Source organism: Pseudomonas sp. HP_01 (genome assembly GCF_055284355.1).
Genome location: NZ_JBTOPV010000001.1, coordinates 57,672 through 114,308, shown reverse-complemented (window position 1 = coordinate 114,308; position 56,637 = coordinate 57,672). Strand labels below are relative to the sequence as shown.

The 56,637-nt window shown below is 58.7% G+C and carries 50 protein-coding genes and 3 pseudogenes (1 of these 53 cut by a window edge); 27 read left to right on the top strand and 26 right to left on the bottom strand.

The window, feature by feature from the left end; all coding sequences use genetic code 11:
* Positions 1-57: 57 nt before the first annotated feature.
* Positions 58-1,395 (top strand): MFS transporter, encoded by a 1,338-nt coding sequence (locus ACYAR8_RS00515; RefSeq protein ID WP_463578731.1) that lies wholly within the window; start codon positions 58-60, stop codon positions 1,393-1,395.
* A gap of 204 nt (positions 1,396-1,599) precedes the next feature.
* Here ACYAR8_RS00515 and aceE read toward each other — a convergent pair whose 3' ends face one another.
* Entirely contained in the window at positions 1,600-4,269 is a 2,670-nt protein-coding gene (gene aceE / locus ACYAR8_RS00510) for a pyruvate dehydrogenase (acetyl-transferring), homodimeric type (RefSeq protein WP_463578974.1), read from the bottom strand.
* Between the two features lie 128 nt (positions 4,270-4,397).
* On the opposite strand from aceE, the gene ACYAR8_RS00505 reads away from it, so the two are divergent.
* Positions 4,398-4,862 carry a MarR family transcriptional regulator gene (locus ACYAR8_RS00505; protein WP_108119250.1) on the top strand — a complete coding sequence of 155 codons (465 nt, stop codon included), beginning with the start codon at positions 4,398-4,400 and terminating at the stop codon, positions 4,860-4,862.
* On the opposite strand, the gene ACYAR8_RS00500 is transcribed toward ACYAR8_RS00505, so the two are convergent.
* A complete protein-coding gene (locus ACYAR8_RS00500; protein ID WP_463578730.1) occupies positions 4,847-5,917 on the bottom strand; it encodes a transketolase-like TK C-terminal-containing protein in 1,071 nt (356 codons plus the stop codon). The two genes, ACYAR8_RS00505 and ACYAR8_RS00500, sit on opposite strands and share 16 nt — an antisense overlap.
* A gap of 88 nt (positions 5,918-6,005) precedes the next feature.
* Here ACYAR8_RS00500 and ACYAR8_RS00495 point away from each other — a divergent pair, with 88 nt between their 5' ends.
* From ACYAR8_RS00495 to ACYAR8_RS00465, 7 genes are all read left to right on the top strand, one after another.
* Positions 6,006-6,635, top strand: coding sequence for a glutathione S-transferase family protein (locus ACYAR8_RS00495; RefSeq protein ID WP_463578729.1), 630 nt, complete (start codon positions 6,006-6,008; stop codon positions 6,633-6,635).
* A 40-nt stretch (positions 6,636-6,675) separates the two neighbouring features.
* Positions 6,676-7,374 carry an autoinducer binding domain-containing protein gene (locus tag ACYAR8_RS00490; protein ID WP_463578728.1) on the top strand — a complete coding sequence of 233 codons (699 nt, stop codon included), beginning with the start codon at positions 6,676-6,678 and terminating at the stop codon, positions 7,372-7,374.
* A gap of 150 nt (positions 7,375-7,524) precedes the next feature.
* A complete protein-coding gene (locus ACYAR8_RS00485) occupies positions 7,525-8,718 on the top strand; it encodes an aminotransferase class I/II-fold pyridoxal phosphate-dependent enzyme (RefSeq protein ID WP_463578727.1) in 1,194 nt (397 codons plus the stop codon).
* Positions 8,711-9,223, top strand: a complete 513-nt coding sequence (locus ACYAR8_RS00480) for a DUF6190 family protein (protein WP_463578726.1) — start codon at positions 8,711-8,713, stop codon at positions 9,221-9,223. The genes ACYAR8_RS00485 and ACYAR8_RS00480 overlap by 8 nt, the downstream gene beginning before the upstream one ends.
* Entirely contained in the window at positions 9,216-10,061 is an 846-nt protein-coding gene (locus ACYAR8_RS00475; RefSeq protein ID WP_463578725.1) for a dihydrodipicolinate synthase family protein, read from the top strand. The genes ACYAR8_RS00480 and ACYAR8_RS00475 overlap by 8 nt, the downstream gene beginning before the upstream one ends.
* On the top strand, positions 10,058-10,903 hold the full coding sequence (locus tag ACYAR8_RS00470) for an iron-containing redox enzyme family protein (protein WP_463578724.1): 846 nt from the start codon (positions 10,058-10,060) through the stop codon (positions 10,901-10,903). The genes ACYAR8_RS00475 and ACYAR8_RS00470 overlap by 4 nt, the downstream gene beginning before the upstream one ends.
* Complete coding sequence (locus ACYAR8_RS00465; RefSeq protein WP_108119257.1) at positions 10,896-11,135, top strand: Rieske 2Fe-2S domain-containing protein; 240 nt, start codon at positions 10,896-10,898, stop codon at positions 11,133-11,135. The genes ACYAR8_RS00470 and ACYAR8_RS00465 overlap by 8 nt, the downstream gene beginning before the upstream one ends.
* Positions 11,136-11,248: 113 nt before the next feature.
* Here the strand turns inward: ACYAR8_RS00465 and ACYAR8_RS00460 are convergent, their stop codons facing one another.
* On the bottom strand, positions 11,249-11,410 hold the full coding sequence (locus ACYAR8_RS00460; RefSeq protein ID WP_108119258.1) for a hypothetical protein: 162 nt from the start codon (positions 11,408-11,410) through the stop codon (positions 11,249-11,251).
* A gap of 202 nt (positions 11,411-11,612) precedes the next feature.
* The gene (locus tag ACYAR8_RS00455; protein ID WP_463578723.1) at positions 11,613-13,196 is read right to left on the bottom strand and encodes a putative bifunctional diguanylate cyclase/phosphodiesterase; all 1,584 of its coding nucleotides are present in this window, start codon (positions 13,194-13,196) and stop codon (positions 11,613-11,615) included.
* Between the two features lie 300 nt (positions 13,197-13,496).
* Between ACYAR8_RS00455 and ACYAR8_RS00450 the strand changes: the two genes are divergently transcribed.
* The 4 genes from ACYAR8_RS00450 to ACYAR8_RS00435 all read left to right on the top strand — a co-directional run bounded on the left by ACYAR8_RS00450 (position 13,497) and on the right by ACYAR8_RS00435 (position 16,334).
* The gene (locus tag ACYAR8_RS00450) at positions 13,497-14,045 is read left to right on the top strand and encodes a glutathione peroxidase (protein ID WP_463578722.1); all 549 of its coding nucleotides are present in this window, start codon (positions 13,497-13,499) and stop codon (positions 14,043-14,045) included.
* Positions 14,046-14,106: 61 nt separating this feature from the next.
* Positions 14,107-14,763, top strand: coding sequence for a dTMP kinase (locus tag ACYAR8_RS00445; protein ID WP_463578721.1), 657 nt, complete (start codon positions 14,107-14,109; stop codon positions 14,761-14,763).
* 24 nt (positions 14,764-14,787) lie between these two features.
* A complete protein-coding gene (locus ACYAR8_RS00440) occupies positions 14,788-15,351 on the top strand; it encodes a DUF6891 domain-containing protein (protein WP_074883499.1) in 564 nt (187 codons plus the stop codon).
* 20 nt (positions 15,352-15,371) lie between these two features.
* Positions 15,372-16,334 (top strand): ankyrin repeat domain-containing protein, encoded by a 963-nt coding sequence (locus ACYAR8_RS00435; protein WP_463578720.1) that lies wholly within the window; start codon positions 15,372-15,374, stop codon positions 16,332-16,334.
* Between the two features lie 126 nt (positions 16,335-16,460).
* On the opposite strand, the gene ACYAR8_RS00430 is transcribed toward ACYAR8_RS00435, so the two are convergent.
* On the bottom strand, positions 16,461-17,600 hold the full coding sequence (locus ACYAR8_RS00430; RefSeq protein WP_074883493.1) for a glutathione-independent formaldehyde dehydrogenase: 1,140 nt from the start codon (positions 17,598-17,600) through the stop codon (positions 16,461-16,463).
* 239 nt (positions 17,601-17,839) lie between these two features.
* Between ACYAR8_RS00430 and ACYAR8_RS00425 the strand changes: the two genes are divergently transcribed.
* A complete protein-coding gene (locus ACYAR8_RS00425; protein WP_463578719.1) occupies positions 17,840-18,634 on the top strand; it encodes an SDR family NAD(P)-dependent oxidoreductase in 795 nt (264 codons plus the stop codon).
* 80 nt (positions 18,635-18,714) lie between these two features.
* Here the strand turns inward: ACYAR8_RS00425 and ACYAR8_RS00420 are convergent, their stop codons facing one another.
* On the bottom strand, positions 18,715-20,961 hold the full coding sequence (locus tag ACYAR8_RS00420; RefSeq protein ID WP_463578718.1) for a putative bifunctional diguanylate cyclase/phosphodiesterase: 2,247 nt from the start codon (positions 20,959-20,961) through the stop codon (positions 18,715-18,717).
* A gap of 437 nt (positions 20,962-21,398) precedes the next feature.
* Here ACYAR8_RS00420 and ACYAR8_RS00415 point away from each other — a divergent pair.
* The 4 genes and pseudogenes from ACYAR8_RS00415 to ACYAR8_RS00400 form a co-directional block, all read left to right on the top strand.
* Positions 21,399-22,565 (top strand): annotated as a pseudogene (locus ACYAR8_RS00415) (methyl-accepting chemotaxis protein); the annotation flags it as partial.
* Positions 22,551-23,423, top strand: a complete 873-nt coding sequence (locus ACYAR8_RS00410) for a methyl-accepting chemotaxis protein (protein ID WP_425438838.1) — start codon at positions 22,551-22,553, stop codon at positions 23,421-23,423. The pseudogene ACYAR8_RS00415 and the gene ACYAR8_RS00410, both read left to right, overlap by 15 nt.
* Before the next feature lie 162 nt (positions 23,424-23,585).
* Positions 23,586-25,352 (top strand): PAS domain S-box protein, encoded by a 1,767-nt coding sequence (locus ACYAR8_RS00405; RefSeq protein ID WP_463578717.1) that lies wholly within the window; start codon positions 23,586-23,588, stop codon positions 25,350-25,352.
* Positions 25,349-26,833, top strand: coding sequence for a chemotaxis protein CheW (locus ACYAR8_RS00400; RefSeq protein ID WP_463578716.1), 1,485 nt, complete (start codon positions 25,349-25,351; stop codon positions 26,831-26,833). Before ACYAR8_RS00405 ends, ACYAR8_RS00400 begins: the two co-directional genes overlap by 4 nt.
* A gap of 27 nt (positions 26,834-26,860) precedes the next feature.
* Here the strand turns inward: ACYAR8_RS00400 and ACYAR8_RS00395 are convergent.
* Positions 26,861-27,358, bottom strand: a pseudogene (locus ACYAR8_RS00395) (winged helix-turn-helix domain-containing protein); the annotation flags it as partial.
* A gap of 2 nt (positions 27,359-27,360) precedes the next feature.
* Here ACYAR8_RS00395 and ACYAR8_RS00390 point away from each other — a divergent pair.
* A pseudogene (locus ACYAR8_RS00390) lies at positions 27,361-28,968 on the top strand (efflux RND transporter permease subunit); the annotation flags it as partial.
* Here ACYAR8_RS00390 and ACYAR8_RS00385 read toward each other — a convergent pair.
* Positions 28,964-30,202 (bottom strand): acyl-CoA dehydrogenase family protein, encoded by a 1,239-nt coding sequence (locus ACYAR8_RS00385; protein ID WP_463578715.1) that lies wholly within the window; start codon positions 30,200-30,202, stop codon positions 28,964-28,966. The pseudogene ACYAR8_RS00390 and the gene ACYAR8_RS00385 sit on opposite strands and share 5 nt — an antisense overlap.
* A gap of 399 nt (positions 30,203-30,601) precedes the next feature.
* Between ACYAR8_RS00385 and sfnG the strand changes: the two genes are divergently transcribed.
* Positions 30,602-31,702, top strand: coding sequence for a dimethylsulfone monooxygenase SfnG (gene sfnG / locus ACYAR8_RS00380; protein ID WP_463578973.1), 1,101 nt, complete (start codon positions 30,602-30,604; stop codon positions 31,700-31,702).
* A gap of 348 nt (positions 31,703-32,050) precedes the next feature.
* Here the strand turns inward: sfnG and ACYAR8_RS00375 are convergent, their stop codons facing one another.
* On the bottom strand, positions 32,051-32,800 hold the full coding sequence (locus ACYAR8_RS00375) for a WbqC family protein (protein WP_463578714.1): 750 nt from the start codon (positions 32,798-32,800) through the stop codon (positions 32,051-32,053).
* A gap of 232 nt (positions 32,801-33,032) precedes the next feature.
* The gene (locus ACYAR8_RS00370; protein ID WP_463578713.1) at positions 33,033-33,923 is read right to left on the bottom strand and encodes a glycosyltransferase family 2 protein; all 891 of its coding nucleotides are present in this window, start codon (positions 33,921-33,923) and stop codon (positions 33,033-33,035) included.
* Between the two features lie 722 nt (positions 33,924-34,645).
* Here ACYAR8_RS00370 and ACYAR8_RS00365 point away from each other — a divergent pair.
* Complete coding sequence (locus ACYAR8_RS00365) at positions 34,646-35,014, top strand: histone-like nucleoid-structuring protein, MvaT/MvaU family (protein WP_108119497.1); 369 nt, start codon at positions 34,646-34,648, stop codon at positions 35,012-35,014.
* A gap of 149 nt (positions 35,015-35,163) precedes the next feature.
* Here the strand turns inward: ACYAR8_RS00365 and ACYAR8_RS00360 are convergent, their stop codons facing one another.
* Complete coding sequence (locus ACYAR8_RS00360) at positions 35,164-35,790, bottom strand: glutathione S-transferase family protein (protein ID WP_463578712.1); 627 nt, start codon at positions 35,788-35,790, stop codon at positions 35,164-35,166.
* Positions 35,791-36,124: 334 nt separating this feature from the next.
* On the opposite strand from ACYAR8_RS00360, the gene ACYAR8_RS00355 reads away from it, so the two are divergent.
* On the top strand, positions 36,125-36,373 hold the full coding sequence (locus ACYAR8_RS00355; RefSeq protein ID WP_463578711.1) for a CsbD family protein: 249 nt from the start codon (positions 36,125-36,127) through the stop codon (positions 36,371-36,373).
* 115 nt (positions 36,374-36,488) lie between these two features.
* A complete protein-coding gene (locus tag ACYAR8_RS00350) occupies positions 36,489-37,007 on the top strand; it encodes a hypothetical protein (RefSeq protein WP_463578710.1) in 519 nt (172 codons plus the stop codon).
* Positions 37,008-37,028: 21 nt separating this feature from the next.
* On the opposite strand, the gene ACYAR8_RS00345 is transcribed toward ACYAR8_RS00350, so the two are convergent.
* The 3 genes from ACYAR8_RS00345 to ACYAR8_RS00335 all read right to left on the bottom strand — a co-directional run bounded on the left by ACYAR8_RS00345 (position 37,029) and on the right by ACYAR8_RS00335 (position 40,242).
* On the bottom strand, positions 37,029-37,868 hold the full coding sequence (locus ACYAR8_RS00345) for a sugar phosphate isomerase/epimerase family protein (protein WP_463578709.1): 840 nt from the start codon (positions 37,866-37,868) through the stop codon (positions 37,029-37,031).
* Positions 37,869-37,963: 95 nt separating this feature from the next.
* Entirely contained in the window at positions 37,964-39,136 is a 1,173-nt protein-coding gene (locus tag ACYAR8_RS00340) for an MFS transporter (protein ID WP_463578708.1), read from the bottom strand.
* A 179-nt stretch (positions 39,137-39,315) separates the two neighbouring features.
* A complete protein-coding gene (locus ACYAR8_RS00335; RefSeq protein ID WP_074883457.1) occupies positions 39,316-40,242 on the bottom strand; it encodes an alpha/beta hydrolase in 927 nt (308 codons plus the stop codon).
* 122 nt (positions 40,243-40,364) lie between these two features.
* Here ACYAR8_RS00335 and ACYAR8_RS00330 point away from each other — a divergent pair, with 122 nt between their 5' ends.
* A complete protein-coding gene (locus ACYAR8_RS00330; protein ID WP_463578707.1) occupies positions 40,365-41,303 on the top strand; it encodes a LysR family transcriptional regulator in 939 nt (312 codons plus the stop codon).
* A 133-nt stretch (positions 41,304-41,436) separates the two neighbouring features.
* Here ACYAR8_RS00330 and ACYAR8_RS00325 read toward each other — a convergent pair whose 3' ends face one another.
* Positions 41,437-42,384 carry a nuclear transport factor 2 family protein gene (locus tag ACYAR8_RS00325; RefSeq protein ID WP_463578706.1) on the bottom strand — a complete coding sequence of 316 codons (948 nt, stop codon included), beginning with the start codon at positions 42,382-42,384 and terminating at the stop codon, positions 41,437-41,439.
* A complete protein-coding gene (locus ACYAR8_RS00320) occupies positions 42,381-43,385 on the bottom strand; it encodes an LLM class oxidoreductase (RefSeq protein WP_463578705.1) in 1,005 nt (334 codons plus the stop codon). Before ACYAR8_RS00320 ends, ACYAR8_RS00325 begins: the two co-directional genes overlap by 4 nt.
* A 1,234-nt stretch (positions 43,386-44,619) precedes the next feature.
* Here ACYAR8_RS00320 and ACYAR8_RS00315 point away from each other — a divergent pair.
* Positions 44,620-45,924, top strand: coding sequence for a site-specific integrase (locus ACYAR8_RS00315; RefSeq protein ID WP_108119275.1), 1,305 nt, complete (start codon positions 44,620-44,622; stop codon positions 45,922-45,924).
* Between the two features lie 41 nt (positions 45,925-45,965).
* Here ACYAR8_RS00315 and ACYAR8_RS00310 read toward each other — a convergent pair whose 3' ends face one another.
* The 9 genes from ACYAR8_RS00310 to ACYAR8_RS00270 all read right to left on the bottom strand — a co-directional run bounded on the left by ACYAR8_RS00310 (position 45,966) and on the right by ACYAR8_RS00270 (position 54,332).
* A complete protein-coding gene (locus ACYAR8_RS00310) occupies positions 45,966-47,048 on the bottom strand; it encodes a protein-glutamate methylesterase/protein-glutamine glutaminase (protein WP_074883441.1) in 1,083 nt (360 codons plus the stop codon).
* Positions 47,011-47,544 carry a chemoreceptor glutamine deamidase CheD gene (cheD, locus tag ACYAR8_RS00305; RefSeq protein ID WP_074883439.1) on the bottom strand — a complete coding sequence of 178 codons (534 nt, stop codon included), beginning with the start codon at positions 47,542-47,544 and terminating at the stop codon, positions 47,011-47,013. Before cheD ends, ACYAR8_RS00310 begins: the two co-directional genes overlap by 38 nt.
* Positions 47,541-48,350, bottom strand: a complete 810-nt coding sequence (locus ACYAR8_RS00300; RefSeq protein WP_074883436.1) for a CheR family methyltransferase — start codon at positions 48,348-48,350, stop codon at positions 47,541-47,543. The genes cheD and ACYAR8_RS00300 overlap by 4 nt, the downstream gene beginning before the upstream one ends.
* 9 nt (positions 48,351-48,359) lie before the next feature.
* A complete protein-coding gene (locus ACYAR8_RS00295; RefSeq protein ID WP_074883433.1) occupies positions 48,360-48,899 on the bottom strand; it encodes a chemotaxis protein CheW in 540 nt (179 codons plus the stop codon).
* Positions 48,900-48,935: 36 nt separating this feature from the next.
* Positions 48,936-50,594 carry a methyl-accepting chemotaxis protein gene (locus tag ACYAR8_RS00290; protein ID WP_463578704.1) on the bottom strand — a complete coding sequence of 553 codons (1,659 nt, stop codon included), beginning with the start codon at positions 50,592-50,594 and terminating at the stop codon, positions 48,936-48,938.
* A 29-nt stretch (positions 50,595-50,623) separates the two neighbouring features.
* The gene (locus tag ACYAR8_RS00285) at positions 50,624-52,669 is read right to left on the bottom strand and encodes a chemotaxis protein CheA (protein ID WP_463578703.1); all 2,046 of its coding nucleotides are present in this window, start codon (positions 52,667-52,669) and stop codon (positions 50,624-50,626) included.
* Positions 52,670-52,733: 64 nt separating this feature from the next.
* Positions 52,734-53,021, bottom strand: coding sequence for an STAS domain-containing protein (locus ACYAR8_RS00280; RefSeq protein ID WP_074883423.1), 288 nt, complete (start codon positions 53,019-53,021; stop codon positions 52,734-52,736).
* 21 nt (positions 53,022-53,042) lie between these two features.
* Positions 53,043-53,411: a response regulator gene (locus tag ACYAR8_RS00275; RefSeq protein ID WP_074883421.1), complete on the bottom strand. Its 369-nt coding sequence runs from the start codon at positions 53,409-53,411 to the stop codon at positions 53,043-53,045.
* A gap of 9 nt (positions 53,412-53,420) precedes the next feature.
* The gene (locus ACYAR8_RS00270; protein WP_463578972.1) at positions 53,421-54,332 is read right to left on the bottom strand and encodes a methyl-accepting chemotaxis protein; all 912 of its coding nucleotides are present in this window, start codon (positions 54,330-54,332) and stop codon (positions 53,421-53,423) included.
* 884 nt (positions 54,333-55,216) lie between these two features.
* Here ACYAR8_RS00270 and ACYAR8_RS00265 point away from each other — a divergent pair.
* Entirely contained in the window at positions 55,217-55,741 is a 525-nt protein-coding gene (locus ACYAR8_RS00265; protein WP_463578702.1) for a cyclophilin-like fold protein, read from the top strand.
* Positions 55,742-55,921: 180 nt separating this feature from the next.
* On the top strand, positions 55,922-56,314 hold the full coding sequence (locus ACYAR8_RS00260; RefSeq protein ID WP_463578701.1) for a PA0061/PA0062 family lipoprotein: 393 nt from the start codon (positions 55,922-55,924) through the stop codon (positions 56,312-56,314).
* A 113-nt stretch (positions 56,315-56,427) separates the two neighbouring features.
* On the opposite strand, the gene ACYAR8_RS00255 is transcribed toward ACYAR8_RS00260, so the two are convergent.
* A protein-coding gene (locus tag ACYAR8_RS00255; protein ID WP_281248149.1) for an MFS transporter crosses the window boundary here: on the bottom strand, positions 56,428-56,637 show its final stretch. The gene runs 900 nt beyond the window's last position; the window shows 210 of its 1,110 coding nt (coding positions 901-1,110); the start codon falls outside the window, past its right edge — the gene reads right to left on this strand; it ends in the stop codon at positions 56,428-56,430.

The following is a 56,637-nucleotide window of genomic DNA, read 5'->3' as shown; positions in this document are numbered from 1 at the left end:
ACCTGCGGCGCTCAGTGCGCCGCCCCAACCCGTACCACGAGCAAGAGGATTCGTATCATGACAATGACAAGAACGCTTGATCCCCATGCTCCTCCCCGTGACGCGGCAACGCTGAACAGGTTGCTTTTCACCAAACTCATGCCGCTGCTGATAGCGGCGTATGTGCTGAGTTTCCTGGACCGCACCAACATCGCCCTGGCCAAGCATCACCTTGACGTTGATCTGGGCATTTCGGCGGCGGCCTACGGCCTGGGGGCCGGTCTGTTTTTCCTGACGTACGCGCTGTCCGAGATACCCAGCAACCTCATCATGCACAGGGTCGGCGCGCGTTTCTGGATTGCCCGCATCATGATCACCTGGGGGCTGATTTCGGCGGCCATGGCTTTCGTCCAGGGCGAGACGTCCTTCTACGTCCTGCGCCTGCTTCTGGGTATCGCCGAGGCGGGCCTTTTCCCCGGCGTCATGCTCTACCTCACCTACTGGTTCGGGAGGGAGCAGCGTGCCCGTGCCACGGGGTATTTTCTGTTGGGTGTGTGCCTGGCCAACATCATCGGCGGCCCCTTGGGCGCAGCACTGATGCAACTGGACGGCGTATTCGGTTGGCGCGGATGGCAGTGGATGTTCATGCTTGAGGGGCTGCCGGCGGTGTTCTTTGCCTTGGTGGTCTGGAAGAAACTTCCGGATCGGCCAAGCAAGGCGCCCTGGTTGAGTGCTGCCGAAGCGCAGCAGATCGAGCGCCAACTGGCGACCGAGGCAGAGGAGGGCACGAGTCACGGCGGTCATGGGCTGAAGCAGTGCCTGACGCCGCAGATTCTGTTAGCGATCTTCGTTTACTTCTGCCATCAGATCACTGTGTACACCGTGATCTTTTTTCTCCCCGGCATCATCGGCAAATATGGGGAGATGAGCGCTCTGCAGATTGGCTTGCTGACGTCCCTGCCGTGGCTCGCCGCAGCGATTGGCGCCATTGCCCTGCCCAAATTTGCCAGCACCCCTCGGCGGGCGCGGCACATGCTGGTGGCAGGATTGCTGACGATGGCCCTCGGACTGGCCATTGCCTCGCTCGCCGGGCCTGTCATCAGCCTGACGGGCTTCTGTCTCTCGGCAGTGATGTTTTTCGTCGTGCAGTCGATCATCTTTCTTTATCCGGCGTCACGCCTGAAAGGGGCTGCACTGGCGGGAGGGCTGGGTTTTGTGAACAGTTGCGGACTGCTGGGCGGGTTTGTCGGGCCTTCGGTCATGGGACTGATCGAGCAAAGCACGGGCAACGCCATGAACGGGATGAAGGTGATTGCGGTGGTGCTGGTCGTGGCCGCACTTGCCGCCACGCGGTTGCGACAGGGCCAGGAACAACCCGCCGTTCAAGCGGTACCGGGCCGGCGTCAGCGAGCATGATCTTGTCTCTCGCTCTCTGACTCACGGGGATGAGCAGAGTGGCCCCTGTTCGGTTCAAACCGAAGACAGGACCCGCAAGCACGGCCCGCGCCGAGGGTTTCAAGAGGCGGTGGCCGGCTTTATCCCTGATCCAGAACGACGGGCTGAAAACACAAACGCAGAGACAGGCCGAACGCCTGTCTCTGCGTCATGTTCAAAGCCGAATCAGACGGTGATCGGGTCGACCTTCTCGACGTCAATCTGCATGTCGGCCAGCGCGCGGGCGACAACCTGGCGGTCAATCACCCCTTCATCCGCCAAGGCCTTCAGGGCAGCCAGTACGACAAACTGACGGTCCACTTCGAAGTGCCGGCGCAGCGCTTCGCGAGTGTCCGACTGGCCGAACCCATCGGTGCCCAGTGCGACGAAGCGGCGATTGCCAATCCAGGGACGGATCTGGTCGGCGTGGATTTTCATGTAATCCGTCGCGACCACGACCGGGCCAGGATGCCCTCCGAGCACCTCGCTCAGATACGGCACTTTCGGCTCCTCCAGCGGATGCAGCAGGTTCCATCGCTCGATCTGCTGCGCCTCGCGGCGGACCTCGGTTAGGCTGGTGGCGCTCCAGACGTCGCTGCTGACTTGATACTCGCTGGCAAGAATCTCCGCCGCAGCGATGACTTCCGGAAGGATCGAGCCACTGCCCATCAGTTGAACGTGGCGATCAGACTGCCTTTCGCGTTCGATCGGCAGTCGATACAGGCCCTTGAGAATGCCTTGCTCGGCGCCTTCGGGCAGTTCGGGGTGCGGGTAGTTCTCGTTGAGCAGGGTGATGTAGTAGTAAATGTCCTCCTGATCGACGTACATCCGACGCATGCCGTCGTGGACGATGACCGCCAGCTCGTAGGCATAGGTCGGGTCGTAGGACACGCAGCACGGCACGGTGGCCGACATCACGTGGCTGTGGCCATCGTCATGCTGCAGGCCTTCACCCATCAGGGTAGTACGGCCAGAAGTCGCGCCCAGCAAAAAGCCCCGGGCCCGTGCGTCGCCTGCGGCCCAGAGCAAATCGCCGACGCGCTGGAAGCCGAACATCGAATAGAAGATGTAGAACGGCAGGGTCATCACGCCATGGTTGGCGTAGGAGGTACTTGCCGCGATCCAGGATGACGTCCCCCCGGACTCATTCAGGCCTTCCTGCATGATTTGCCCGTCAACGCTTTCCTTGTAGTAGGACAGCGTTCCGGCATCCTGCGGCGTGTAGAGCTGGCCGACGTGGGAATGAATGCCGATCTGGCGGAACAGGTTTTCCATGCCGAAGGTGCGCGACTCGTCAGGCACGATAGGGACGATCAGCTTGCCGATGTTCGGGTCTTTCAACAGCGTGGCAAGGATGCGCACGAAGGCCATGGTGGTGGAGATCGATCGATCGCCCGTGCTTTTCAGCTGCACCTCGAGCGCCGACAACGGCGGGATCTGCAACGGCTCTACCTGGGCGTGCCGGGCGGGGATCTGGCCTCCGAGGCTTGTGCGGCGCGCCTTGAGATAGCGGGCTTCGACGCTGTCGTCGGCGGGACGCAGGTAGGGCATTTCCCCCAACTGATCATCGGCCAACTCCAGCCCGAAGCGGTCGCGGAATGCCTTGACCGCATCGCCACCCATCTTCTTGAGCTGGTGGTTGATGTTCTGGCCTTCGCCAGCCTCACCCATGCCAAAACCCTTAACGGTTTTCGCCAGGATCACCGTGGGCCGTCCGGTCTTGCGGGACGCCGCAGCGTAGGCGTTGTAGACCTTCACCGGGTCGTGGCCACCGCGGGTCAGCTTCCAGATCTGGTCGTCGGTCATGTCGCTGACCAGCTCCAGCAATTCCGGATATTTGCCGAAGAAGTGCTCGCGCACGTATCCGCCGTCCTGGGATTTGTAGGTCTGGTACTCGCCGTCGACGCATTCCATCATGCGCTGACGCAGCAGGCCGGACTTGTCTTTGGCCAACAGTTCGTCCCAGCCACCGCCCCAGATCACCTTGATCACGTTCCAGCCGGCCGCCCGGTACAGGCTTTCGAATTCCTGGATGACTTTGCTGTTCCCGCGCACCGGCCCGTCGAGACGTTGCAGGTTGCAGTTGACGACGAAAATGATGTTGTCGAGCTTCTCGCGCCCGGCGAGGGAAATGGCGGCCAGGGATTCCGGCTGGTCCATTTCGCCGTCGCCCAGGAACGCCCAGACCTTGCGGCCCTGGTGCTCCTTGAGGCCACGGTTTTCCAGATAACGCATAAAGCGCGCCTGGTAAGCCGCCGTGATCGGGCCCAGGCCCATGGACACGGTCGGGAATTGCCAGAAATCCGGCATCAGGCGGGGGTGAGGGTAGGACGACACACCGTCGCGATCGGTTTCCCGACGGAAGTTATCCAGTTGCGCTTCGGTGAGACGGCCCTCGGTGTAAGCCCGGCCGTATATGCCCGGCGCCGAGTGACCCTGGATGTACACCAGATCGCCGGCGAAGGTGTCTGTCCGGCCGCGGAAAAAATGGTCGAAACCGACGTCGTAGAGAACTGCCGCCGAGGCATACGTGGCGATGTGGCCACCGACGCCTGAATGCTTCCCGGCCCGCAGGACCATGGTCAGGGCGTTCCAGCGGATGAAGGCGTTGAGGCGTTTTTCGATGCCAAGGTCGCCCGGGTAAGGCAACTCGCGCTCGGGGGGAATGGTGTTCACGTAAGGGGTGGTGACGCGTCCGTGGAAGTCACCGTGGACGGAAACGTCGAAATCGAGCAATTGGTCGATCAGGAAGTGGGCCCTGGGGCGGCCTTCTGCCTCGACGACCGATGCAATGGAGTCAATCCATTCGCGGGTTTCTTGTGGATCCTCGTCGCGAAGCAGGTAGCTCTGTTCCATCATTACATCTCCTGAAAATGGCATCAGCGAGTCGTTGTTCAACCCGCTCATCGTTGCAATTGCAATTGAATCTAGCGTCATTGCCGCTATGATTGCAACTGCAATCAACCCTAGGATTTGGAGATACCATGGCCACCCCATCGCCAGACCTCTGGTACAACTTCATTCGTGCGCATCGCTGTCTGATCAAGGAAATCGAGCGGCGACTGGCCGAAGAACAGCTGCCGCCGTACGACTGGTACGACGCACTCTGGGGTATCGAAAGCGGGCAGGACGGCGCTCGAAGAATGCACGAACTCGCTGACGTCATGGCCATTGAACGCTACAACCTTACGCGGCTGGTTGACCGCCTGGAGAAGGAAGGGCTGGTCACCCGGGAGAAGTCCCTCGACGACGGGCGCGGCGCCATCGCCCGGATTACCGAGGCCGGGCGGGGGCTGCGCAAGCAGATCTGGCAGGTCTACAAGCAGGCCGTCGAAGAACTGTTTCTGGTGGAGTTCGACGACGATCAGAAGCGCCTGTTTGCGGACGCGCTCGAAAATGCCAGCCGCAACGCCCGCCAGTCCCGTAAAACCTCTCAGACCAGCCGGTAGCGGTTCAGCGCCTGGCTGACCAGCGAGGTGCTGATCTGCTCAAGGTTTGCCAGTTCGCGCAGGGCCGTCATCGCGATCCAGTGGCGGTCCAGGCGTTGATGGGGTTCCAGGCTGTCGGCGCCGAGCGCGGCGAACGGTCCCCGGACATGCGCCGCCAGTTGTGCTGCGACGAACTCTGCATACCCGGTGACGGCGACCACCGGGGTCTGCGAATTGCCGAGGCAGTCGTGCAGATGACTGGACCTCGGGGCCTCGCCGCGCAACAGGCGTTTATGTCGGGACTGGCGCTCAGCGCCCCGCGCCAGCTTGGTGTAACTGGGGCAGCTCCACACTTCGGCGGCGATGCCCCAGTCATCGTGGAGGATCCTGGCGGCAGCTTGCACCTCCCGCAGCATGAGTCCCGCACCCAGTAACCGGATATGCGGCGCGCCCGGGGGCTGCGGGTTCAACCGGTGCATTCCCAGAAACGCCTGGGCAGGGTCACACACCAGCCCGTCGCCGGTTTCATCGTGCAGCGTCATGTAGCAGAAACCGGGCGATCCTTGCACATAGAGTTCATCGAGTGCACCGGCGAGAATGGCCCGGGCCTCATCGCCCGTGGCGGGGTCAAAAGGGATGCAGTGCCGGTTTGAGGCCAGCCACAGCGGTAACCAGGGGTGAGCGCCCTTTGCCCATCGCGAGGGTGTCGACTCGATGTCGTTGAGGATGATGCCCCGTTGCCCGGTCTGGGACGTGAGCATCGAGAGGTGCGCGGAAGTGGCTGACTGGGTCATGTAGAACAGCGGCCGCTCATCGTTGCGCGCCGGCTCGCTGAACCACAGCGGCCATGTACTGATCGCAGTGCCGGTGGAAAGCTCGGGCGCACGGTCGTTGATCTTCCAGAATTGCCCGCGGCTGCGCGGATCGCTCTCCAGGCGCTTGATCAGATCGACGACGGTAAAGAGGGGAGAACTCTGAGTGACCGCCCCGGTAAGGTGGCTCTGATCAATGCATTCGATGCATGCCCGGGCCGCGGATCCGGTCTTGGCGGTGTGCTGTAAACGAATGCTATCCATGAAGATGAAACTCCTGTGACTGTCTTGCGGGTTGCTAAAGGAATAATGCAGACTCATTGCAAATGCAACCACAAGGACGGAACCTTCGATGAATACTGCCTCGCTGCACCTCTACACGGCCGATACCCCCAACGGCCAGAAAATCCCCATCGCCCTTGAAGAACTCGGCCTCGATTACACCCTGACCCACGTCGACCTCAACAAGGGCGAGCAGAAAGCCCCTGACTTCGTTGCGCTCAATCCAAACGGAAAAATCCCGGTCCTGATTGATCGCGGTAACGGCGTGACGCTGTTTGAGTCGGCGGTGATTCTCACTTATCTGGCTGATCAGCACGACTCACTCGGGGGCCAGGGCCGGGACGAAAAGCTGCGCGTCCAGCAATGGCTGAGTTTCCAGATCGCAAGCGTGGGGCCGATGCTCGGCCAGCTCTGGTGGTTCCGCCATGCCAGCAGCAGCGCAAACGATCAGGCGCTGGATCGCTACCGTAACGAGTCGCTGCGGCTTTACGAGGTGGTGAACGGCCAACTTGCCAATCGCGAGTACATCGCCGGCGGCTGCTACACCATCGCCGACATCGCGCTGTTTACCTGGCTGCGGACCTACGAAGAACTGAACCTGGATATCTCGCCCTTTGCGGCGGTGCGCACGTGGTTGCAGAGTATCGAGCAGCGACCGGCCGTCAAGCGAGGGCTGGCAACATCCCGCCAGGAAACCTGAACCCCACCCGCCTGATGCCCATAAAAAGAAGATGCTGATCATGCATTTCAACGCTCCGCTTCTCGTCAGGCCGGGCCAGGATCCTAACCTGGCCACTCTGATCGAGCATTTGCCCTGCGAAATCGACTGCCCCTTCACCTACGCCACGATCGACAAACGCACCTTTGGCCTGTCGAACTTCCTGTCGAGCTTCCCCATCGCTTGGCAGCGTAAGTACTGCAGCGAGGCGCTGCACCGGTTCGACCCGATCATTTTCCACGGTGTGCAAAGAGTCGCGCCTTTCCACTGGAACGAGGCCTACCGGCGCAACCCGGTGCAGGGGCAGGGCGCATTCGAGCAGCTCACCCGGGAGTTCTCGATGCAGGACGGCTACACCTTCGTCGTCCACGACCCGCAACAACGCATGGGGCTGTTGAGTCTGTTCAACCGCGAGCAGAACCCGCACTTCCATCACCAGATCCAGCACATCAAAGGCACACTGCAACTGGCGTTGGTGGCGTTCCACAGCGGCATGAATCCGGACTCGATGTCGCAGGACACCGCAGAGCCGCCACTCACGGTCCGCGAGCACGCGATTCTCGGCTGGGTGTCGCTCGGCAAGTCCTACAGCGAGATCGCCTGCATCTGTGATATCCGCGTGCGCACGGTCAAGTTCCACATGGCCAACATCGTGCGCAAGCTCCAGGTCGACACCGCCAAGCAAGCGGTCTTCGCGGCTGCACGGCTGGGCATCGCTTGAGTAAACGCCCGCTGCGCCTTTTGCACAGGCGCAGCGGGCAAATCTGCGGGAGGAACGGGTCCTGTACCTAGGTACAGTTTCGGGGCGAAAAAGAAAACAGAATCATTGTGGGGCAACCTCGATAACAACCCACAATGAGAAGGATTCCTCATGACGTTCTCTGCCCAGCCCGTCAGTACGCTTGAAGCACGTGTCCTGGAAGACATTACTCAGCATGAAATTTCTGCTCTGAAAACCAGGCACAATCTTGCCGACGCCCATACCCACCAAAACCAGAGCCGCACCCAGGCCGAAATCGTCCGAAAGCTGCCGCAGCTGTGGCAACGCGCGCAGACGCTGACCCAATACGAGAGCGAGCAAGCGTTCATCAAGGCGTTCTACCAGTTTCACGGTCAGCACCACGCGCTGCAGCGCAGCGATGAGATCTACCTGGTGTACGCCGCCTCCGTCGCGATGCACATCACGGCCACCTTCCTGCGCAAGCACGACATGAGCGTCGCGCTGATCGAGCCGTGCTTCGACAATCTTCACGATTTGCTCAATCACATGGAAGTGCCGATGACGCCGCTGCCGGAAGCCATTCTTGCCGATCCCACGCAGGTCTACCGCCTGCTGCAGGAAACCGCATCGGCGGTTGACGCGATTTTCCTGGTGGACCCGAACAACCCGACTGGCACGTCCATGTTCGCCGAGGGCCCGGAAACCTTTATCGAAGTCGCGAAATACTGCCGCGATCACGACAAGATCCTGATTCTGGACTTCTGCTTCGCCTCCTTTCTGAAGGTGGCTGGCGGTCAACGTGTCGATGCCTACGCGATTCTCGACGAGATCGGCACCGACTACCTGGTGATGGAGGACACGGGCAAAACCTGGCCACTGCAAGACACCAAGTGCGCCACCTTGATGAGCAGCCGTCGGCTGAACCCCGAGATCTACAGCATCGTGACCAGCGTGCTGCTCAACGTCTCGCCCTTCATTCTTCAGGTCGTCACCGAATACATCAACGACAGCGAGGCCGATGGCTTTGCCTCGGTTCGCGACGTGCTGCAGACCAACCGCAGGGTGGCACGGGAATACCTTGAGGGCACGATGCTGCGTTACGTCGAGCCGGCCATTGAGACCAGCGTTGCGTGGTTTGAAATCCAGCGCGATGACCTCTCGGGCGATGACCTGCAAGCCTACCTGCTGACCCATCAGGCCTACGTTCTGCCCGGTCGCTATTTCTTCTGGAGCCATCCGGAGCAGGGCCGCTCTTTCGTGCGCCTGGCCCTGGCCCGTGACCCTGACGCTTTTGAAGGGGCCCTGCAGGTTATTCGCCAGGCGCTGGAGGCTTACGATGTTTAAAGAGGCGCCGATGATCGATGCGACCGTGTTCATGGGCATGCACCATCAAAACCAAGGCATTCGCGACAGCTCGCTGGCGTTCTTCACCCAGCGATATCACAGCGAAGTGCGCATGAGCTTCAGCCAGATCGGCGTCTGCGATGCAATCATCTGGAAGAAAGCCCGCGAGCTTCAGGACGTTTACTACCCGTTCATGGATGTGCTGCATTCCGACATGAACATCCAGCGAGCAGGGTATAGCAACGCGGCGCTGACCCGGGCGGCCAACAGTGCGGCCTTGTCCGGGCTGTCTGCCGAAAAGCGCCTGCAAGCGGCGCAGGTCCTTGAGGCCAATTGCCTGTTTTACACCCATGACCGCGATTACCAGAACTGCCCGGCGCTGAAACCGCACCTGGCGTCATTCGAATCAGAGCACACTGGCCACACGTTTCCGGAGGGTTTGCATCGGCTGTATCTCGCGTCCCTTGAGCTGATCATTACCGAGGAGGATTACCGGCATGTCTAAACATCAGGTGCTGGTCCCGCTGGTGACGCCGCTCGACGCACACGCGAACGTCTGCCGTCACAGCGTGCAGCAGCTCGTCCGTGCCTGCGGGCCGCTGGTTGACGGGTTTATCCCGTGTCTGACCTCAGGCGAAGGCTGGAATCTTTCGGTTGCGCAGTGGACGGACATGCTCAGGTACACCCTGGAGTTTGCCGGCCACACCCACCGCGTGGTGGTCGGTATCGAGCTTCCCACCACTGAGGAGGTGATTGAACGGGCCGAACTCGCGGGGGAGCTTGGCGCCAGGGAGATCATCGTGACGTCACCCTTTGCCGAAGGCATCAGTCAGGAGCACATTCTGGCCCACTACCAGGCCATTCACAGCCGCACGCCGCTGGACCTGCTGATCTACAACGAGTCGGCGCTGTCGGGTAACGAAAAGAGCTTCGACACGTTGCTGGAGATCGCACGGCTGGAGCGCGTAACAGGCCTCAAGGACTCGCCGAGCCAGGCGCGTACCCAGGCGCAGATCGCGCGGATTCGGCAGGAGGGCGTGGACTACTTCATCGGCTGGGAACACGACCTGGCCGGCGAACTGCTCAGCGATGGAAACATCGTCTCCCTGGCCAACCTCGAACCGGCCCTGTGCCGGGTGGCCTGCCTGGGGCCGCAGCCTGAAGTCGCGGCCATCGTGGCCCGGCTGAATGAAACATTCTGCCTGGGCGAGGATGACTGGTACGCACACGTGAAGCGCGAACTGGCGGCCCGCGGCGTCCTGCGCTCATCGCTTACGACTCAGGAGCAGGGCGCTTACGAGCACGCCGCACTTGAGCACTTCAGTCGGGAGTACGCCAGATGATCGCTTGCCACAAATCGCTGTTTCGCGCCAACCGGGCGCTCATCGAACAGCTTCAGCCGATCCCCGCCGAGCTGCTGCACTTCGAGCAGCAATGGCTTGACGCGGCGATCCGCGACAGCATGACCGAGCATCAGCCCACCAACCTGAGCGAATTGCGCGCCATGCTCGCGGCGCTGGTAGAGCAGGACAAGGCAGAGGAACCCGAGACGGCGCGCTACGTGGCCGAACACATGACCCTGGAGGAATTCAAGATCCTCGTTCAGGAGTTCGCCCTCGACGGCCTTACCGAAGCCCAAGTGTTTTATCACCTCATGCCGCGTCTGAGCCTTGAAGCCCAGATGCCCATGCTGCGGATGATGATCGACGAGTTCGGTTCGGGGAACATCAGGCGTTCGCACACCACGCTTTATAAGGTGCTGCTGGATGAACTGGGTATGCCGACGGATCTGGAAAGCAATATCCAGGCGAACGCCGAGGCAGGCTGCTCGTTTCCCAACATGTTCTGCTGGTTGACCATGCGCGCCCATGATCCATCGTATTTCGCGGGAGTGATCACCTACTTCGAGACCGTTGTGCCGTTCTTCTTCGGTTGCTACACGACGCTGTGCGACAGGCTCGGAATAAAAGCCCACACCTATTACAGCGAACATGTGCACATTGACGTCTTCCATGCGCTGGAAGGCCAACGGCTGCTGAAGGCGATGGACAATGACCGGCAGTTGAATCACGCCAACGCGTGGAAAGGAATCTGCATGGGACGGTTGATCACCAACCATGCGTTCGATCAGGCGGTGTACAAGGCTCAAGGGAGCAAGGTCGGTGAGGGGGTCGCCCATGCTTGAAGAAGGTGACGTAGCAATCAGGCCCGCAACCTTCGTGATTCAGGCCGGGCAGGACCGATACGAAGTCCCCAGTCTGTGCCCGCACCGTGAGGGCTGGCTGGAGCACGGTATCGTCAATCACAACCGGCGGACCATCACCTGTCCGCTGCATTTCTCGGTGTTCAGTCTGGAAACGGGCGAGCAACTGAGCGGGCCTGCATGCGGTGGGCTGGTGTGCCGTAAATTGACGTGAATGTCAGGGGAAACGCTGCACGGTCGTGCGGGTGTCATAGCTGTGGATAGAGCGGCTGCTGACGTCAGTCAGCGCCGCTAAACCGCGATCTCAAGCCTGTTTCAACGCCTGATTCACGCCTGTTCGTCTTGCTCGGTCGCATCATCGTCGTGCTTGAGCGCAGGCTTCATGCCTGGCTGCGGCGCGTGCACGGCATCCGGCGCGACTTCTTCGCCGTGGTTCTTCTTCTCTTGCTGCACTTTTTTGTCGTGGGCGACGTTACGTGGATCGGTCATGGCAATTCCTTGATCTGGCAGATGATTCGAGTGCCCGCCGACGCAACACGTTGGTCGTGAGGGTGGGGGCAAGCTTTGGAGTCAGCGCCGGGTTCAGCGTTCAGTGCATTTCATACCGCGATGGCTGACCCGCCATGACAGCCTCGCGAAGGCCGTGAAGCAGGCGCCGAACAATGTTCGCAGCGCCACGGCCCGCGAACCATCAGCCTGCCTGCTGCGCAAACGACGAATGGGTGTAGCAGAACAGGCTGGACGCCGGCTTCGGACGGCCATACAGGTAGCCCTGGGCGTAATTGCATCCACTGTTGGCCAGCCAGGACGGGAGATGGGGCAGGTGACATTCCTCGACGCCTTCAGCCGTCACTTGCATCTTCAGGCTGCGCGCCATGCCCAGAATCGCCTCGACCATGGGCAGGTGATCGGTCTGTCCCGGCTCAAAGAACGACCGGTCTATTTTGATCTTGTCGATGGACAGGCGGGTCAGGTGATACAGGCTTGAGTAGCCGATGCCGAAGTCATCCAGCGCCACCGTGATGCCGTGCTCGTGCAATTTCCTCAGGTTTTGCCGCGCCACGTCCAGATTGCCGACGAGGGCCTCCTCGGTGATTTCAACTTCGAAGCGATGAAACGCGAATTGCTCTTGCCGAAGTTGCTCCAGCAACTGATCGGGAAACAGCACGTCGGTCACCATGCCGGCGCTGACGTTCATGGACAAGCGCAAGCGATCGTCCCAGCGATTGGCGGCACGACAGGCCTGCTTGATCAGCGACCGGGTCATGGCGGGGATCAATCCCAGGCGCCCAAGCACCGGAATGAAGTCCGCCGGCGTCGCGGTGCTGCCGTCGGGCCTGAGCCAGCGTGCGAGTACTTCAAAGCCCACAACCTCCTGAGAAGGCAGCGCCACGATCGGCTGAAAGTAAGGCACGATTTCGTCTGCTTCAACCGCCCGTTTCAGTGCCAGTTCAAGGTCGGCCTGGGCCCGGCGCTGCTTTTCGTAGTCCTTGTCATAAAAATTGTAGGTCGAACGCCCGTCTTCCTTGCCCCGGTACATTGCGGTGTCGGCACAGTGCAGCAATGCCGAAGCATCTTGAGCGTCTGTCCATGACCGTGCGATGCCAATGGTGGCGCCCAACGCCGAAGGCTCGACGGCGCCGGACAATGGCGCACTGAGCTGAAACACTGCCGCCTCGGCGATCTGGCACAGCTCGGTCTGGTGTTTGAAATTGAGGAACAGCAGGCAAAACTCATCACCACCCAGACGCGCCGCAATGCCTCCGTTGTCGTCGGCAATGGCCTCGAGCCTGCGCGCGATCTCCACCAGCACAATGTCGCCGACGGCGTGGCCGTGCTGATCATTGACTGCCTTGAAGTGGTCCAGATCAATCAGCATGATCGCCGCCGGCCGCTTCAAACCGAGCTGATCGCGAACCATGTCCATGAAAATGCGTCGGTTGACCAGCCCGCTCAGCGAGTCATAGGTGGCCAGGGTTTCAGTCTGCGCCTGTGCCTGCTTGAGTCGACGGTAACTCGACTGGGCGTTGGCGATCAGGCGTTTGAGAAGAATGGTCGGGATGATCAGCGAAATAAGCGAAAACACCGTGACGGTCATCACGAACCCCCATCTTTCGGCGTCTTCAAAGTCCGCGTCATAGGGCAGGGCGAGCCAGTGCATCACCCAGGCTTCTAGCCTGAATTCCCACACGATGGAAAGTCCAATCACGGTGGACAGCGTGATTATCAGCAGTACAGGCAGGCGACAAGGGTTGCGGCGGTGCAGGTCATTCATGTCAGGCCTCACTGGGCCAGAAAAGTGATTGTGATGTCAGACTGCCATCTTCTCATATAGGTTCGTACCGTTGATCGAAGAATCTTGCCTGGACGCCGAACGGTCTTCTGCGCGTAATCAAAAAAGGGTAAGGGTCGCACTGTGATCATCCCTGGGGTGCCACTGCCTTGGGACTAAAGCGGAAATCATGACTGAATCATTGGCCGCATGCTTTAAGGTGTCCCTGCAGTCCGCCCACTGATGGTCCATCACAGACACCTCATCCCGGCGATAGCCAACCCGGTAAAAAAGGAGCCACCCATGACCGATTCTCTGTACGACATTCCCCTCAAGCAAATCGATGGCACCCCAACCAGCCTGGGCCAGTACAAGGGCAAAGTGCTGCTGGTGGTGAACGTGGCCTCCAAATGCGGGCTGACGCCGCAATACGAAGGGCTTGAAAGCCTCTACCAGGGCAAGAAGGAAGCCGGACTTGAAGTGCTGGGTTTTCCAGCCAATAACTTCAAAGAACAGGAGCCGGGCAGCGACAGCGACATCCAGTCGTTTTGCTCGACCACCTATGACGTGCACTTCCCGCTGTTCTCGAAAATCTCGGTCGCCGGCGACGACACCCACGCGCTCTACCGCGAAATGACCGCCGCCCAGCCCGCTGCCACCGGCGACGGACCGTTCCGTGAACGCCTCAAGGGCTACGGCATCGAAAGCGGCGCGGGCACTGACGTGCTGTGGAATTTCGAGAAATTCCTGATCGGGCGAGACGGCAAGGTGATTGGCCGCTTTGCGCCGGATGTGACCGCAGATGACCCACGCCTGACCGCCGCCGTCGACGAAGCCCTGAGCGCCGCCTGAGCGCCTGAGCGCCTGAGCGGGCAGGGCAAACAAGGCTGTCTATCGAATTGTTGTGTGAAGCATGAACCCTGCGCTTTTTGTATCTCTGGATGGGCCCAAGGGCGTCGGGAAAACCACGCTGCTGGAGGCCGTCACGAAATCGCTGAGGGCCGATGGCAAGAAGGTGATCCGGCTAAGCGAGAGCAAAAGTGATCCCCACCGGGGTGAAATAATGGCCCTCGTCAACCAACTCGCCAGGCATCCCAACCGCGATCTGGAGTTTGAGGTGTGTGAGCGCCTCGCCGACAGCCGTGCCTGGATCTCCCGGCACGTCCTGACCAAGCAGCCCGCCGACAGCATCATCCTGATCGATCGCTGGTACCCGTCGGACGCCGCGTTTCGCCGGCTCGTCCCGTTTGCCGAGATCCTGCAGTTGAACATTGACAGGAACGTGCGCGTGCCGGACCTCCATGTCGGGGTTGTCACTGCGGCCGAAATTTCATGGGCGCGGGCAGCGGCACGCCGGCGTGGCTTGAGCAGTACGGTGGTGCATACGCTGGAAGAACACGCCGCTTGTACCGAGGCGTTCGAGCGGGCGGTTTCAGCTAACGGGTGGGTTTTGTGTCGCAATGAAGGGCGGCTGGAAGACGCGACGGTGCAGGTGGTTTCCGAGGTATGCAACGCGCAAGCCACTAGAGGCTTTCGCTGCCCCGAGGGGGGAGGCTTGGATCTCTATTGATTGTTTAACGAAGGCGAGGTGCCAATGGCCGACAGCAATGAATACGTGGCGGACAGCATACGGACGTGGGTGTGGTCGGGCTTCTACACGCCTGAAGAGATGGATGAGATGGTCGATGACATCATTGACGATGACTGTGATGTACCAGCGCTGAAGGCGTTGATCCTGCCAGAGTGGCAACGCAAGCTCGACGCAGAGCGTGACTGGCCAGAGGTGACTGCCTGCGAGCGGCTCGATGCAGTGTTCTACGATCTCCATGAAGAGGGGATCTGTGCCCTGTCCAATGCGGGTTATACCTTGTCGGACGGATTCACGGAGGTGGCCGAAGCGATTCACCAAGCGCCGAACGAGCATTACCACGGTTTTTGTTTTTATCACGGACAAGACGTGGAACGCGCTGTAGAGGGAGAAGCCCTGCTCATCGCTTTTGGCGCAATCGATGATGATCCTGCACAGAGTCTCAAGGTAGGGCACCGGTTGTGCAGCGTGTTGAAAGCCGCTGGCTTTGAAGTCTTCTGGAATGAAACCGTCGAGCAGCGTGTGGAAATTCACAACTTCAACTGGCAGCGCAGAGCGCCCCGCGACTGAACGGCGATCAATATCAGGAGATGCCCTTGAGCAAGAAACTGTTAAAGGCGGCCGCCCGAGGCCAGAACGAGACGTTGCTGAGCCTGCTGGACGGTGGCGCCGATATCGATTTTATCGACAAGATGCCCGGTCGTACGGCATTGATCGAAGCGGCCATTGCCGGCCATGTACACACCCTCAACCTGTTGATCGCCCGCGGCGCGAGCCTGGACAAGGCTGATAAGACCCTCGGGTTCACGGCCCTCGGCTGGGCCGCCGACAGAGGTGATCTTCACTCAGTGGACGCGTTACTGGTGGCTCAGGCGTCCGTCGATCTGACAGCCCACACCTATCAACAGACGCCTTTGATGCTCTCCGCCCGTGAGGGGCACGCTGGTGTCGTGGCTGCATTGCTGGCGGCCGGGGCCGATGTGCATTTACAAACCGGCAACGGCCACAATGCGCTGTCGATGGCTGATGCGCGAAACCACGCGGAAATCGTGGCTCTGTTGCAGCAGCACGGTGCGCTGGCGCCTGTCCCGCCTGATGAGTATTCGATGCCTTGGCCCGCCGTGGCAGCGGACGGGTCAGATGTTGATGACAGCAACCCTGCAAGCGTCCTGCGTGGCTTCATCCTGGCCATGTATGCCTGGGAAACCGACTGCTACAGCCAAAAGCAACGCATCGATGATGGCGAGCTTGCCTGGTCGGTTATTCAGGCGGCGCAGAATCAAATAATCGAGCGTTTTTGTACGTCCAAGCCCCGTGTTTACGGGAGCCTCGGCAGCTTCGGGTTTCCACCGGAGTATTCGCCCAAAGATGCACTGGTGAGTGTCGAGCGTGAGGCTCGCCGGGCGGTGATCATTACGCGGCAGGCGCCCAGTACGAGGCTGCGGTATGAGGTGCTGTTTGGCCTGACCCGCAAAGGTGATATCTGGCGCATTGATACAAAGAAGCGGCGCGGTTGGGGCGAAGCCGCTGATTGGGAAAGGTCGATACTGTGAGAGGAGCCTTGAAGCTGCCATGTTGATGGGAGTGATCCACACCAAAGCGAGCGCTTCGGCACGGATCACCCATTAACATCGTTCAGGCGCAACCGTCACAACAGCTCAACGGAGTGCGCCAGAGGCTTACGCCGAAGGCTTGAGCACCACTTTGGTCCAGCCGTCGGCGCGCTGATCAAAATGCTTGTAGGCGTCCGGACCTTCGGACAGCTTCAGGCTGTGGGAGATGATCTGCGACGGCTTGGCACGGTCATGGTGAATCAGCTCGGCGAGGCGACGGTTGTACGCCTTGACGTTGGCCTGGCCGGTGCGGATCTGCTGACCCTTGAACCAGAACGAGCCGAAGTCGAAGGCCATTTTGCCTTCCTTCGCCAGATCGCTCGCAGCGTTCGGGTCCTGCGGCACGAAGACTCCCACGACACCGATGCCACCGGTGGGCTTGGTGGAGGCCACCAGGTTGTTCATGGTTTCGTGATTGGCTTCATGGCCGTGCTTGTCGCAGCACTGATAGCCCACGCATTCGCAGCCACGGTCCGTGCCTTTGCCGTTGGTCAGGTTCATGATCTGCTCCACGGCCTGGGTCTGTGCCGTGTTGATCGGCGTGGCGCCCAGCTTGGCGGCCAGGGCCAGACGGTCTGGATGGTTGTCGACCACGAAGACTTGGGATGCGCCTTTGATCATCGCGGAATGGGCAGCCATCAGGCCGACCGGGCCTGCGCCGTAAATGGCGATGCTTTCACCCGGCAGCAGGCCGGACAATTCAGTCGCGTGCCAGCCGGTTGGAAGGATGTCCGACAGCATGACGTAGTCGTCTTCTTTTTCTTTGGCATCTTCAGGCAGCACCAGGCAGTTGAAGTCGCCATAGGGCACGCGCAGCAGTTCGGCCTGGCCGCCCTCGTAAGGCCCCATTTCGGCAAAACCATAGGCGCCACCGGCACTGCCAGGGTTGACGGTCAGGCAGTAACCGGTCAGGCCGCGCTCGCAGTTATCGCAGAAACCGCAACCGATGTTGAACGGCAGGCAGACCATATCGCCCACTTTCACGCGATCGACTGCAGCGCCCACTTCGATGACTTCGCCCATGTTCTCGTGACCCAGAATCCGGCCCGTTTCGAAGCTGGTGCGGCCTTCGTACATGTGCAGGTCGGAACCACAAATGTTGGTCGTGGTGATGCGGACCAGGACATCGGTTGCTTTTTCGATTTTGGCATCGGGGACGTTCTGAACGCTGACGTCGTAAGGACCGTTGTAAATAATGGCTTTCATGGGTTCTCCAGAACAATGAGATGCAGATACGGATAGTTCGCCAGTTTTAGTACGACCGTACTGACCTGTCGTTCAAAGAGATTCGCCGCGAGTGACGAACGGTAAATGCTGGCAAAAGGCTCTGGAACGCGGCTTGCGGCCAGCCCGAGACGAAAGCCACCCTCGCGTCTATGCAAGCGGTAGAAGCTCCACTAGGGTGAGTTCAGTCCTGCCCCGCAACCCAATGTGAAGGAGTGGAAATGAACATTCAGCTGAATACCAAACGCGCGCTGGTTACTGCGTCCACCGGCGGCATCGGTTTTGCGATTGCCAAAGGTCTCGCCGAGGCGGGTGCCGAGGTGGTCATCAATGGCCGCAGCGAAGGGTCGGTAAAGGAAGCCATCGCCCGACTGGTCAGCGCTGTGCCCGGTGCCACCATCACCGGTGTAGCCGCAGATCTCAGCGATGCCAGAGGTGTTGAAACCCTGCTCAAGGGTGCCGGGCGTATCGACGTTTTGGTGAACAACGCCGGGATCTATGGCCCGCAGGATTTCTTTGAAACGGAAGATGGGGTGTGGGACAGCTACTGGCAGACCAACGTGATGTCAGGGGTGCGCCTGAGCCGCGCGCTGCTGCCGGCAATGGTGGCAGGGAAGTGGGGCCGGGTGGTATTCGTGTCGTCCGAGTCTGCACGCAACATCCCGGCCGACATGATCCACTACGGCGTCTCGAAGACCGCGCAGCTGGCACTTGCACGGGGCCTGGCGAAGCGCGTTGCCGGCAGCGGCGTGACCGTCAACAGCGTTCTGCCGGGGCCTACCTTGTCCGATGGTGTGGCCACCATGATGCAGAGTGAAGTGGAGCGCACGGGCAAATCCCTGGAGGAAGTGACCCAGGCATTTGTGGCCGAACACCGCCCGAGCTCGATCATTCAGCGTGCAGCCACGGTCGAAGAGGTCGCCAACATGATCGTCTACGTGTGCTCGCCCCAGGCATCCGCCACCACGGGCGCCGCGCTACGGGTTGACGGCGGCGTGGTCGACGACATCGTTTGAGCCGGGCGATTTCCCGGCTGAAGCCGCTCCAGCGGAAACAGGCCGCGCGCGTTCGGTCAACTATGAACGCGAGCGGCTCGTCATCGCCTGCTCGCAACCAGCAATGCCAGAACATCCTCGGCCAGCACCGGTGGGCTGAGCAGAAAACCTTGCGCATAAGGGCAGCCCAACTCCCTGAGCTGGTCGAGCTGCCCAAGGGTTTCGACGCCCTCGGCAACAATCGCCAGGTCCAGCGCCTCGCCCAGGGACAGGATACTTTTGACGATGGCAACGCTGCGCTCATGTTTCATCATGCGCGTGACGAATGACCGATCGATCTTGATGGCGTCGATGGGGTAGCGGTCGATATAGCCCAGGGAGCTGTAGCCGGTGCCGAAATCGTCCAGCGCAATCCGGATACCCTGGGCGCGAAGGTCTTCGAGGGTCTTGGCAACAATCTCCGGTTCATGCAGGAACACTGACTCGGTGATCTCGATCTGCAAGGCACGGGCATCGAATCCGGTCTCTGCAATAATCTCGGCGACCTGAAGGGCGAAGTCTTTGCGGTTGAGCTCTACCCCGGACACATTCACGTTCAGCTTGATGCCGAACGGCCCGCCTGCGTCTCTCCATTTGCTGACTTCGCGACAGGCCTTGCGCATGACCCACTGGCCAAGGTCGCAAATCACTCCAATGTCCTCGGCCACGCCGATGAACACGTCAGGGGCGATAATGCCCAGGCTCGAATGGCGCCATCTCACCAGTGCTTCAACGCCGACGATCGCTTCAGTGGTGATGGAAAAGATCGGCTGGTACACCAGATAGAACTCGTCGCGGGTAATCGCATGCTTGAGCGCGTTCTGCATCACCAGCATGTCGATTGAGGCCTGGCGCATCGAGAGGTCGAAAACGGCCCAACTGCCACGGCCCTTTTTCTTGGCGGCGTACATGGCTACGTCTGCATCACGGATCAGGTCTTCGGCGGTACGGTGCTGAGCATCCAGCGTCGCGATGCCGATGCTGCAGGAGATGAAGAGTTGCTGGCCATCGATGGCAGTTGGCAAGCTGAGGGCATGGGTCACACGCTTGGCGGTCTCGATCGCCTGTTCCTGATGGCCCTTGTCGGTCAGCAGTATGGCGAACTCGTCGCCGCCGATGCGGGCAATCACCGCGGTGGGATCGATGCACTCGCTCAGGCGCTTGGCAACGCTTTTGAGCAGCGTGTCGCCAGCATGATGACCCAAGCCGTCGTTGACGTATTTGAATCGATCCAGATCCAGGTACAACACCGTCGCCGCGCCTGGCTCATCGGTGGTTCCCTTGCTCAAGGCTGAATGGATGCGAGCCATGAAGTAGCCGCGGTTCTTGAGCCTCGTCAGTTCGTCATGGAAGGCCGCGTAGGACAACTCGTCCTGAATACGCTCACGCTCGATCAGCCGCGACTCAAGCGCGACACGTTCCTCGCGGTCGAGCTGGGCTTGCCGAAAGTGCTGCTCTGCGTCTTTACGCTCAGTGATGTCGCGTTGTACGGAAACCCAATGGGTGAACCAGCCTTTTTCGTTCGCGACCGGCACGATGCTGAGCTGCACCCAGAACCGGGTGCCGTCCCGGCGCGTGTTGATGAGCTCGACTTCCACGGGGTCCCAGCGTTGCAACGCGTCCCTTATTTTCTGGAGCGTTGGGCGGTCTGTCTCCTCGCATTGCAGAATCCGCGGCGTCTTGCCCATGACTTCGTCGAGGCTGAACCCGGTGGTGGTCAGAAAGGCCGGGTTGCAATACACGATGCGTGGCCCCGGCAAATCGATGGGTTCCGCCTCGGTAATCAGAATGGCGTCCTTGGCGTTGACTACCACCGACTCCAGCAAGCGCAAGCGCTCGATGACCGCAGATCCGCCAGACGGATGGGTGGGGTTCATCTTGAGTGCGTCGTACAGATCGGCTGCATGGGTTTGCAGGCCATAGATGTGCGCGGCGCTGAGACGTTTGTGGGAAAGCGGAATCGTCATCAACACCGCACCGGTCAGGACGGCGTCGCCATCCCGGATAGCAACGCAGATCAGCGATTCGTCGACCACTTGATCCAGCCCGGCAGGCAGCGCAGCGTCAGCGGGCATGGCCTCGCCAACGTCGACGACATCCCCGTAGGACAACATCATCTTTAACCAGCCGCCGGTGATTTCGTTCGTGCGCACCTCCGGCGCGTTGCCGCAGGTGGCTACCGTGCGCCACTGCTCCTCGTCCCGCAATATCAGGATGGCGCCCGCCGCCCCGGTCAGGTGGGAAGCCGCGTCCAGAAACTGACCCAGAACTTCATGATTCTTCAAACCAACGTGAGCCTTGACGGCCATGTGCATTACCTGAAAAGGGGACGGAGTGGCAGGCGGTCATTCGATACGAGTAGAAATCAAAAAAACCAGCAACAACCGGGTGCGATATCTGCGGCCACTGGCGAGGTGGTTGGCAGCTTCGGTATCGGCAGGTCGACGAAGTTCAATAAGACGACTTGGCAATGGCTGGCGCTAACCAAGTGAAGGAGTGCGGGCGATCCATCATTTCAACCTTACAGCGTAGTGCTTTCGAGTGATGGGAAATGTCCCTCAACCGCACTGGTTCCAAGTGTTGCAGGCCCTCGAAACCGGAGAGTGGAAAGGTTCAAAGTTATACATGAATAAATAAATGTACAACCCTGCCTAAAGTTCATCCCACCCTCTGCCGATGCGAATAGGCCAGCACATGCGCTTCGTCTGGCCGGGTCACTTGGAAATGGCTCTCAACCTCGCCCTGGATGACGACACCTTCTCTTCGAAGGCAACTGTGGTTGCCCGAACTATTTTTCGCCTGCGGATTGATTACGCGATGGCGTTTGAGGCTTGAAATGGCAGTGGCAACGAGATTTTTGGACAACATCAAGGTTTCCCGAAAGCTGGGGATCGGCTTTGGCATCCTGCTGCTGGCCGTACTGGCGGTGGCGTTTGTCGGTTACACCAGCAATAACCTCCTCGTTGATCGCCTGAACACCACACGCTTGACCGGTACGCTCAACGATGCCGCGCAGGATATGCGTCTCTCCGAAAAGCAGTATGAAGCCTCAGCCGATCAAAACGCGCTTGAGGCTTACCACACACAGCTCAGTGCGCTGCAGGCGCTGACAGCCCAGGCACTGCTTGCAATGAAACGGGCCGAGAGCCAGCAAGCGCTGGCGCAACTGCAAGCCAGTACCGCGTCCTATGATCAAAAGGTCAATCGCCTCGTTGATACCGACAAGTCCACCAGTGGTGCCCTGAAGCCGCTGGGTGCGCTGTCTGACAAATTCGTCGACACATTCTCCAGAATGCTTGAGGCCACCACGGCCAGCGCTTTGGAGCAACCCGGGGTCGAGCGTGTAACCGAGCTGCGCACGGTCGCCGACCTGCGAAATGGCATGACGATGTTTCGTCTCGTGCTGCGCCGTTACATCGCCGTTCCGGACGCCACCAACAAAAAGCTGCTTCTGGACACGACCGACTCGTTCCTGAACAACATCACTAAAGCCCGCACCAGCCTGCCCGCCGAACTGTCCAGCCAACTGGACGAAGCCTTTGCCGGGATGCGGCAGTACCGCGACGTGCTGGTGCAAGTCTCGGCTCTTTTTGAGCAGAAGCAGAGCCTGCGCCAGCAGGTGGATCAAGAAAGCGAGGCCATGGATAAAATCCTGACCGGCTTGATGGACACCCAGCAGCGGCTGGCCCTTGCCGATCAGCACGATGCATTGATTCAGGTGGTCGTTCTGACCTTGTTTGCCGTGGTGGTGGGGCTGCTGGCTTCTGTGATCATCTCCCGTCAGATCACCCTGCCGCTGGCGCTCACGGTCGACCTGGCTCGCCGGATTGCCAAAGGTGACCTTACTGTTCAGTCCAGATCCACGCGCCGAGACGAGGTGGGCGACCTTCAGAATGCCATGCAAGAGATGGCGCAAAGCCTAAACACGCTGGTGCAGGGCATCGGTGGTGGTGTGACGCAAATTTCCAACTCTGCCCAAAAGCTGTCCGCCATGAGCGAGCAGACCAGCGCCGGTGTTCGTCAGCAAAAAGTCGAAGTGGATCAGGTCGCCACTGCCATGCACGAGATGGCCTCCACCGTTCAGGAGGTCGCGCGCAACACCGCCGACGCCTCGGCCGCCGCCACCCTGGCCGAAGAGCAGGCGCGTCACGGCAGCGCCGTGGTCAAGCAGGCCACGACGCAGATCAGCGAGCTGTCCCAGGCAATCGAGGCGTTGGGAGAGGCCATGAACGTGCTGACGCAGGACAGCGGGCAAATCGGCAAAGTCATTGACGTGATTAAGGCGGTTGCCGAACAAACCAACTTGCTGGCGCTAAATGCCGCCATCGAAGCCGCAAGGGCCGGGGAGCAGGGTCGCGGGTTCGCCGTGGTCGCTGACGAAGTCCGCTCGCTGGCACAGCGCACGCAAGATTCGACTCAGGAAATCGAAACACTGATCCTCGCTCTGCAGCAGGGCACTCAATCCGCCGCCAGCCTGATGGTGTCCAGCCGGGAACGCACGCTGGACACAGTCGAACTGGCGCAAAAAGCTGAGCAGGCGATCAACCAGATCAACCACTCCATCGGCACTATCCAGGAAATGAGCCTGCAGATATCCGCAGCCGTCGAGCAGCAAAGTGCGGTGGCCGAAGAAATCAACCGCAGTGTTCTGAGTGTTCGTGACGTCGCCGATCAGTCCGCGACAGCGAGCGAGGAGAGCGCAAGGGCAACCGTCGAGCTGGCGTCTTTGGGCAGCGGTTTGCAAAAAATGACGTCGCATTTCAAAACGTAAGACGTTTCACCCGGTTGCCTGCCGAGCAAACAACGGGAAGCAGGGCTTTTCCAGAGCCCTGCCTCCTGCGGCGCCATCGAAGGTTGGACAGTGAACAGCGGTTGCTTATCGCTTTCAGGGACGGAGCCCCGCCCACTCAACATCATTTAGCGGATCTGCCCCATGAATAATAAATCCAACCCAACCGCCGAACTTGCCCAGGCCGGCGCCGACCTGAATTCTCTGCTAAGCGCGATCGACCGCTCCCAAGCCGTCATCGAATTCGATCTGCAGGGCAATGTGCTGTACGCCAACCAGAATTTTCTCGATTGCATGGGCTACGACCTCGAAGAAATTCGTGGGCGCCATCACCGGCTGTTTTGCATGCCCGACTATGCGACCAGCAAGGAATACCTGATGTTCTGGGAGAAGCTGGGGACCGGCAAGTTTGACGCCGGCCAGTACCAGCGTCAGGCCAAGGACGGGCGCCAGATCTGGCTGCAGGCCACCTACAACCCGGTGATGGACAACAACGGCAAGCCATTCAAGATCGTCAAATTTGCCAGCGATGTCACCGAAGTACGCAATCGCAATGCCGAATGGGAAAGCAAAATCGAGGCGATCGAGCGCTCCCAGGCGTTGATCGAGTTCACCCCTGAAGGCTATGTATTGAACGCCAACAGGAAGTTTCTTTCGGCCATGGGTTACACGCTGGACGAAGTCGTCGGCCAACATCACCGCATGTTTTGTGAACCCGAATACGCGGCTTCCCTGGCGTACCGCGAGTTCTGGGAGAAACTCGGCAAGGGCGAGTACGACTCCAGCGAGTACAAGCGCCTGAGCAAGGACGGTCGGGATGTCTGGATTCAAGCGTCCTACAACCCCATTCTTGATGCCCAGGGCCAGACGTACAAGATCGTGAAGTTCGCCACCGACGTGACCGAGACCAAACTTCGCACCATGGAACACGAAGGCAAGGTCAACGCGATCAACCGCGCCCAGGGCGTGATCGAGTTCGACCTGAGCGGCAATATTCTCTCGGCCAACGCTAACTTCCTGGATCTGGTGGGCTACCGGATGGAGGAATTGAAGGACCGGCACCATTCGCTGTTTTGCGAACCGGAGTATGTCAAGACCACGCCTTATCGTGAATTCTGGAGCGCGCTGAGCAGCGGAAAATTCTTCACCGGGCGCTTCATGCGCATCAGCAAGTACGGCCAGAAAATCTGGATTCAAGCGACCTATAACCCGGTGTTCAACGCGACGGGGCAACCCTACAAGGTGGTCAAGTTCGCCACCGACATTACCGCTCAGGTCGAGCTTGAAGAGGCCATTGAAGCCAAGACCCAAGCGATGGATGAGTCGGTCACCCGCCTGATGGAGGCCATTGCCGAAGTCGTCAAAACCACTGGCGACGCCAACGATCAGGCACGCATTACCCAGGATGAAGCCCAGCGCGGTTCCCAGACCCTCAACGAGGCGTCCGCGGCGATGGACACCATCGGCAAATCGGCAGAAGACATTCAGGAAATCATCGAGGTGATCAGCACGATCGCCGGTCAGACCAACATGCTCGCCTTCAACGCCGCCATTGAAGCGGCGAGGGCGGGTGAGCATGGGCTGGGCTTCTCTGTGGTGGCCGATGAGGTGCGTAAGCTCGCTGAAAAGTCTTCGCAAGCCACCACCAAAATCAACAAATTGATTCAGGAAACGGTCCGCCGCATCAACTCCGGCAGCGAGATATCCCGCAGCGCGGGCAGTGCGTTCGAGCGGATCGTTGCCGGGGTCGAAAAGACCAATGGCGCGATGACCACCATCGGCGCGGCGACGCAAGAACAGCATCACCTGGCTGAGCGTGTCGCTGAACTGATCGGCGAGCTCAACCGTATCAAGCTCGCCAACGGGTTGGGCAAAGGCTTGAGCGCCCCAGGTCAGGTTGAAACCCTATGAGCGAGGCCCTCGCGTTTGGGATAGTCAAACTAGGCGCGCTGGAAGTCGCGATTGACGCCCAGGCCCTGGAGCAGGTGATCAACTGGCCCGCCCGGCTGCAGCCCCATCCGCTGCAAGGCGGGGCATTGCTCGGGATGTTCAGCCTGCGCGGCAAGGCGCTGCCACTGATTGAGCTCCGGTCGTTGCTGGGTGAGCACGACGTCGCCCAACACGACCCACTGGAAATGGTTGCCATCGTCAACCATCAAGGCCGACGCCTGGGCATTGCGGTCAGCGGCGTCAGCGATGTCATGAAAGTCGAGGCGCGGAACCTTTGTCGTCTCGGCGGGGAGGGCACCGCGGTCGCGCTGCTGCCAGAACTCGTGCTGGTGGAAAATGAGCGAATGATTTACCGGCTCGACCTCGACGCGCTGTGCGGCTCGCCCCAGGTGTTGACTGCGCAGTCCAGAGAAGTTGCCGACACCATGCAGGTTCAGGACCCGTCCCGGGAGCTGCATCACTTGCTGTTGTTCGAGTGCGAAGGAAAGCGCTACGCAGTAGATGCCAAAGCAATTACCGAGCTGGTGGACCGCCCGGACATGCTGCCCAGCAAGTTGGGCGGCGACTTCTGCCTGGGCGTCGTGAACCGCCGCGGCGTTGATGTACCTGCCTTGAGCCTGAACCGGATCCTGGGTATTGAATGCCCGGCGACGGCCCAGCCCCAGAATCAACTGCTGGTTTTGACCTCGCGAGAAGGCTATCGCATCGGTCTGGTCTACGACCGAATGATTTCGATTGTACGCAAGCGTGCTCACGAAATTCTGCCATTGCCCCGCTATGGATTACGGGAACCCGGGCTGTTTGCCGGCGTTGTCGGGCTGGAGAACGGAGAGCAAGCGCTGTTGCTTGAATACCGCGAGTTGCTGGAGCGCAAAGAGACGCTGAGTTTCGCCAGGATCTACCAGACCAGCGCACCCAACCAGGATGCGCTGGGCTCGCGTCTCGCGCAGATGAACCAGACGTGTCTGGTGTTCCAGGCCTCCCAGCCGTTCGTGGTGCCCTTGGATCAAGTGTTGGAAATCCTTGATATGCCCGAGCACTACGTACGTTTTGCCCAACATCAGTCCCATTTGTTGGGCAGTTACAACTTGCGTGGCGAGCAGATTCCGCTGGTCTGCCTGAGCAGCCTGATAGAGGGCACAACGCCTCCCGGCAATACGCTGGAGCGGGTGCTGTTGGTCAAAGGCGAACTTCATAGCTTCGGGCTGGTGGTCAACCGCACCGACTCCATTGAAACCTTTACCCACCCGGCGTCCGAGCATCCCGAAGGCTGGGAGCACAGCGTGAGGGTCAAGGGGTCGGTCAATGACCGCATGCGCAGCCTGGTGAGTATCGGCAAGGGTGATCAGGTCCGCTGGATGACGCTGATCAATCTGAGCAACATCGTCAGGGGACTGGAGATGGCCGGGACGGAGGCGCAGACCCAGCGCCTCGCGGGTTGAGCCAGGGACACTTGCCTCGCTGACGCTTCAAGCGTCAGTGAGCTGAAACCGGTAGCCGACGCCATACAACGATTCAATGGGCGTCTCCCCAGGGCATGCCTGTTCCAGCTTGCGCCGCAAGTTGCGGATATGGCTGTCCACTGTCCGGTCAGTCACCACGCGGTGGTCGGAGTAGAGCTTGTCCAGCAGTTGATCTCGGGAAAAGACCCGGCCGGCCGAACGCGCAAACGTGCTGAGCAACCGCAGTTCAAGGCGTGTCAGGTCCAGCTCGACACCATTGAGTGACGCGCGGTGCTGTGCGTCATCAATGATCAGCCGCGGTGCAACGCCGGTCAGCAGTTGGGGGCCGCGGCGCAGGATGGCCTTGACCCGGGCCACCACCTCGCGGGGGCTGAACGGCTTGCAGATATAGTCGTCAGCGCCCAGATCGAGGCCCCGAAGGCGGTCCATTTCTTCAACACGGGCGGTGATCATGATGATCGGCACGGCGCTGAAACCGCGCAGGTCCTGGCAGACCTGCATACCGCGAGGCGGTCAAGGCCAAGCTTCAGGAGATGGAGCCGTTCTATCCGGCAGAAATGCAGCTCAAAAACGTGATTGCCTACGACACCACGCCCTTTGTGAGCCTGTCCATCGAGGAAGTGGTCAAGGCCCTCGGCGAGGCGATCGTGCTGGTGGTGTTGATCATGTTCCTGTTCCTGCAGAACCTGCGCGCGACGCTGATCCCTGCGATTACCGTGCCGGTGGTGCTGTTGGGCACGTTCGGCGTGTTGTCGCTGTTCGGCTACTCGATCAACACCCTGACCATGTTCGCCATGGTCCTGGCGATCGGCTTGCTGGTGGACGATGCCATCGTTGTAGTGGAAAACGTCGAGCGGTTGATGGGCGAGGGCCTGTCGCCCATGGCGGCCACGCGACAATCGATGAGTGAAATCAGCAGTGCACTGGTCGGCATTACCCTGGTGCTGAGTGCGGTGTTTATTCCGATGGCGTTCTTTGGCGGCTCCACCGGGATTATCTATCGGCAGTTTTCCGTGACCATCGTCTCGGCCATGGTCCTCTCGGTGTTGGTGGCCATGACCCTGACACCCGCGCTCTGCGCTTCGCTGCTCAAAGCGCATAACGGCCAGACGCCAAGTGCTCAGCGTGGGTTCTTCGGCTGGTTCAACCGCACCTCTGAACGGGCCAGTGCCGGTTATGAGCGCTGGGTGGGTGCGGTGTTGCGGCGGTGGGGACGGAGCCTGCTGCTTTATGGGCTGGTGCTGGTGTTCATGGCGGTGGGCTACATGAGTCTGGCCACCTCGTTCCTGCCGGACGAAGACCAGGGAATTCTGCTGGCACAGATCCAGTTGCCGGTGGGGGCGACGGACAGCCGCACGCAGGCCGTGATCAAGCAGTTCGAGGATTACATTCTCCAACAGCCTGAAGTCGAATCGATGATCAGCATCAGCGGGATTGGCATGGGCGGTAACAGCCAGAATACCGCGCGGGCCTTTATCCGCCTCAAAGACTGGGCCGAGCGTGGTAGCTCCGGCCAGGATGCGGCCTCGATTGCCCAGCGGGCGACCATGGCGCTGTCCAGCATCGGTGATGCCGACGCGTTCGTCATGCAGCCTCCGACGGTGCGCGGCCTGGGCCAGAGCTCGGGCTTCGACCTGCAGCTCAAGGATCTTGGTGGTCTCGGCCATGATGCGCTAGTGGCGGCTCGGGAAAAGTTGCTTGAGCTGGCCAGAAAGGACCCACGCTTGCTGGGGGTTCGCAGCAATGGCCTGGACGATGCGCCGCAGTTGAAGATCAGCATTGACGACCGCAAGGCCGGCGCCTTGAGCCTGAGCACCAGCGACATCAACGCGACCTTGTCGACGGCGTTGGGCGGGACGTATGTAAACGACTTTCTCAACCAGGGCCGGGTGAAAAAAGTCTATGTGCAGGGGCAAGCCTCCTCACGCATGCAGGCGGCGGACCTTGATCATTGGTTTGTCCGCAACAGCAACGGTGACATGGTGCCGTTTTCGTCCTTTGCCAGCAGCGCATGGAGTTACGGTTCACCGTTGCTTGAACGCTACAACGGTAATGCGTCCCTGGAGATTCAAGGCCAGGAATCGAAATCTTCGGCTGTAAACAACGCTTTCAACTGGCCTTCGGCTCTCCCTGTCCGATCTGCCAGACATAGGGTGGCTCGGTGCCGTTGATACTCCAGTCACCGACGATCTTCGCCTTGTAGATAAGCGGATTATGGGACGCGACGGTCCGCGCATTACGCCAGTGGCGATCCAGGGCTTTATTGACGCTAATGCCTGAGGCGCCGAGCGCATTGAACAGGTCGGTGGCGGCTCGCAGAACAAGATCGGAGACGACGACCTGTGCTTGTGCCGTTTCGATTTCCGCTGCAATGTTCGCCGTTCGCTCTGCCTCGGAATTCCCCGAAAATCGCGCTTCATAGGCTTGCTGCAAGGGCCTTGCAGAGCGAAGGGTGGTGGCCTGTGCAGCGTAGACCTGCGCGGAAATCTGACCGACCACCTGTTGAATCTGAACATCGGCGCTCACGCGGCTGGCATTGCCGTGGCTGTAAACGCGTGTGCGCTCGCGGATCTGCTGGGTAATGTCGCGTTCTATCGCCCGACCTGTGCCCGCCAATACGGCGAGCAATACCAGTTGATAGAACGCGGTTTGATAGTTGAAACGGTTTTGGAAGGGGATGATATGTGTCGCGGGAACCGGCACGTTATTGAACACTGTGGTCCCGCTGCCTGTCGTGCGTTGTCCGAAACCGTCCCAATCATCACTTTGCTGTACCCCGGCGTGACGGGCATCGACCACTGCAATAATGTCCGCACCCGTGTCTGAACGCTGGGCGTACACATCGATCCAGTCAGAAAATAGACTGCCGGTGCTGTAGTATTTTTTTCCGCTTAAAAGAAACTGCGCTCCGTCCGGAGTCGCTTTGGTGATGACTTCACCGAGCTTTACATCGCCTGTTTCTGTCCAGGCATTACCCACTAAATCGCCTTTAACGAAGCGCCGAAACCATGTGTCGCGTTCGGCTGTCGCGGGCGAATTCAGTTGATCTTCTACGAAGGCAAAATGGCCACGCAGGGACTGCGGAATATTGGAGTCCGCTTCGGCCAGCTCGATCAGCAACTCACACAGTTGCTCAACAGAAGCGCCGGCGCCGCCATATTCTTTGGGCACTCGGACAGCGCCGAACCCCGCCTGTTTGAGCCACTTAACAGGTTCGTAAGGGAGAGTTCGAGCGTTTTCTCGCTCAACGGTGCCCGCTGCAATGTGCTGGAACAGCGGCCGAAAACGATTAGCCAGTGCTTCGTAGTCGGTACCGAGAGAAAGCGGATTGTTCGTCGCGTCAGGCATGGGGGAACTCCCGTGATGATGAAAGCCGTCCGGTGCTGGCGGCTTCAATACACCCGCTTTGCATGCTCCATGCCTAACCATAAAGGGCCGATTGATCCGGGTTATCCGTTGAATCCAAGGGCACAACTGTTGATGCATCAACAGTTGTGCTGTGTTGCTGGCTCTCTCGTAACAGCGTCTCGCGGCGTGCAGGCAATACAACTGTTTGCCGGCGAACACCTGTTCAGCAAAACGTTGTTAGCGAGAAAACCAAAACATGTGATCCGGTCGTTAACCTGTTGAAATGTCGTTAAATAAACAACTGGCACAGTTGCTGCTATTTCCACATCAGGCAGGTGGGGCACACCGTACTTGGCGACCACGCCGGGCGGCTCCCTTGCTCTACTTGGAGATCGGCATATGAGTCAGAGCGCAATTAAATTCGCATACTGGGTACCCAACGTCAGCGGCGGGTTGGTCGTTAGTAAAATCGAGCAGCGCACCCACTGGGGCATTGAGTACAACCGCAAGTTGGCACAAATTGCCGAGCAGTCGGGCTTCGAGTATGGGCTCACGCAAATCCGTTTCACCGCCGGTTACGGCGCAGATAACCAACACGAGTCCGTTGCGTTCAGCCATGCGCTGTTGGCGGCGACCGAGAAACTCAAGGTGATCGCGGCCATCCTCCCCGGGCCCTGGACACCCGCCGTGGTTGCCAAGCAACTGGCGACGATTGATCAACTGACGGCCGGCCGTGTGGCGATCAACCTTGTCAGTGGCTGGTTCAAAGGTGAATTCCAGGCCATCGGGGAGCCATGGCTGGAGCATGACGAGCGCTACCGTCGTTCGGAAGAGTTCATCCGGGCGTTGAAAGGCATTTGGACAACCGACAATTTCACCTTCAAAGGCGATTTCTATCGCTTCCATAATTACACACTGCGTCCGAAACCGATTCAGCAACCCCACCCTGAAATCTTCCAGGGCGGCAGCTCCCGTGCTGCCCGCGACATGGCTGCACGCGTGTCCGACTGGTACTTCACCAATGGCAATACGGTAGAAGGCATCAAGGCGCAGGTGGATGATATTCGCGCGAAGGCAGCGGCCAACGGGCATTCAGTGAAGATAGGGGTCAACGCGTTCATTATCGCTCGCGAAACCGAAGAGGAAGCTCGCGCGGTGCTTCAGGACATCATCGACCAGGCGGATCCTGAAGCCGTGAATGCATTCGGCGATGCGGCAAAACAGGCCGGCAAGGCCAGTCCTGAAGGCGAGGGTAATTGGGCCAAGTCCACCTTTGAAGACCTGGTTCAATACAACGACGGGTTTAAAACGAATCTGATTGGAACGCCGAAACAAATTGCCGAGCGCATTGTGGCGTTGAAAGCCGTGGGTGTGGATCTGGTGCTCTCGGCATTTCTGCACTTTCAGGAGGAAGTGGCGTATTTCGGTGAACACGTATTGCCGCTTGTACGCGCGCTGGAAGCTTCAGATCAGACGGTTTCTGTGGCTCAAAGCGCCTGAAGTGTCGCGGAGAAAATTTGCTGGCCGGGGAGGGGGCTGAGTCATTTGCCGAGCAGGATTTCCTGCATCCCCTCGCACCCGACGACCAGCCCCCATACGGACATTAGATGCAAGACCCGCTCGCAGAGACGAGCTCCTGGGCGATGATGGTTTTTCCGGTGCCAGGAAGGCCGCTGAATACGATAAGCATTGTCTGTCCTTGGACGTGGGTTGATTCACTATACGTCGTGGCGTCGAAGCGACCCATCCGTATGTTGTCCATCAACCAGCCGCTGAATCCCTGGTCTGGGCATGTACACCATCAAGACGGAACGCTCGAGAGGGCCTGACCAGACACTCAGGGTAAAATCAGGCGTACCGCGCTTCTCGCGCCGACAGCGGTGTGACGCTATCGCTTTGTATTGAATAGCATGGCAACAGCTCTCTGACTGTCTCTACAGAGTTAAACATCACTACATCAATGATCGAAAGATTGCCAACGAAGGTCGACCGGTACTGGGGATAGGCAATGTCGTCCATTGTGAGGAACTCAAGCGCTAATCCGTGCTGCGCAAAGTACCCGGAGTCGTAAAGCGCGGTGCCGCCTACAGAATTAATACAGGTGCTCGCACCAAATAATTTCGCTGTCTTGATGACCCGGTCTTGCTTGTCGATTGAGCCCGCCATCTCCAGGTCAGAAGCTTTATAAATCGGTGTTCGAATATCCAGATAATGACACAGCTCTTTGATCGAGTGCTCAATGTACAGCGCCAGGTTCCGCTGCGGCGAGCGAATCAGGTGCTGTAGCAGTGGCATGACTTTTCCATAGCAGGGCGCTTTGGAGTAGCAATGAGTGATTAATTTAATCAAGCGCTCTGCTTCTTCGTCGAAGTTATCGCAAAGCCGGCGCTGATTGATGCCCAAGTCGAATCGATCACGTTTGAGTGGAAAAGTGACCATCCTGGGCTCGTTCTTATCGAGTATCCTGTTGCGATTGACCCAGCCAGCTTTCATGTATTGCAAGTCATCGCCCAGAACAAACACATCGGCTGCCGCAATAAGTTGGAAATATCCGAGGTAGGGGAAAAGGTAGGGCTGCATCATTGCGATGGTTTTCATCAGGTTAATCTCCATATTTTAGTTACGCCAATAACTACCTTGATTGGTTGCTTTTGTATCGATATAGCATGACGATGTACTGCTAATAGCTGACGACTAAAAGGGATGACGAGTCGCGGTGGGGCGCTGTCAAGGCTTTTAGTCCAATGCGTGAACGCTTTCTTCTGTTAACCTCTGGCGCCCTGCAAGGGTGATGCAATGCCCAGCCTTGTTTTTCAACTTTTTCTGCGCGCTATTGAACATGTCGTTCACTGCGAGAGGGGATGAGCCTTTTGCCCAAATTTAGGCTGACATTTCGGGCGACCAGACCCAGTGCGCAGAGTTTCTGAAAAGGCGAGATGGCTGACAGGCACATGCCAAACAGCTGAGTCAAGAAGTACTCATATAACGGCTGATTGCCCATGCGATGGTAGTAGTTTGCGAGTGCGGAGTACGTTTGCAAATTCATATGTAACTTGCGTCTGTGGGAACGCATGGAAAATATTCCACCTGGGTGAACCCGGTAAGCGGCAGGCTTTATGCGGCCGAGAAACTTCCCCTTGCCGTGAGCGCCCAGCAGAGACCACCAGCACATGTCGCCTAGAGGGGCGTGGAGTAACTCCTGGGGTAATTCATGAAGAACGTTGCGAAAACATACCGTCAGCGTGGAAATCGGTCGCCCTTGTTGCAGTTCCACAGCGCTTGCATCCCGGCGCCACTTGCCCAAAAGCTGAATACCTCTTTCGCCATTGACGTCGAAGGCCATTGCATCGTGGTAGGTCAACACGTAGTCGTGATTGGCCTCCAGAAAATCAACCTGAATCTGTAGTTTCTGTGGGTCAGTCCAATAGTCGTCTCCTTCGCAATAAGCGATGTAACGTCCTCGAGCTTCCTTGAATATTCCCGGTGTGCAGGTCTTACCCTGCTGATACTGATTCTCCTCTTGATAAAATGGCCGGATGATTTCCGGGTAAAGCGCGACATATTTAGCCAGGACTAGCGCTGTGCCATCAGTTGAAGCGTCATCGTTGACCAGAATCTCGAAAGGGAAGGTCGTCTGTTGTGACAGAAAGCCATCCAGTGCTCGGGCGAGAAACGCCTCCTGGTTAAAGGTTGGGCACACGATGCTAAGAAGTGGGGTCATAGTGATACATTCGCTGACAGGTGTGGGTGAAATAGCAAACGGCGTTCAATAACTCCGCCTGATGTACTTCAAGCAACTTCGAAGTTTTGAATGCACACGCAGCGGATCGCGCTTGGGGCAGCTCGTCAGAATCGTTTGCCAAGAACTGTCAACATCTTCGACAACGTGCGTAATAACGACCAGTCTAGAGCTGTGGCCGACGCAAAGAGGAGGCGTCCAGGATCAACGCCGTTGTTCTCCGTCCGTGATGTAAAAGCTTCGCGAGCCCTGGCATGCCGACAAGACCATCCGACCCCTATATGTATCGACTTCGTACACATTCTTGTCCAATCGTTTACCTGATGAGGCACCTCGTGAGGCGACATTATTTCGGCGCTGGAAAGCGAGCCTGAATCGGCTGCCTGTTGTGGGGAATCTATAGCTGGCCGCGAGGTATCTACGCTCATTCAGCTCTGGGGGCTTCCGCGATTTGTCATTGCTGGTCTTTGCGATGAATAAGCTACGACACATCTCCAGCGATTATTTGGCGTCGTTTATCCGCCTGCTGAAAGGGCAGATCTAAGAAGCTCACTATCAACAACCAGTCTTTACAGCGGCAGCATTGATTTTTACATCGTGCAGCGCAGCAGTCGCTCGGCGCAGTGTTGACGAGAACAAGGCGAATGACTGATCTCCGGCGTTCGGCTAATATCGCTCACATCAAGACGACCCTGGAGATCTACATGTCCCGCCTCGCAGAATTCCGCAAACTTGAACAACAGCTCGCCGCCCAGCTCGCCGAGCTTGAAACGCTGAAAAATGATACTGGTTTGAAGAAAGAAATCGAATTTGAAACCAAACTGCGTGGCCTGCTCGGAGAGTACGGCTTCAGCTTGAGGGAGATCGTTGGCATTCTCGATCCGCAGGCAGCCAGCGGCCGGAAGTCTGCTCCAGTGGCTGCCGAGAAAAAGACACGCAAGGCCCGAGAAATGAAGGTGTATAAAAACCCGTTGACGGGTGAGGTCGTAGAAACCAAGGGCGGCAACCACAAACTTCTGAAAGCCTGGAAGGGTCAGTTCGGGGAAGAGGTTGAGAATTGGTTGGTTAAATGACCTTTTGAAGCTGAAACAGCCGTCGTGAGACGGCTTTTTAATGGGTGCGACTCCGCTCTAAACTCACATGCAGGTCCGTTGCCACGTCGTGCCGCGTGTGTGGGCTGTGTCCTACACGCCCTTAGAGCCCGGCATCGCCTTGGTCGTACTCAGCCCGCGAACGTGTACTCACCGCCTTTTTCTATCGCACTGATATAGGCCGGCCGCGCCTGGAACCGGTCGATCCACGCAGCAAGGGAAGGGTAGTCTTGCAGCATGCCTTGGGACTTCGCTAACTCGCCGATAAAGCTCATCTGGATATCCGCGCCGCTGATTTCTTCACCCAACAGATACGGCGTGAGTTTCAAAGCGGCGTCCAGATAACCTAGATAGTTGGCCAGCTCGGATTCGATTCGCGGCTGGAGCGGCTTGCCAGCGTCCCCAAGTCGCCCGACATAAAGATTGAGCATGAGCGGCAGCATGGCCGACCCTTCTGCGAAATGTAGCCATTGCACATATTCGTCGTAGGTCGCGGTGGCTGGATCAGGCTGCAAGCGGCCGTCGCCGCGGCGGCGGATCAGATAATCGACGATAGCCCCGGATTCGATCAGCACATGAGGTCCATCCTGAATAACCGGTGATTTGCCCAGCGGGTTTATGGCTTTCAATTCAGGCGGCGCCAGGTTGGTCTTGGCGTCTCTTTGGTAGTGCTTGATGTCGTAGGGCAGGGCGAGTTCTTCGAGTAGCCAGAGGATGCGCTGCGAACGGGAATTGTTGAGATGGTGAACGATGATCATGAAGTTCCCTATGAGATGCAAAGGTGTGTAAGGACAGACTGTCGTGTCGCCCTGTGGTTCTAAATGGGTGCGAAATCAGCAGTCCCTGGCATCTTCTCAAAGGCGGCGCCCCGGACATGATGCAAAACCTGATTCGCGATACGTTCGGCGGCCAATGGCATTGACGTGATCTTCTGCAGTGACGCGCAGGATGGAGACGGGTAGGGGGGCATACGGAGGAATCCCGCGGCTCATCCTCGCTGAACTAATCACTTCGCCTGCCCCCTAATTCTGCGCACGTTGCGTCAATCCCAGGCTGATCCTGGGTCACTCACACACGAAGGTTTGGTGAATCATGAAGAGCGAACAGGTAGAAGGCGTTGTAGAGCAGGTTGCCGGCAAAGCACAGAGCGCAGTTGGGAAACTGTTTGGTGATTCGACGCTGGAGGCGGAGGGTACCGGTCGCCAGGCTTCTGGTCAGTTGACCCAAGCCTATGGCGATGCCATGGACAGCGTATCTGCGTTTGTTAAAGAGAAACCAGTCGCTGCAGTTGCAATTGGTGGTATTGCTTTGCTGATTCTGGACCGTCTTCTCCGCCGCTGAGTGAGGAGCAAGGGAGGCTCCGCCAGGGGCGTCCCTTAGCGCGTACCGGAGCATCAGACAGCCGTTCGGTGGGCTATCGAATCCGACGCGATACTACGAAATCATGGACTGATCGATGCAAAAATTTCAAAAATACAGTTGGTTCTTCGTGCTGGCAGGGGCGGCTCTTACAAGTGGCTGCAACTCAATCATGTACGGCAAGCAGTATGCTGTTCCTCAGCCTGGTCAACCCTCAGCGACGGTGCGTATGAAATACGATCACGGCGCCAGGCTGGATCTGATGACGTTCAACGAAAAAGGGTGTTACGCGGGTTACACAACGCTGCTTGCCACTGGTGACTTCGTCGAGTCTCCGGTGGCCGTGGATAAAGAGCTGGTTTTGACGTATCGCAGTGAAGTCGGAGGCATGCAATGCCAGGTTCCGTTCTCTTTCACGCCTGAAGAGGGCGCTACGTATACCGTGGCGAAGAGGTTTTGGAGCGAGCCAAGGAAAGGCGTCTTATCCGTTGTCAGCCCAGACCAGTATTTCTGCGCAGTAGATGTAGTCAAGAAAGTTGGCGATCAGGAAAGCGTTGAACCTGTTCAGCCGCTGCGGATTGATACTGGGTTTGCGTGTCTCAAGTGGGTGAAATAAAGGAAATTCGATGCTGCCAAGTCAGGCTTGAAGTGACAGGCTGTCAAAGATTCGCGTACTGGCTTCGATCGCCAGGCTGATTGTCGAAGCGTCTCTCCACAGCGAGTCAGAAACCGAGTCTGAGAAGATCTCCAGAACATAGTCACCCTTGTAGCCACACTCCACAAGTCTGCGCAGTATGGGTGAAAAGGAGATCTGACCATCCCCGAGGGCACGTCGGTCATGCAGTGACCTTGGGCGACGCCAGTCAGCGAGCTGCACCAGAAATAGCTTCTCTGATGTAATCGACTCGATAAGGGCCCGATCCTGCCAGCTGTTGTAAATATCGAGGCAGACGCCAAAGCTTTTTTTGTCCACCGATGCGGCCATCTCTTGAGCTTGGCTGTAGGCGAAAAGAATAGAGTTGGCGTTCATAAGAGATGGGCCGAGAGCCTCCAGAGCGATCTTCATCCCCTGATCTTCGGCATGGTTGGCCAGAGTCTGGTAACGCTGCACGCAGCCTTCCCAAACTTTGTACTCGTTGCCATCGGGATCAGCTCCAGTGTTTGTCACCAAAGGCAGACCTTTCCAGTATTTGCTAAACAGATCCACCGAGCCAATGAGATTTTCCAGCCGGGCCTCCGGAGACTCTGGCTGCGGTGCTGAAGCGGATGGAAAGACTGTAAGCGTCTTAGGTTGGATGGACGTGATCCGAACACCGCTTTCTTTGATATACGCCAACTGGTCATGAGCCTCGCTACGATCAACCGAGAGCTTTTTCTCATCTATCTCCAGTCCGCAGTCCAGTGTTTTGCAGAGGGCCAAGTCCTGCTCCAACGTTAGTGGCTTGGTGGTGATCTGGCTGATAGCTAAGCGTTGCATAGTGCTTCCTGTGAACTTGGTTCGTATGAATTGCGCCATTCGCGCAAGCAGCCATTGGCTGCCTCGACTGATAGGACGGTATCCACATCTACAACTCATTCATGGTGATGTACGTTGCTGCGTTCGATTTTCCATCGAACAGACAGCGCCAAACAAATGAAGCATGCGCCAACCCAACCTATGGTGCTAACCCCCGCGCGATCTACCAGCAACCCAGTAATGACTGCACCAATGCCGATGCCTAGATTTATCATTGATACGTTTATGGCATTGATCAACTGACCAGCGTTCCCAGCCCTTTTTAATACGTCTATTCCGACAAGCAGGCTGACACCAGCGTGGCTGCTGGCAACAATGATGATGGCGAGTGGTACAGCCCATGTGAGATTGCCAAAAACTGACAGGGCGCACATGCCCAAGGCCATGGTCATCAAGACCCGTCTGAACAGTGGCTCCAGATCATCTTTTACACGTCTGGACAGGATCAAATTGCTCACGATGTCTGCGACGCCGTAGAGACATAGGATCAGCGTGACGTTCATCTCACCGAAGCCGGTTTCCTTTTCCAGGAAGGTAGCCAAGAAGTTGAATACCGAGGCAACGCCAGCAAATATTAAGCACGAACTGACCAAGGTCATTGAGACGTCAGGCTTGAAGGCTACACCCAGGGTGTCGCGCAGATTTTCTTTCTGCCGCGATTCTTCTGCAGGCCTCACCCAAATCCACACGGTTAGCAAAGCCACACTGCTCAGCGCTGTCATCATCCACATTGCCATCCGCCAATTGGTGGCGTCTGCGATGAGTTTGCCGACTGGGACGCCTACGACCGATGCGATCGAGATTCCCACCAAGACTCTACCAATCGCCATGCTTTCATTGCGGCCTTGCGACAGTGACTTCGCGGCCAGAGCGGCGTTTGTCCAGAAAACAGCAACGCCGATTCCTCCTAGTACGCGACCAATGAGGATGATGGAGTAGTCGCTAAAGACTGCGGAAATCCCGTTCCCGAGAACGAGTGCCACGCACGCGGCGATGAGGAGGGATCGTTTAGAGGCCCGGTGTGCTAGAACACCAATGATTGGCGCGCTGATGCCCATGCCTAAAGCAAAAGCCGTCACCAGCCCACTCGCCGCGCCAATAGTGATGGCCAGCGAAGTTGCAATTTCAGGTAGTAAACCTGCGACGATAAATTCAGAAGAGAGCATTACAAATGCAGTGAAGGTCAGCGCATAGACCCTTGGGTTGATCGTGCTGCGGACTGGTGTCATCGGAAAAACCATCTTCTGAGTTCAGTGGACACGGCCTGCCAAGCAGGGGCGTTAGGTGAAATATTAGGGGGTTGGGCAGGGCGCTTGCTCAGGCTCTCGGCATAGCCTGATGAAGCTTTTATAGAAACGGGATGAGCAAAACCGCGACAGCCACAAAGCTATCGCGGTTGTCCTTCGTTTTAGCGGTTAGCGTCGGCCAAGCCAGCCTCGATGAACCGAGCGGAACTCTCCATAGCCTGCTGACCTTCCGGCAGCATGGCGGCGTAGAAGTGCCAGGCGTGGAACATCGCAGGCCATACTTCCAGGTTCACGCGAACTCGGTTATCAGCCAGGTGAGTTGCAAGGCGCATTGCATCACTCAACATCAGCTCGTTCTCGCCGATCTGCACCAAGATTGGTGGAAGACCGGTGACGTCCGCGAACACAGGTGAGGCCAGAGGATGATTGGCCAATGTGTCGCCCAGGAATGCTCTGGCGAGGATGTCCAAGACAGGCTTGGAGTTCAGAGGATCCAGCCCTTCACGGTTGCTCATGGAAGTACCGGTGTGTTCAAGGTTTGCCCATGGCGAGATGGACGAACCCACTGCAGGCAGTGGAAGCCCTTTGGATTTAGCAGCCACCATCACGCTGACAACCATCGCGCCGCCAGCTGACTCGCCAGAGAATGCGATCTTGTTAGCCGGGATTTTCTGCTCAAGCAGCCACTCGTAGGCGCGCAGTGTGTCGTCAATAGAGGCTGGGAACTTGTGCTCAGGGGCAAGGCGATAATCCGGCATGTAGACACGAGCGCCGAGCATTTTTGCGTAGTTGCCGCCGATACCGTGGTAACCGTCTGGACGACCAACAATGTATGCGCCGCCATGGATGTACATCACTACTGCGTCGGTCTTGATCTCATCAGGGGTAACGAGTGTGCCCGGTACGCCGCCCATGTCGACCGCTTCGAATTTGACGCCAGCAGGCGCAGGATTCTGTGCGAGCATTTTTGCGTAAGAGTCGCGGATGTCGCTCATTTTTGTGGTGGTATCGATTCCTTTAAGAACGGGTACCAGATCGCTCAGGCTGTTGGCCCAGGTTTGGACGGCTGCTTGTACTTTAGTGTTCATAATGACCTCAATTGATCGTTGGGCAATGGAGTAGCTAATTGAGATACTATGCTTCTTATTGGGGAATAGGGTTCCCCATATCAGGTGCTAAATCGCCCTAACGTTGACGGCCAGAGGTCTCCATGGAACTCCACAACCTGAACGACATTGCCGCTTTTGTAAGCTCCGTAAACGCTGGCAGCTTCACTGCGGCGGCGAAGCAGCTGGGGCTCACTCGCTCGGCGGTGGGGAAGTCGATAGTCAGGCTTGAGGCTCGTTTGCAAGTACGCCTGCTCAATCGCACTACTCGTAGCTTGAGCATGACGGACGACGGGCAGGTTCTTTATGAGCGGTGTGTGGGTGTTCTCCAGGATCTGGACGATGTGGAGGACGCCTTGGCGTTTCGTCGCTCGACACCCAGTGGACGGCTGCGGATGAGCCTGCCGGTTGCATTGGGCAGGCTTCACGTTCTCCAGCACATCGAATGCTGCCTGAAAGATTGGCCCTCCTTGAGCGTGGATATCGCGTTTTCCGACAGGCTGGTCGATCTGATCGATGAAGGATTTGATCTGGCCATGCGCATCGGGCCGCCGAAGGAGGATTCTCGTTTGTTAACGCGCACTGTGGCCTACCAACAAATGATTACCTGCGCTTCCCCCAAATATTTGGCTGAGCATGCCGAGCCTAAAACGCCGGACGCTTTATCCGAGCACCAGTGCCTGCATTTTGTGAGCGGTGGGAGATTGCTTCCCTGGAATTTTCGCGTGAATGGTAGCTCTGTGTCCGTTACTCATGGCGGAAGGCTGCAGATGGACAGTGCCGAGTCGTTGCACCAGTCGGCTGTCGCTGGCCTGGGGATAGCGACTCTGCCTTCCTACGTGGTCAACGACGATTTGCGCAGTGGCAAGCTCGTTCAACTGCTCGCGGAGTACGCCGAGGCGGCGGAGCCTATTCGGGTGATCTACCCTAGCAAGCGGCACCTCTCTCCAAAAATTCGACTCTTCATCGATAAGCTCGTGGAGGCTTGGTCACCATGCCCCCCATGGGAGCAACATTCTGCGGAAGGCATTCACTCTGGCTGACCTGTGAGCGAAGCCCGGCAACAGCGTTGCGCTGATCGAGGGGCGCCCACTTGCACGCCGCGAGCGCATACAAATCGAACTCGTCGTCCGAGACACTACGGCGCCACGGCCCTAGAGCGTTTCCAGGAAGAGACTAAACTCTTGGTGCTTCATGGGCATTGAACCAGCCTGGGCGGTACTCGCTCCAGGTCAGTTGCCAGAAGCCCTCATGCTTGCGACGAAGCCGCATCCGGTAATGCGCGCCATAGAGGGGCGTGCCATCTTGCGTGTGTGAGTTTCCAGGAATGACTCTGCCGACAATCATTTCAGCTACCCCCTTTTCCTCGTCGGACTTGATCTCCAGCACGTCCGCGAAATGCTGCATCCACGGCCAGGGCCTGCGAAACTCTTTGAAGGAGCCGATGATCGCGTGGCGCCCTTCAATAAGGCCCATCGGTTGGAAATCACCAGCGGCGTCGTTGGTAAAGCAATGAGCAAGCAGCTGCATGTCAGCCTGATCCAGCGCCCATGAGTAACGAGCGTAGGTTTCAGCAATACACTCCTCGCTGGGTACCGAAGGCGTTGAGCTTGGGAAAGCAAGCCATGGCGCGTTCAGTTCGCTCACGAGGGTCGGAGCGGGATCGCCAATCCTCCATCCGTCGTCACCTGGTGGAAGTTGCCAGTGAGTTGCAAGCGAGTAGTCCCCGGTTACCCAATTCAAGGCAATCAGCACGCTGTCGAGGTGCCAGGAGTCTGCTGTCTTTTTCAGAGAGCCCGTGACAGTCATGCCAAATCCGAGCGTGGCCGACTTTGCGGCTTTGCGGATATGGCCATAGGCGTAAAAGCTGAAAGTGGCATCGGTCTCTCCACCTCCCACATAGTGATTGGTTGCCTTCACTGAAAAGCCATCAGCCTTGGCACGGTCTTGCTGGAAAGCTCTGACAATCTTGCGTCCACCCTCATGAGCGGACATGTGGCTTGTCACCAACTGGCAATTGTCAGTGAATATATCCCCAGCAGATACCCAATTACCGCTCTCCCAGGCTTTCAGAAAGGTAGCTATAACGCCCTTAATGTCGGTGCGGTCACTTGAGCCGGTCACTGGGTAACCTGCGAGGCAGGTTGGCCTATGGGAAAGTGTGGCAGGACATACTCAGCCATCTCATCCAGGACATCAGCGGCTGGTCGTTGCAGAGGTTTGATATTCAGTGCGACGTGTGAAACACCTTCATCCTGTTGCCGTTTCCAGAGCTCCACGAGAGCATTACGCCCGATCCTTACTCCGTTGTAGCCGCGTTCCAGCGGTGTGTTCGGATCCTTCGCCAGATCGAAAAATGTCGCGTAGCCGTATGGTTTTGCATTGCCGGTCTGGCTGGCAGAACGGAACTCGCGGATGAGGCCGGGCAAACGATTGAAGTCGCTTAGATGCCAAATCCAGGCATCGGCATTATTGGCTATCCACTCAAGCGTCTGACGGGCCCGGCCCACGACGATCATCGGGAGTCGAGGGCCAACTGGCTTGGGTACCATGTCTAGCAAGCCTTCCAGCTGGCCGAAAAGTTTGGTTGAGACGCTTGGGAAGCTGTTTTCAGTGACTGTCTTAATCAGCTCGAAGCCCTCCCGGTATCGTTCTTCTCTCGCTTCGAAATCAATCCCGAATGCGGGATATTCAATCGGGCGATCTCCGCTGGAGAGCCCTAGCAAGAAACGACCGCCGGTTAGCTGGTCGACCGAAACGGACTGCTTGGCGACAATCAGTGGTTCACGTAACGGAAGAACGATGCCCGTTGTGCCCAAAGCAATGTTTTTGGTAACAGCAGCCAGATATCCCAGATAGACAAACGGGTCGATCATTTGACCAGTGTCACCAAAGCTCGGGTCATAGAAGGGCACATCTCTCATCCACAGACTTGCGAATCCAGCCTCGTCCGCAATGCGAGCAAGGCGTTGATGATCCTGGAGCGTCGGAAACGGTGAATTCGGATAGCCCTCCAGGGGCATGATGTATCCGAAGGTGAGGCCTTCGGGCTGGAATACACGCGAATAGGCCGGGTGAGATGCAAGCTCGGGACTGAGCTCAAGGGAAGGGCTGAGAGAAGTCATTGCTAAACCTCATTGTTTCAAGCCGATTACTACTGCGTAAGCGGCTTTCAGATGAACAGGTCTGCATGGTAATGAAGGTATTGGGGAAAATGTGTCCCGTCTGATGGGGCGCGAGCAACTGTTGGCCGCTATTAACTCAATGAAACGTCTGCTGGGTCAGTCGCTTAAACTCGTCCGCTATAGGCGCCTTAGACGGGATGAGTATTCTGGTGATTCGAGGCAGACCACGGTTTTTGCCCGCTGGTGAGACAAGTGATTCGACATTCAGACACATAATTTAACATAATATACATTATGCGTAACACCATGTTACGCATTTGGCCCAGTGTCCCAGGCAATCGAACGTGGCGCTTCCGCATTTCATGAACCTCTGTCCCAGGCATCTAGTTTCACGCCAAACCCAACGCTCACTTTCGATGATCACAGCTCACAGCTCACAGCTCACAGCTCGCCGTTCACGCTGAGCTCGGTGATCCAACAAGCTCAATCGCCGCTTACCTAACGCGCACCCTTGAATCCAGCGCAGCCTCCGAAGCCTCCGAAGCCACAGCAAACATCTCGTAAGCCATGCCAACATCAACATCCACATCAGCATCAGCATCAGCATCGATACCTGATCCCCAAGTCACGAGGATGTCGATACCTGACCAGCGCCAGTGATATGCAAGACAGATGATCTGCCACAGACGCAGATCCGGAGATTTACGACTATTCAGCTCGCCGACATCCAGCTGACCGCGAGCGCCTGACCGCCGGGAGCTTGTACGGCGACTTCATGAGGCCCAGGCTTCGAAGCCGATCCTCCGACACAGCCGGCTCAAGTCAGCGCAAGGACGCCCCAATGAACCGTCACTCCAGCCGCGTAACAGGCAGCTGCCCAACGCCGATCACCCGGGCGTGCGATTGCCTGAACACCCCGAAAGCCCAGTAAATCAAGGCCTGTAGAGTATCAATGCGCCCGCAAAAGCCCCTGGATAGCCCAACAAATCGCTGCTCCTGGGTGTCGAAACTGGCCCAAAAACCGCGAAAGACACCTACCTGCACACGCAAACGGCACTTGAATTGCCCGAAAGGCCTAAACGAGTCCACAAACCCTAGGGTGACCAGAGAACCCCGCTAACACACCCCGACGCAAATATGCAATATCCGATAACTGTCAGACCCGGATATTGCATATATACGTCACCTGCACGATCATGCCGGCATCTTCCGCATCTCCAGCCAGCGAATTCAAATGCCCGCGCCTTCGTCCCCTCATCCGCTGTTCGAAACCTACGCGAAGTTCGGCGAGCTCAACTTCAGCTCCTTAAAGGAAGAGCTTCCGGCGATCCGGGATTATCTCGAGCAATTCCCCGCTGAGACCCAGGCCATCGAAGGCTACCGCGCCGTGCGCAGCTTTCTCAAGTCCTACGCCGGCAACGAGTCCACGTTCAATTCCTACCGCACTCACGTCGAGCGACTGCTGCTCTGGACCCTGCTCAAATCCAGAACACCCCTCCTCGCCATGCGCCGCACCCAGGCCGAGAGCTTCATGGAGTTCTGTCTGGCGCCCGATCCTTCATGGGTCGGTCCTGTGGTGAAATCTCGCTTCACCCGACTGGGTGCCCGCAAGAAAACCGCGACGGACACTTACGTGCTCAACCCCGACTGGCGGCCGTTCAGCCAGACCGTCGCCAAGGAAGAACGCAAGCGCGCCGAGGAGGAAAACCGGCCCGCCCTTCAGGACACTTACCGGCTGGCCCAGGGCTCTATTGCGCAGATCTTCGCGGTATGCGGGAGCTTTTTCCAGCACGCGATCGATGAGGGTTTCTGTGAGCAAAACCCGTTTCGCGCGGTGAAGCAAAAGAGCAAATACAAAGAGCGCAACACCGACAACCAGGACACGCGCATCCTGACCTCGCTGCAGTGGGATTTCGTGCTGGAGACTGCCGAACTGCTGGCCGCCGAGGACACCAAGTACGAGCGCACGCTGTTTATTGTGGCGACGATCTTTGCCATGTACCTGCGAGTTTCCGATCTGGTCGGTCGCGATAACTGGAAGCCGACCATGGGCGATCTGCGCAAAGACAGCGCCGGGAACTGGTGGTATCACGTGGTGGGCAAAGGCAATAAAGCCGGCAAGATCAGCGTGCGTGACGACTACGTCGAGAACTACCTCAAGCGCTGGCGACTGCACCAAGGCCTGTCCCCCCTGCCCGGCTTCCGTGAAAGCACGCCGCTGATTGCCACCCAGCGCGGTCGCGCCGGTTTGTCGGACCGGCATATCCGCGTGTTGCTGCAGGAGGTGTTCGATCGCGCGCTCCAGCGTATGCAGGCCGAGCACTGGCCGGACGAAGACGTCGGTCGCCTGCGCGCGGCGTCCTTGCACTGGCTGCGGCACACCTCGGCCACCTTCGATGCGCCGCACCGCGACATGAAAGACCTGCAGGTCGATCTGCGTCACAACAGCCTTAGCACGACACAGAACGTCTACTACAACTCCGAGGATGAAAAGCGGGCTTACTCGGTCAAGCGTCTGCCCATGAAAGAGCGATCGTGATCGGTCATTCCCTGGGCGGATTCTGAAGGTGAGCGGCCAGGCTAACCGTTGAGGATTGCCTGATGAATATGCTCCAGCGGCATGACCCGCTGGGCAGCGTTGAGTTTGATGGCCTCCTTGGGCATGCCGAACACCACGCAGCTCGCCTCATCCTGTGCAACCGTCGCAGCGCCTGCGTCGAGCATCTCCTTGAGGCCGCGTGCGCCGTCGTCGCCCATCCCGGTCATGATGATGCCGGTGGCGTTCTTGCCGGCGAACTTGGCCACCGAACGAAACAGCACATCCACTGAAGGCCGATGGCGGTTGACCTGGGGCCCGTCGATCACCTGGGCGTGATAATAGGCGCCACTGCGCGTGACTATCAGATGCTTGCCGCCGGGGGCGATCAGCGCCAGACCTGGAAGGATTCGGTCGTTGTTGCGTGCCTCGCGCACTTCGATCGCACAGATGCTGTTGAGGCGTTCGGCAAACGAGGCGGTGAACTTCTCCGGCATGTGCTGCACGATCACAATGCCCGGGCACACCCTCGGCAATGCCTTGAGCACTGCTTCCAGCGCCTGCGTTCCCCCGGTGGACGTGCCGATGGCGACGATCCGCTCAGTGGTCTGCGCCATGGCGTGGCCACTGGCGGCAGGCAAGATGGCGTCCGCAGTCAACTTCCCGGCCGGGGCTGGCAACGGCGCCGGGCTGGCACTGCGCTTTCCCAGGTTTCTGACGTTGGAGTTAGCCGCAGCGCGTATCGCTGCCACCAATTCGGCCGCCGATTCGATCAGGAAATTTTTCAACCCGGTCGTGGGCTTGGTGATGATTTCAACAGCGCCTGCCGACAGGGCCTGCAACGAGGTTTCGGCGCCTTTCTGGGTCAGCGAAGAACAGATAACCACCGGCGTCGGCCGCTCGCTCATGATTTTCTTGAGAAAGGTGATCCCGTCCATCCGGGGCATTTCCACGTCCAGCACGATCACATCGGGCCATTCCCGGGCGAGCTTGTCCATGGCGAAAATCGGATCGGACGCGGCGCCCATGACGTGGATATCCGGCGTGTCGCTGAGAATGGCCATCAGCACCTGACGCACCACGGCCGAGTCATCGACCAGCAGTACGCTGATTTTTTTGGTAGGCATCTTGTTGAAGTGTTCCCATTGGTTGGTGCCGAACCCAGACGTTGCCGTTCCACACGTCGAACATGATCGTGCGGTGACCGGTGCTGCCCATGTCCTGGGCGGTCAGGTGCAGGTGGTAACGCTCGGCCAGGGCCAGCGCTGCGCGAATATTCAGGCTGGCCACGTCCTCCGTGCGCAGGTCGCGCGGCTGATCGGGAAACATCCTGCCGCCGCCGAACAGCTTGATCTGGTAATCCTCAACCTGCGTCCCGTTGATGAGAACGTGTCGAAGCAGCAACTCCAGCGCCTCGTCGCCATATCGGCCGTCCAGCGGCTGATCGTGACGCAGGCGTCCTGGCAGCATGAAGTGACACATCCCGCCGATCAGCCGTTGCGGGTGCCAGAACGTGATGGCCACGCAGGAACCCAGCAGTGTGCGCAAGCGTGTCGGACGCGTCGCGAAACTGACCTGGCCAGGGGCCAATACCACTTCGGCCGCGCCGACGGGCATTTTCATGGCTTGCGGTAAATCGATGGCGCGACGAGCTTCAAGGTGTCATTAACACCGTTGAGGCTTTCCGAGTGACTGATGATCAAGTAGCCGCCTGGTTTAAGCAGCGGCAGCATGCGTGCGACCACCTGGGCCTTGGTCGGCTGGTCGAAATAAATCATCACATTGCGCAGGAAGATCACCTCGAATTCACCGAGGGCGGGCAGCGTTTCGTTGAGGTTGACCTGGACAAAATTGACGCGGCTGCGCAATGCCTTGTCTATCAGGAACGTGCCCTCCTGGCGGCCGATGCCTTTCAGGCAATATTTGACCAGCAACGGCTGAGGCAAGGTCTCGGCACGGCCCATGGCGTAATGGCCGCTGCGCGCCTTGGCCAGCACTTGCGTACTGATGTCCGAGCCGACCACTTCCCAGGGCGTGGTGCCCAAGCCCTCGGCGAGGGTCATCGCCAGGCTATAGGGTTCTTCGCCCGAGGAACTGGCCGCGCTCCATACCCGAAACACCTTGCCCGGCGCCGCCTTGGGCAGCACCTGCTGGCGCAGGAAGTCGAAGTGCTTGGGCTCGCGAAAGAAATAGGTCTCGTTGGTGGTCAGCAAGTCCAGAGCAACCTGCAGCTCGCCCTTGCGCTCGTCCTTCATGATCAGCTTGAAATACTCGCCGTAGCTCTGCAGCTCGTAATGCTTGAGACGCTTGAACAGGCGCCCTGCTACCAGCGCCTTCTTGGCGGGAGACAGGTTGATGCCGGCCGCGCGGTAGAGCCAGCTCTGAAACTGGCCGAATTCGCGATCATCAATGGTAGCGGTGTCTGCCATGTTCGGGCCTCAACGCGGATCGATATCAAGGGCCGGTGCCTGGCCGGCTTCGGCAATGCTGGACATCTCATCAATGGACAGCACCTTGTCCACATCCAGCACAATCACGAACTTGCCATCGACCTTGGCCATGCCGTTGATGAAATCGGAGCGAATCCGTGCGCCGAAACTCGGTGGCGGCTCGATCTGCGCGGCCGCAATCTCCTGCACCGCAGAGACGGTGTCGACCAGCAAACCGATGTCCTGCGCCTGCCCCTCTTCGGTGCTCGCTTCAATGATGATGACGCAAGAGCGCCGGGTGATCGCAGAGTTGGCTCGCCCGAAACGCGCCGACAGGTCGACCACCGGCACCACCGCACCGCGCAGGTTGATCACCCCGCGCACGAAGGCGGGCATCATTGGCACAACGGTCAGGCTGCCGTATTCGATAATTTCCTTGATCCCCAGAATGCCGATGGCAAACATTTCGCCGCCGAGCATAAAGGTCAGGTACTGCGCATCCTCATCCACCGCGACGGCGGTATGCCGAGTAGTCATCACTGCGCCCATGTCGTTCTCCCTGTAAGCCCGCATCGATTCTTGTGATCAGAAACGGGTGAATTCGGATTCGTCCGGGGCACTGGCCATGCTGTACGCAAATGCTTTGCGTGGCGGCTGCGGTTTCATCCGTGGCGGCTGATGGCCTGGCTTGCTGCCGGGGCTGTCCACGCTGCTGCTTTGAACGGCGGGCCTGGGCGTTGAGTCAAGCACGAAGAAACTCATGGCTTGTTGCAGCTGTTCGGCCTGACTGCTCATTTCTTCGGCTGTGGCGGCGAGTTCTTCGCTGCTCGACGCATTCTGCTGGGTCACCTGGTTGAGCTGGGTCATTGCTGTGTTGATCTGCGCGACGCCTGCGGCCTGCTCTTCGGATGCCGCGCTGATTTCCTGCACGAGATCGGATGTTTTGTTGATGGACGGCACCATTTCGCCGAGCAACTTGCCGGCCTTCTCGGCCATGTCCACGCTGCTGGAAGACAGCTCGCCGATTTCCTGGGCGGCGACCTGACTGCGTTCGGCCAGTTTGCGCACCTCGGCCGCTACCACCGCGAAACCCTTGCCATGCTCACCGGCCCGAGCGGCCTCGATGGCTGCGTTGAGGGCCAGCAGGTTGGTCTGATACGCGATGTCATCAATGATGCTGATGCGCTGGGCGATTTTTTTCATCGCCACGACGGTCTGCTGCACCGAATCGCCGCCCTCGGTGGCTTCCTTGGCGGCTTTGCTGGCCATGCCATCGGTCACTTTGGCGTTTTCGGTGTTCTGGTTGATGCTGGCGCTCATCTGCTCGATCGAGGCACTGGTTTCCTCGACGCTGGCCGCCTGTTCACTGGTGGCCTGGCTCATCGATTGCGCGGTGGCGCTGACCTGCTCGGAGGCACTGGCCAGGTTATCAGCGGCGTTGCGGACTTCGCCGATGATGTGTCCCAGCTTGCCTACCATGTTGCGCATGGCGTTGAGTACCATGCCGGTTTCATCTTTCGTGCCCGGTGCGATAGGTGCACTGAGGTTGCCTTCAGCCAATTGCTCGGCGGCGGAGGCGGCTTGTCTCAACGGACGAGAAATGATCCGCGCGATGAACACGGCCAGGCCCAGACCGATCAACAACGCCGCGACCAACGCCACGATGATCGCCAGGCGGGCACTTTCGTACAGCGCCGAGCCCTTGTCACCGGCAGCCGTTGCGCCGGCGTCGTTGAGCTCGACCATTTTCTGCAGGCGGTTGGTCAGGTCTTCGAAACGCACCTTGGACTCACCCCTGAGCAGGCTGCGTGCCTGGTCCTCCTGATTCTGCCGGGAAAGCTCGAGCACTTGACTGCTGGTTGCCAGGTAGGACGCCCAGGCGCTTTTCGCACCCGCCAGAAGCTGACGATCTTCCTCGTTCGACACCAACTGCTCATAGGTGCCCATGCGGGTTTCGAACTGTTGGCGGGCTTCGACGGCTTCTCGCCCGGCCTGGGCCTTTTCCTCGGCGATATCGGTGCTGATGTAGCGGTTCTCTTTCAAGCGATAGTTGGCGGCAAAAAAGCGCATGCCTGCCGCTGCCCGCATGGAAGGCATCCAGTTGCCACGGATGTCCTGAGCAGCCTGATTGACGGCCCCCAGCTGATGAATGGCGAACAGGCCCATCGCCGCAGTGAGGGCCAGCACCACCAGGAATGAGCTGATCAACTTGGTGGAAATTTTAAGATCGTAGAACCATTTCATCGTGGAGCCTCCAGGGTGTTGCAAATACGTCAGCGAGCGACGACGGTTGGCGAATAAGGCGCCTGGGTCGTGCGGGCTTCCAGTTGTACGATTTGGTTGAGCAATGCCGGTATGTCGAGGATCAGCGCCACCGCGCCACTGCCTAATATGGTCGAGCCGCTGATGCCCCGCAGGGCGCCGAACAACTTGCCTAACGGTTTGATCACGGTCTGGAACTCACCGAGCAGATCATCGACGACCAGCCCGGCCTTGTGCTCGGCGTAACGCACCACCACTACATTCTGGCGTCGGCCGGCGCTGCCTTCGTGGCTGAAGTGGTTGCGCAGGTCCACCAGCGGCAACACCTCGCCACGCAGGTCCAGGTAACCCTTGTCGCGGCTCGACTGGCGCTGGTGCTCGTCCAGCTCGATGCACTCCTGAACCATGTCCAGCGGAATCACGTAGGTGGATTTGTCGATGCCGACCAAGAATCCGTTGATGATCGCCAGGGTCAGCGGCAAGCGAATACGCACCACGGTGCCCTGGCCGGGACGACTGTCGAGATCGACGGTGCCGCGCAGCAGCGTGATATTGCGCTTGACCACGTCCATGCCGACGCCACGGCCCGACAGATTGGTCACCGCCTCGGCGGTAGAGAAGCCCGGTTCGAAGATCAGGTTGTAGATCTCCTGATCAGAGAGCACCGCACCGCTGGCCACCAAACCGCGCTCTTGAGCCTTCTCCAGGATCCGTTCGCGGTTGAGTCCGTTGCCGTCGTCGGCGATTTCGATGACGATGCTTCCCGAGTCGTGGTAGGCATTGAGGCTCAGATGGCCCTTCCCCGCCTTGCCGGCAGCGCGCCGGGCATCGGCGCTTTCGATGCCGTGGTCCATGGCGTTGCGCAGCAGATGCATCAGTGGGTCGCCGATTTTTTCGACGACGGTCTTGTCCAGTTCGGTTTCTGCGCCGCTGATGGTCAGCTCGATGTCCTTGCCCAGCTCCTGGCTGATATCGCGCACTACGCGGCGGAAGCGATTGAACGTGTCGCCGATGGGAATCATGCGCAGGTGCAGTGCGCCATCAAGAATCTCCTCCACCAGTCCTGATACCGTCGAGGTCGCCTCTTGCAGCGGGTCGTTCTGGCAGGAACGTGCCAACAGGCTGGCACCGGCGCTCGCGATCACGAGTTCGCCGACCAGGTTAATCAGCTCGTCAAGCTTGTCCGCATTGACGCGCACGTAGTTGCCGTCCCGGTTTTTTGGCTCACTGGTCGCCGGTAGCCGCTGCGCCGACGCCGTCAATGGCCCCTGCTCTGCCTGAGCAACCAGCTCGCCGCCGATGGACACAGCCTTGTGGGACGTTTCGTCGACGGCCTCGATGCGCACTTCACAGTCGTCACGCACAAAGTCGAAGACTTCGTTGAGGGTGGCGTGGCAGGCCGTCGAGCGCAGGTCAATCTCGAAACCCAGATAGCAGCTCTCCGGGTCCCAGCTGTCCAGTGCTGGAATAGTGTCGGTGAGGGTCGTGACTTGCGTTATCTGCCCCAAAGTCTTCAGGTAGCGCAGGAACGACAGCGGGTCCATGCCATTGCGAAACACGTCCACACCAAAGCGCAGGGAAATATGCCAGAGCACCTCAGCTGACGTGTCGGCAGCGCCGGTTTCGGTGTTTTGGACGCCAGTGTCGGGGGTGCTGTGCGGGGCCTGATAGGTGCTCAACGCCTCGCGCAACGCCGCTTCACGCTCCAGGGCGGCAGGCTGGAGCGTCTCGCCACGACTGGCGACGACGTTAATCAGCTCCAGCATATGATCGCCGCACTTGAGCAGCACCGCGATCAGCGCGGTGTCGACTGCCACACTGCCGTCGCGCAGTCGGTCGAGTACGTCCTCGACAATGTGCGTGAAGCTGACGACCGGGTTCAGGCCGAACAGGCCGGCGGAACCCTTGATGGTGTGGGCGGCACGGAAAATCGCGCCGATGGCATCCTGGTCGGCGGGCTCGTTTTCCAGCTGCAGCAGGGATTGCTCCATGACCTGCAACAGTTCGTGCGCCTCGACGATGAATGTCTGTAGTGCCTGGTCGAGATTGATGCTCACCCGGACCTTCCTTGTCTATCAATGAACGTGCAATGAACGGGTTGGGACTGGCGCGGCGGTCGGTTTATGAAGCCGCTTTGCGACACAACTCAAGTGCCTGCGTGACCGCCAGGCTCTGGCCGGTGACGCTTAACGCCGTGCCAGCGTTCTCGGCTTCACGCTGGATGACCGCGAGCAACTGCAGCCCGGCTCCATCCATTTCCGTGACCGGCGAGAGGTCCAGCATCAAGCGTGGCGCGGCCCCCATCTGCGGCAACAACGCGCCCGCCAGCTCGGCGACGGTGTAGATCGTCAGCTCTCCGTCAATACTGACGCAGGTGCTGTCGTCGAGTGTTTCGATGGTGATCGGCATCGCAGCCTCCCTCGCAAGGATTCAGGGCAGGATCAGTTTCGAAACCGCAGCCAGCATCTGCGCGGGCTGAAACGGCTTGACCACCCACGCCTTGGCACCCGCCGCCTGGCCCTCGGCCTTCTTCGACTCCTGGGATTCGGTGGTCAGCATGATGATCGGGGTGAACTTGTAGCTGGGCAGTTTCTTGACCTCCTTGACGAAGGTGATGCCATCCATGTTGGGCATGTTCACGTCACTGATGATCAGGTGCACTTTCTGCCCGGTGAGCTTGCGCAGCGCATCCTTGCCATCGCACGCCTCGATCACGTCGTAGCCGGCGCTTTTCAAGGCAATGCCTACCACTTGCCGCACGCTGCTGGAGTCGTCGACCACTAATACATTCTTCGCCATGAGAGAGTCCTAAAAGAAGGTGATGTCTTGAGAGTTCTGCTGCACAGGCGTCTCGCCACGATGGGTGCGCCGCTGCTCGTCGGTGGCGTAGGTCGCGTCCATTCGTGCCAGCCACTGGCGGGCATCAATGGACGTCGCCTGATCCGGGGCCTCGCTCGCCTGGAGCAGGTGGCCATGCAAGTCGTCCATGTTGTCGCGCACATGGCTGAGGATCTGGCTCACACGGTCCTGGAATTGCAGGTCGACCAGCACCTCGGTCATCTCCTCACCAATGCCGCGACTTTCCTGTTTGAGCAGGTCCGCGGATTCGGCCAGGCGGCCGGTGATGTTGTGAAACCGCTCGAGGACGACTTGAATACTGTTTTCTGACGCAGCCACCGATTGACTGTCCTGATCGGCGCTGCTGGAGGCGGCGTGCACCAGTTGCGTGATGCCGTTATTGATGATGTCGACCTTGGCCGACATCTGCTGGCCGGTCTCACTGGATTTGCTCGACAGGCTGCGTACCGCGTCGGCCACGACGGCAAAGCCGCGACCGGCTTCACCAGCACGGGCCGCTTCAATGGCCGCGTTGAGTGCCAGCAGGTTGGTCTGCGCGGCAATGGCCGCCACGTCGGCGGCCATGGTGCGCAGTTCGCCGGTATACGCGGTAAGGCCGCGCACCTGGGCCAAGGTCTGGTCACGGCTGGTTTGCGCGGCCTTGAGCGAGTTGATCACCTGGCTTAAATCGCTTTCGCTGAGGGACAGCACTTCAACCGCCCCGTCCGAGGTTTGCCCGTCGAGTTCGCCGGCCGCACGCTGGGACGCCTGAACCGTTTCCTGCAATCGCGCGGCAATCCCGATAAAACGATTGGTCAGATTCACAATCGCCTCTTCTGTCTGATGCCGGGAGCTTTCCACTTGCCGAGCCCAGATGGGCATCGCTCCCAGCAATACCTCATTGAGCTGTACCCGCGAGGTCATGCCGTTGCTGACCGCATCCGCCTCCGACTGATCCGCTTGCGCCAGAGCAGTGGCTCGCAGCACCACGTCACGCCGGGAGACCGCATCCCAGGCACCGGCAGCGAGGCCGATGAGCACCAGTGCCGCGCACGCAATGAGGTTAGGGAGAGAGGTTGACTGGAACAGTGTCCATGCAACGGCGGGCACGACCGGAATGAAAGCGAACCAGAGAAAACGCGGCTGAGCGGAGCGGGGAATGCGGATGGATTGACGCTGGGTCATGGGTTCGATCCTTGAACAATGCTGCTGATGTAACTGACATCACGGTTATCTGCCCAGTGCGTCACAACTTGAGTCACCCCCGCTGCCTTCCGTCTGGTTTATGACTGTCGCGTGACCGCCGAGGATGCCTGCCCTCCTCTTGCTGCCGGCCACGACCACGCGATTCCCGGTGATGCCGGACTGCAAAACCGGGGACTTTTTTTGTGCGGTGCGATGTGATGCGGAACGTGCCTGAACCTTCCTGCTAGCGCATGTGCAGGATGACGGGATCAGGGCTCGTCAGAGAGCGACCATCATCGACATCCCGATTGACACTTATATAAAGAACTGGCGATTGAAAGGGTCTTCCAGGGAAAACGGGAACGCTATGCCCAGCAACTTTCCGGCATTGGTGAGGTTTGTTCACAGAAGCATGCTGGAGACCGGCCTAGTTCGGCCTCTTCTCCGGGGGTAGATTGCCGTGACATCAGGCGTCCAACGTAAGTTATTAATGGCGAAACGTTGAAATCGCCGACCGCTTTAATCACTGCTCCCTGACTCACTCGCCCGTGAATCATTCCACTGTATAAGGTGCCCACAGTATGCGCGACCATCAGTTCGGCCTCTTCACTCACGCTCATGCCGGGGGCACACGAGGGCTGACGCGGGCCTTCGGACTTCTGTTCGGACTGGCCGCCTTCAGCGAAGCCAATGCGTCGCCGCTGAGCAGCGCGCGCGCTGCCCCACAGGCCTCGTCAATCAAGGCGCAGCAAGCCGCGTCGCGCATCTGGATGACCGTTCGCGACACGCGCTTTGAGATTACCCTGGCCAATACCCAGGCAGCCCGGGAGTTTGCCGCCCTGCTGCCACTCTCCCTTGACATGCCCGACCTCAACAACAACGAGAAACACGCCGAGCTCCCCAAGGCGCTTACTACGAATGTCACCCGGCCAGGCACGATCCACAGCGGTGACCTGATGTTGTACGGGTCGCAAACCCTGGTCGCTTTTTACGTCACCTTCCCTTCGTCTTATTCCTACACCCGCCTGGGCCGCGTGGATGACCCTGCCGCACTGGCGCGCCTGGTTGGCAGCGATGACGTACGGATCAGCTTCTCAAAACAATAACGTCCGATCACTTATTCCAGACGTCTACGCGTCGCAACGGCCGACGTCTGAATAACGCTTTTATAACGAGCGCACCCACGTGGCGATTTGAATATGGCGGCGCCTGTCGTCATGTTCAGCCGTCGCTGACGAACGGGGGTTTGCTTTAAATACTTAATACTCTTAGTTAACAGGTAACCCATGAAACTACAGACACTTGCCGCCTTGATGACGGTCTCGGTGCTCGGCGGTTGTGCCACTGGAACAACAAGTCCTGAACCTGGAAAGTCCATCGTCAACATAGAGGCCCACGCGGGAGACGACATGATAGCAAGGCGTCTCGACGGAAATCAGGCCCAACATTTTAATCACTTCATTGTTTCACCGGGCAGGCATTCGATGGAACTGGGGATTGTGATGATCGGTTATCAGAATAGCCATCGTCGTTGCACGGCGACACTTGACTACGCCAACTTCGCGGCCGATCAGCGCTATACATTGGTACAGAGCCAAGCAGACAGCGAGGTCAAGGTTTCGCTGATGGACAGTGGTGGCGTTGAAGTGGCTCAAGCCGGCACGGTGCCTTGCCTTTAATAAGCCAATCAGTCCTCTACGCATTGCAAACCGAATCGAGGGTGGCATCCAGCGAATGTCGGGATGCCAACCCTGAGGCACTGCCTGCGAGGGCGCAAGCGCTTAAAACCGGCTTAGCCGCGCAAGCGACTGCCATTCCCCACGATCAACGCGCCCAATACCAGCAACGCGGCAGCGCCCATGAACGTCGCGGCAATGGAGACATGATCCAGCAGCAGGCCACCCAGGGCGCCGCCGACCATAATCGACAGCTGGATCGCCGCAACCAGCAAGCCGCCGCCACTTTCCGGGTCATCACTGACGCTTCTGCTGAGCCAGGTTGA

Coding starts and splice junctions, on each gene's coding strand:
- ACYAR8_RS00515 (WP_463578731.1), top strand. CDS start 58: ATGACAATGACAAGAACGCTTGATCCCCATGCTCCTCCCCGTGACGCG.
- aceE (WP_463578974.1), bottom strand. CDS start 4,269: ATGGAACAGAGCTACCTGCTTCGCGACGAGGATCCACAAGAAACCCGC.
- ACYAR8_RS00505 (WP_108119250.1), top strand. CDS start 4,398: ATGGCCACCCCATCGCCAGACCTCTGGTACAACTTCATTCGTGCGCAT.
- ACYAR8_RS00500 (WP_463578730.1), bottom strand. CDS start 5,917: ATGGATAGCATTCGTTTACAGCACACCGCCAAGACCGGATCCGCGGCC.
- ACYAR8_RS00495 (WP_463578729.1), top strand. CDS start 6,006: ATGAATACTGCCTCGCTGCACCTCTACACGGCCGATACCCCCAACGGC.
- ACYAR8_RS00490 (WP_463578728.1), top strand. CDS start 6,676: ATGCATTTCAACGCTCCGCTTCTCGTCAGGCCGGGCCAGGATCCTAAC.
- ACYAR8_RS00485 (WP_463578727.1), top strand. CDS start 7,525: ATGACGTTCTCTGCCCAGCCCGTCAGTACGCTTGAAGCACGTGTCCTG.
- ACYAR8_RS00480 (WP_463578726.1), top strand. CDS start 8,711: ATGTTTAAAGAGGCGCCGATGATCGATGCGACCGTGTTCATGGGCATG.
- ACYAR8_RS00475 (WP_463578725.1), top strand. CDS start 9,216: ATGTCTAAACATCAGGTGCTGGTCCCGCTGGTGACGCCGCTCGACGCA.
- ACYAR8_RS00470 (WP_463578724.1), top strand. CDS start 10,058: ATGATCGCTTGCCACAAATCGCTGTTTCGCGCCAACCGGGCGCTCATC.
- ACYAR8_RS00465 (WP_108119257.1), top strand. CDS start 10,896: ATGCTTGAAGAAGGTGACGTAGCAATCAGGCCCGCAACCTTCGTGATT.
- ACYAR8_RS00460 (WP_108119258.1), bottom strand. CDS start 11,410: ATGACCGATCCACGTAACGTCGCCCACGACAAAAAAGTGCAGCAAGAG.
- ACYAR8_RS00455 (WP_463578723.1), bottom strand. CDS start 13,196: ATGAATGACCTGCACCGCCGCAACCCTTGTCGCCTGCCTGTACTGCTG.
- ACYAR8_RS00450 (WP_463578722.1), top strand. CDS start 13,497: ATGACCGATTCTCTGTACGACATTCCCCTCAAGCAAATCGATGGCACC.
- ACYAR8_RS00445 (WP_463578721.1), top strand. CDS start 14,107: ATGAACCCTGCGCTTTTTGTATCTCTGGATGGGCCCAAGGGCGTCGGG.
- ACYAR8_RS00440 (WP_074883499.1), top strand. CDS start 14,788: ATGGCCGACAGCAATGAATACGTGGCGGACAGCATACGGACGTGGGTG.
- ACYAR8_RS00435 (WP_463578720.1), top strand. CDS start 15,372: ATGCCCTTGAGCAAGAAACTGTTAAAGGCGGCCGCCCGAGGCCAGAAC.
- ACYAR8_RS00430 (WP_074883493.1), bottom strand. CDS start 17,600: ATGAAAGCCATTATTTACAACGGTCCTTACGACGTCAGCGTTCAGAAC.
- ACYAR8_RS00425 (WP_463578719.1), top strand. CDS start 17,840: ATGAACATTCAGCTGAATACCAAACGCGCGCTGGTTACTGCGTCCACC.
- ACYAR8_RS00420 (WP_463578718.1), bottom strand. CDS start 20,961: ATGGCCGTCAAGGCTCACGTTGGTTTGAAGAATCATGAAGTTCTGGGT.
- ACYAR8_RS00410 (WP_425438838.1), top strand. CDS start 22,551: ATGCAAGAGATGGCGCAAAGCCTAAACACGCTGGTGCAGGGCATCGGT.
- ACYAR8_RS00405 (WP_463578717.1), top strand. CDS start 23,586: ATGAATAATAAATCCAACCCAACCGCCGAACTTGCCCAGGCCGGCGCC.
- ACYAR8_RS00400 (WP_463578716.1), top strand. CDS start 25,349: ATGAGCGAGGCCCTCGCGTTTGGGATAGTCAAACTAGGCGCGCTGGAA.
- ACYAR8_RS00385 (WP_463578715.1), bottom strand. CDS start 30,202: ATGCCTGACGCGACGAACAATCCGCTTTCTCTCGGTACCGACTACGAA.
- sfnG (WP_463578973.1), top strand. CDS start 30,602: ATGAGTCAGAGCGCAATTAAATTCGCATACTGGGTACCCAACGTCAGC.
- ACYAR8_RS00375 (WP_463578714.1), bottom strand. CDS start 32,800: ATGAAAACCATCGCAATGATGCAGCCCTACCTTTTCCCCTACCTCGGA.
- ACYAR8_RS00370 (WP_463578713.1), bottom strand. CDS start 33,923: ATGACCCCACTTCTTAGCATCGTGTGCCCAACCTTTAACCAGGAGGCG.
- ACYAR8_RS00365 (WP_108119497.1), top strand. CDS start 34,646: ATGTCCCGCCTCGCAGAATTCCGCAAACTTGAACAACAGCTCGCCGCC.
- ACYAR8_RS00360 (WP_463578712.1), bottom strand. CDS start 35,790: ATGATCATCGTTCACCATCTCAACAATTCCCGTTCGCAGCGCATCCTC.
- ACYAR8_RS00355 (WP_463578711.1), top strand. CDS start 36,125: ATGAAGAGCGAACAGGTAGAAGGCGTTGTAGAGCAGGTTGCCGGCAAA.
- ACYAR8_RS00350 (WP_463578710.1), top strand. CDS start 36,489: ATGCAAAAATTTCAAAAATACAGTTGGTTCTTCGTGCTGGCAGGGGCG.
- ACYAR8_RS00345 (WP_463578709.1), bottom strand. CDS start 37,868: ATGCAACGCTTAGCTATCAGCCAGATCACCACCAAGCCACTAACGTTG.
- ACYAR8_RS00340 (WP_463578708.1), bottom strand. CDS start 39,136: ATGACACCAGTCCGCAGCACGATCAACCCAAGGGTCTATGCGCTGACC.
- ACYAR8_RS00335 (WP_074883457.1), bottom strand. CDS start 40,242: ATGAACACTAAAGTACAAGCAGCCGTCCAAACCTGGGCCAACAGCCTG.
- ACYAR8_RS00330 (WP_463578707.1), top strand. CDS start 40,365: ATGGAACTCCACAACCTGAACGACATTGCCGCTTTTGTAAGCTCCGTA.
- ACYAR8_RS00320 (WP_463578705.1), bottom strand. CDS start 43,385: ATGACTTCTCTCAGCCCTTCCCTTGAGCTCAGTCCCGAGCTTGCATCT.
- ACYAR8_RS00315 (WP_108119275.1), top strand. CDS start 44,620: ATGCCCGCGCCTTCGTCCCCTCATCCGCTGTTCGAAACCTACGCGAAG.
- ACYAR8_RS00310 (WP_074883441.1), bottom strand. CDS start 47,048: ATGCCTACCAAAAAAATCAGCGTACTGCTGGTCGATGACTCGGCCGTG.
- cheD (WP_074883439.1), bottom strand. CDS start 47,544: ATGAAAATGCCCGTCGGCGCGGCCGAAGTGGTATTGGCCCCTGGCCAG.
- ACYAR8_RS00300 (WP_074883436.1), bottom strand. CDS start 48,350: ATGGCAGACACCGCTACCATTGATGATCGCGAATTCGGCCAGTTTCAG.
- ACYAR8_RS00295 (WP_074883433.1), bottom strand. CDS start 48,899: ATGGGCGCAGTGATGACTACTCGGCATACCGCCGTCGCGGTGGATGAG.
- ACYAR8_RS00290 (WP_463578704.1), bottom strand. CDS start 50,594: ATGAAATGGTTCTACGATCTTAAAATTTCCACCAAGTTGATCAGCTCA.
- ACYAR8_RS00280 (WP_074883423.1), bottom strand. CDS start 53,021: ATGCCGATCACCATCGAAACACTCGACGACAGCACCTGCGTCAGTATT.
- ACYAR8_RS00275 (WP_074883421.1), bottom strand. CDS start 53,411: ATGGCGAAGAATGTATTAGTGGTCGACGACTCCAGCAGCGTGCGGCAA.
- ACYAR8_RS00270 (WP_463578972.1), bottom strand. CDS start 54,332: ATGCCCATCTGGGCTCGGCAAGTGGAAAGCTCCCGGCATCAGACAGAA.
- ACYAR8_RS00265 (WP_463578702.1), top strand. CDS start 55,217: ATGCGCGACCATCAGTTCGGCCTCTTCACTCACGCTCATGCCGGGGGC.
- ACYAR8_RS00260 (WP_463578701.1), top strand. CDS start 55,922: ATGAAACTACAGACACTTGCCGCCTTGATGACGGTCTCGGTGCTCGGC.